The 42,254-nt window shown below is 56.3% G+C and carries 39 protein-coding genes and 1 other annotated feature; of the genes, 27 read left to right on the top strand and 12 right to left on the bottom strand.

Annotated elements, in window-relative coordinates:
* Nucleotides 1-167: 167 nt before the first annotated feature.
* Both ACVBDQ_RS13690 and ACVBDQ_RS13685 read left to right on the top strand, forming a co-directional pair.
* A complete protein-coding gene (locus ACVBDQ_RS13690; protein WP_047758159.1) occupies nucleotides 168-1,808 on the top strand; it encodes a M4 family metallopeptidase in 1,641 nt (546 codons plus the stop codon).
* Nucleotides 1,809-1,923: 115 nt separating this feature from the next.
* Nucleotides 1,924-2,103: a sporulation protein Cse60 gene (locus ACVBDQ_RS13685; protein WP_008880941.1), complete on the top strand. Its 180-nt coding sequence runs from the start codon at nucleotides 1,924-1,926 to the stop codon at nucleotides 2,101-2,103.
* A 192-nt stretch (nucleotides 2,104-2,295) separates the two neighbouring features.
* Here ACVBDQ_RS13685 and ACVBDQ_RS13680 read toward each other — a convergent pair whose 3' ends face one another.
* Entirely contained in the window at nucleotides 2,296-3,606 is a 1,311-nt protein-coding gene (locus ACVBDQ_RS13680) for an NAD(P)/FAD-dependent oxidoreductase (RefSeq protein ID WP_047758158.1), read from the bottom strand.
* Between the two features lie 112 nt (nucleotides 3,607-3,718).
* Between ACVBDQ_RS13680 and ACVBDQ_RS13675 the strand changes: the two genes are divergently transcribed.
* Nucleotides 3,719-5,344, top strand: coding sequence for a putative polysaccharide biosynthesis protein (locus ACVBDQ_RS13675; protein ID WP_047758157.1), 1,626 nt, complete (start codon nucleotides 3,719-3,721; stop codon nucleotides 5,342-5,344).
* A gap of 203 nt (nucleotides 5,345-5,547) precedes the next feature.
* Here the strand turns inward: ACVBDQ_RS13675 and ACVBDQ_RS13670 are convergent, their stop codons facing one another.
* The gene (locus ACVBDQ_RS13670; RefSeq protein WP_011232307.1) at nucleotides 5,548-5,760 is read right to left on the bottom strand and encodes a hypothetical protein; all 213 of its coding nucleotides are present in this window, start codon (nucleotides 5,758-5,760) and stop codon (nucleotides 5,548-5,550) included.
* Nucleotides 5,761-5,864: 104 nt separating this feature from the next.
* Here ACVBDQ_RS13670 and ACVBDQ_RS13665 point away from each other — a divergent pair, with 104 nt between their 5' ends.
* A complete protein-coding gene (locus ACVBDQ_RS13665; protein WP_011232306.1) occupies nucleotides 5,865-6,611 on the top strand; it encodes a pseudouridine synthase in 747 nt (248 codons plus the stop codon).
* A gap of 95 nt (nucleotides 6,612-6,706) precedes the next feature.
* Here the strand turns inward: ACVBDQ_RS13665 and ACVBDQ_RS13660 are convergent, their stop codons facing one another.
* Nucleotides 6,707-6,928, bottom strand: a complete 222-nt coding sequence (locus ACVBDQ_RS13660; protein ID WP_008880936.1) for a DeoR family transcriptional regulator — start codon at nucleotides 6,926-6,928, stop codon at nucleotides 6,707-6,709.
* A gap of 250 nt (nucleotides 6,929-7,178) precedes the next feature.
* Here ACVBDQ_RS13660 and pepV point away from each other — a divergent pair, with 250 nt between their 5' ends.
* From pepV to ACVBDQ_RS13630, 6 genes are all read left to right on the top strand, one after another.
* Nucleotides 7,179-8,594 (top strand): dipeptidase PepV, encoded by a 1,416-nt coding sequence (gene pepV, locus ACVBDQ_RS13655; protein WP_081130533.1) that lies wholly within the window; start codon nucleotides 7,179-7,181, stop codon nucleotides 8,592-8,594.
* Nucleotides 8,595-8,664: 70 nt separating this feature from the next.
* Nucleotides 8,665-9,858 (top strand): maltose permease, encoded by a 1,194-nt coding sequence (malA, locus tag ACVBDQ_RS13650; RefSeq protein WP_025039245.1) that lies wholly within the window; start codon nucleotides 8,665-8,667, stop codon nucleotides 9,856-9,858.
* Nucleotides 9,855-10,433 (top strand): RNA 2',3'-cyclic phosphodiesterase, encoded by a 579-nt coding sequence (gene thpR, locus ACVBDQ_RS13645; RefSeq protein WP_011232303.1) that lies wholly within the window; start codon nucleotides 9,855-9,857, stop codon nucleotides 10,431-10,433. The genes malA and thpR overlap by 4 nt, the downstream gene beginning before the upstream one ends.
* Nucleotides 10,434-10,444: 11 nt before the next feature.
* Entirely contained in the window at nucleotides 10,445-11,383 is a 939-nt protein-coding gene (locus ACVBDQ_RS13640; protein WP_014196578.1) for a hypothetical protein, read from the top strand.
* Nucleotides 11,384-11,484: 101 nt separating this feature from the next.
* Complete coding sequence (gene pulA / locus ACVBDQ_RS13635; RefSeq protein ID WP_011232301.1) at nucleotides 11,485-13,641, top strand: type I pullulanase; 2,157 nt, start codon at nucleotides 11,485-11,487, stop codon at nucleotides 13,639-13,641.
* Between the two features lie 453 nt (nucleotides 13,642-14,094).
* Nucleotides 14,095-14,877, top strand: coding sequence for a phosphotransferase family protein (locus tag ACVBDQ_RS13630; RefSeq protein WP_014196576.1), 783 nt, complete (start codon nucleotides 14,095-14,097; stop codon nucleotides 14,875-14,877).
* Between the two features lie 109 nt (nucleotides 14,878-14,986).
* On the opposite strand, the gene ACVBDQ_RS13625 is transcribed toward ACVBDQ_RS13630, so the two are convergent.
* On the bottom strand, nucleotides 14,987-15,256 hold the full coding sequence (locus ACVBDQ_RS13625) for a YtzH-like family protein (RefSeq protein WP_011232298.1): 270 nt from the start codon (nucleotides 15,254-15,256) through the stop codon (nucleotides 14,987-14,989).
* 208 nt (nucleotides 15,257-15,464) lie between these two features.
* Between ACVBDQ_RS13625 and trmB the strand changes: the two genes are divergently transcribed.
* Complete coding sequence (gene trmB, locus ACVBDQ_RS13620; RefSeq protein WP_011232297.1) at nucleotides 15,465-16,118, top strand: tRNA (guanosine(46)-N7)-methyltransferase TrmB; 654 nt, start codon at nucleotides 15,465-15,467, stop codon at nucleotides 16,116-16,118.
* A gap of 80 nt (nucleotides 16,119-16,198) precedes the next feature.
* Complete coding sequence (locus ACVBDQ_RS13615) at nucleotides 16,199-17,050, top strand: YtnP family quorum-quenching lactonase (RefSeq protein WP_062898882.1); 852 nt, start codon at nucleotides 16,199-16,201, stop codon at nucleotides 17,048-17,050.
* Here ACVBDQ_RS13615 and ACVBDQ_RS13610 read toward each other — a convergent pair.
* Entirely contained in the window at nucleotides 17,045-17,341 is a 297-nt protein-coding gene (locus ACVBDQ_RS13610; RefSeq protein WP_025039244.1) for a PepSY domain-containing protein, read from the bottom strand. The two genes, ACVBDQ_RS13615 and ACVBDQ_RS13610, sit on opposite strands and share 6 nt — an antisense overlap.
* A gap of 116 nt (nucleotides 17,342-17,457) precedes the next feature.
* Between ACVBDQ_RS13610 and ACVBDQ_RS13605 the strand changes: the two genes are divergently transcribed.
* The 12 genes from ACVBDQ_RS13605 to ccpA all read left to right on the top strand — a co-directional run bounded on the left by ACVBDQ_RS13605 (nucleotide 17,458) and on the right by ccpA (nucleotide 28,458).
* The gene (locus ACVBDQ_RS13605) at nucleotides 17,458-18,534 is read left to right on the top strand and encodes a M42 family metallopeptidase (RefSeq protein WP_011232294.1); all 1,077 of its coding nucleotides are present in this window, start codon (nucleotides 17,458-17,460) and stop codon (nucleotides 18,532-18,534) included.
* A 45-nt stretch (nucleotides 18,535-18,579) separates the two neighbouring features.
* Nucleotides 18,580-19,110, top strand: a complete 531-nt coding sequence (locus ACVBDQ_RS13600; RefSeq protein WP_318548853.1) for a DUF84 family protein — start codon at nucleotides 18,580-18,582, stop codon at nucleotides 19,108-19,110.
* A gap of 40 nt (nucleotides 19,111-19,150) precedes the next feature.
* Entirely contained in the window at nucleotides 19,151-19,324 is a 174-nt protein-coding gene (locus ACVBDQ_RS13595; protein WP_014196573.1) for a hypothetical protein, read from the top strand.
* Nucleotides 19,321-20,118 carry a DUF1444 domain-containing protein gene (locus tag ACVBDQ_RS13590; RefSeq protein WP_069304470.1) on the top strand — a complete coding sequence of 266 codons (798 nt, stop codon included), beginning with the start codon at nucleotides 19,321-19,323 and terminating at the stop codon, nucleotides 20,116-20,118. Before ACVBDQ_RS13595 ends, ACVBDQ_RS13590 begins: the two co-directional genes overlap by 4 nt.
* A gap of 20 nt (nucleotides 20,119-20,138) precedes the next feature.
* Complete coding sequence (gene ytpR / locus ACVBDQ_RS13585) at nucleotides 20,139-20,744, top strand: YtpR family tRNA-binding protein (protein WP_013144448.1); 606 nt, start codon at nucleotides 20,139-20,141, stop codon at nucleotides 20,742-20,744.
* A gap of 106 nt (nucleotides 20,745-20,850) precedes the next feature.
* Nucleotides 20,851-23,205 (top strand): DNA translocase FtsK, encoded by a 2,355-nt coding sequence (locus ACVBDQ_RS13580; RefSeq protein ID WP_014196572.1) that lies wholly within the window; start codon nucleotides 20,851-20,853, stop codon nucleotides 23,203-23,205.
* Between the two features lie 153 nt (nucleotides 23,206-23,358).
* Complete coding sequence (gene murC / locus ACVBDQ_RS13575; RefSeq protein ID WP_011232289.1) at nucleotides 23,359-24,663, top strand: UDP-N-acetylmuramate--L-alanine ligase; 1,305 nt, start codon at nucleotides 23,359-23,361, stop codon at nucleotides 24,661-24,663.
* 146 nt (nucleotides 24,664-24,809) lie between these two features.
* Nucleotides 24,810-25,223, top strand: coding sequence for a DUF948 domain-containing protein (locus tag ACVBDQ_RS13570; protein WP_011232288.1), 414 nt, complete (start codon nucleotides 24,810-24,812; stop codon nucleotides 25,221-25,223).
* 15 nt (nucleotides 25,224-25,238) lie between these two features.
* Nucleotides 25,239-25,634, top strand: a complete 396-nt coding sequence (locus ACVBDQ_RS13565) for a hypothetical protein (protein WP_011232287.1) — start codon at nucleotides 25,239-25,241, stop codon at nucleotides 25,632-25,634.
* Between the two features lie 5 nt (nucleotides 25,635-25,639).
* A complete protein-coding gene (ytxJ, locus tag ACVBDQ_RS13560) occupies nucleotides 25,640-25,969 on the top strand; it encodes a bacillithiol system redox-active protein YtxJ (protein ID WP_011232286.1) in 330 nt (109 codons plus the stop codon).
* 211 nt (nucleotides 25,970-26,180) lie between these two features.
* Nucleotides 26,181-27,263 (top strand): bifunctional 3-deoxy-7-phosphoheptulonate synthase/chorismate mutase, encoded by a 1,083-nt coding sequence (locus ACVBDQ_RS13555; RefSeq protein ID WP_011232285.1) that lies wholly within the window; start codon nucleotides 26,181-26,183, stop codon nucleotides 27,261-27,263.
* A gap of 202 nt (nucleotides 27,264-27,465) precedes the next feature.
* Entirely contained in the window at nucleotides 27,466-28,458 is a 993-nt protein-coding gene (gene ccpA / locus ACVBDQ_RS13550) for a catabolite control protein A (RefSeq protein ID WP_023633315.1), read from the top strand.
* Between the two features lie 163 nt (nucleotides 28,459-28,621).
* Here ccpA and ACVBDQ_RS13545 read toward each other — a convergent pair whose 3' ends face one another.
* The 3 genes from ACVBDQ_RS13545 to ACVBDQ_RS13535 all read right to left on the bottom strand — a co-directional run bounded on the left by ACVBDQ_RS13545 (nucleotide 28,622) and on the right by ACVBDQ_RS13535 (nucleotide 31,157).
* Nucleotides 28,622-29,791, bottom strand: coding sequence for an acetoin utilization protein AcuC (locus tag ACVBDQ_RS13545; RefSeq protein ID WP_011232283.1), 1,170 nt, complete (start codon nucleotides 29,789-29,791; stop codon nucleotides 28,622-28,624).
* The gene (locus tag ACVBDQ_RS13540; RefSeq protein ID WP_011232282.1) at nucleotides 29,788-30,432 is read right to left on the bottom strand and encodes an acetoin utilization AcuB family protein; all 645 of its coding nucleotides are present in this window, start codon (nucleotides 30,430-30,432) and stop codon (nucleotides 29,788-29,790) included. The genes ACVBDQ_RS13545 and ACVBDQ_RS13540 overlap by 4 nt, the downstream gene beginning before the upstream one ends.
* A 92-nt stretch (nucleotides 30,433-30,524) precedes the next feature.
* A complete protein-coding gene (locus ACVBDQ_RS13535; protein WP_011232281.1) occupies nucleotides 30,525-31,157 on the bottom strand; it encodes a GNAT family N-acetyltransferase in 633 nt (210 codons plus the stop codon).
* A gap of 174 nt (nucleotides 31,158-31,331) precedes the next feature.
* On the opposite strand from ACVBDQ_RS13535, the gene acsA reads away from it, so the two are divergent.
* A complete protein-coding gene (gene acsA, locus ACVBDQ_RS13530) occupies nucleotides 31,332-33,047 on the top strand; it encodes an acetate--CoA ligase (protein ID WP_446663270.1) in 1,716 nt (571 codons plus the stop codon).
* Nucleotides 33,048-33,402: 355 nt separating this feature from the next.
* On the opposite strand, the gene ACVBDQ_RS13525 is transcribed toward acsA, so the two are convergent.
* The gene (locus tag ACVBDQ_RS13525) at nucleotides 33,403-36,159 is read right to left on the bottom strand and encodes a transglycosylase domain-containing protein (RefSeq protein WP_446663269.1); all 2,757 of its coding nucleotides are present in this window, start codon (nucleotides 36,157-36,159) and stop codon (nucleotides 33,403-33,405) included.
* A gap of 156 nt (nucleotides 36,160-36,315) precedes the next feature.
* Nucleotides 36,316-36,540: a binding site (T-box leader), on the top strand.
* 50 nt (nucleotides 36,541-36,590) lie between these two features.
* Between ACVBDQ_RS13525 and tyrS the strand changes: the two genes are divergently transcribed.
* Nucleotides 36,591-37,850, top strand: a complete 1,260-nt coding sequence (gene tyrS / locus ACVBDQ_RS13520) for a tyrosine--tRNA ligase (RefSeq protein ID WP_011232277.1) — start codon at nucleotides 36,591-36,593, stop codon at nucleotides 37,848-37,850.
* 46 nt (nucleotides 37,851-37,896) lie between these two features.
* Here the strand turns inward: tyrS and rpsD are convergent, their stop codons facing one another.
* Nucleotides 37,897-38,499 carry a 30S ribosomal protein S4 gene (gene rpsD, locus ACVBDQ_RS13515; RefSeq protein WP_011232276.1) on the bottom strand — a complete coding sequence of 201 codons (603 nt, stop codon included), beginning with the start codon at nucleotides 38,497-38,499 and terminating at the stop codon, nucleotides 37,897-37,899.
* Nucleotides 38,500-38,809: 310 nt separating this feature from the next.
* Between rpsD and ACVBDQ_RS13510 the strand changes: the two genes are divergently transcribed.
* Nucleotides 38,810-40,669 carry a sensor domain-containing diguanylate cyclase gene (locus tag ACVBDQ_RS13510; protein WP_446663271.1) on the top strand — a complete coding sequence of 620 codons (1,860 nt, stop codon included), beginning with the start codon at nucleotides 38,810-38,812 and terminating at the stop codon, nucleotides 40,667-40,669.
* A gap of 55 nt (nucleotides 40,670-40,724) precedes the next feature.
* On the opposite strand, the gene ACVBDQ_RS13505 is transcribed toward ACVBDQ_RS13510, so the two are convergent.
* Entirely contained in the window at nucleotides 40,725-41,201 is a 477-nt protein-coding gene (locus tag ACVBDQ_RS13505; RefSeq protein ID WP_011232274.1) for a GAF domain-containing protein, read from the bottom strand.
* Between the two features lie 92 nt (nucleotides 41,202-41,293).
* Nucleotides 41,294-42,118, bottom strand: a complete 825-nt coding sequence (gene hisJ, locus ACVBDQ_RS13500; protein ID WP_131872137.1) for a histidinol-phosphatase HisJ — start codon at nucleotides 42,116-42,118, stop codon at nucleotides 41,294-41,296.
* Nucleotides 42,119-42,254 lie beyond the last annotated feature (136 nt).

Below are 42,254 nucleotides of genomic sequence, written 5' to 3'. Positions count from 1 at the left end.
GAGTGTCTTATGCTCTAGCGGCGAAGTGGACACGCCTCAAAGAATAAGGATTGCTTGAAGCAGTCAAACTTCTTTGGAAGCCCCCACTTCAAATTTTCGCTAGAAAATTAAGTGGGGGTAGTTCACTAGAATAAATAATTTGAAAATATAAGAAAGGGGTAAAGGGAATGAACAAACGGGCGATGCTTGGCGCGATTGGGTTGGCGTTTGGATTGATGGCTTGGCCGTTCGGGGCTTCGGCGAAGGAAAAGTCAATGGTGTGGAACGAACAGTGGAAGACGCCGTCGTTCGTTTCTGGTTCGCTGTTAAAAGGCGAGGATGCTCCGGAAGAATTGGTTTACCGTTATCTTGATCAAGAGAAGAATACGTTCCAGCTTGGTGGACAAGCCCGCGAACGGCTGAGCTTGATTGGCAAACAAACGGATGAACTCGGCCATACGGTCATGCGTTTTGAACAGCGCTATCGCGGCATCCCTGTGTATGGCGCCGTGCTCGTTGCCCATGTCAACGATGGCGAATTGTCCTCTTTGTCGGGTACGCTCATTCCGAATTTGGACAAACGAACGTTGAAAACAGAAGCTGCCATTTCCATTCAACAAGCGGAAATGATCGCGAAACAAGATGTGGCTGATGCGGTGACGAAAGAACGGCCGGCGGCCGAAGAGGGAAAACCAACGCGGCTTGTCATCTATCCGGATGGGGAGACCCCGCGCCTCGCCTATGAAGTCAATGTCCGCTTTTTAACCCCTGTCCCAGGCAACTGGATCTACATGATCGATGCCGCAGACGGAAAAGTGTTGAACAAATGGAACCAAATGGACGAGGCGAAGCCGGGCGGCGGGCAGCCGGTCGCCGGCACGTCGACGGTCGGCGTGGGCCGCGGTGTGTTGGGGGATCAGAAATATATCAATACGACGTATTCCTCGTATTATGGCTACTACTATTTGCAAGACAATACGCGCGGCAGCGGCATTTTTACGTATGACGGACGAAACCGCACCGTTTTGCCCGGCAGCTTGTGGGCCGATGGCGACAACCAATTTTTCGCCAGCTATGACGCGGCGGCCGTGGACGCCCATTATTACGCCGGCGTCGTGTATGATTACTACAAAAATGTGCACGGCCGGCTGAGCTATGACGGCAGCAACGCCGCCATCCGTTCGACCGTCCATTATGGCCGTGGCTACAACAACGCGTTTTGGAACGGTTCGCAAATGGTGTACGGCGATGGCGACGGACAGACGTTTTTGCCGTTTTCCGGCGGCATTGACGTCGTTGGGCATGAGTTGACCCATGCGGTGACGGATTATACGGCCGGGCTTGTTTACCAAAACGAATCCGGCGCCATCAATGAAGCGATGTCCGATATTTTCGGCACGCTCGTGGAGTTCTACGCCAACCGCAACCCGGACTGGGAGATCGGCGAAGACATTTACACGCCTGGGATCGCCGGCGATGCGCTCCGCTCGATGTCCGACCCGGCGAAATACGGCGATCCGGATCATTATTCCAAACGGTACACCGGCACGCAAGACAACGGCGGCGTCCATACGAACAGCGGCATCATCAATAAAGCGGCGTACTTGCTCAGCCAAGGCGGCGTCCATTACGGCGTGAGCGTCACCGGCATCGGCCGCGACAAAATGGGGAAAATTTTCTACCGGGCGCTTGTCTACTATTTGACGCCGACGTCGAACTTCAGCCAGCTGCGCGCCGCCTGCGTGCAAGCGGCCGCTGATTTGTACGGGTCGACAAGCCAAGAAGTCAACTCGGTGAAACAGGCGTTCAATGCGGTTGGAGTGTATTAAGACGAATGAAGTTTCTGACGTCACGCGTCCCGCTGTTCGGGGGCGCGTGACGCCTTTTGTGGGCAGGATTTTCCCTAAATGCGTGGAAAAGGAAAAAGAAAACGGGGGAATGGCGATGTACAAAGTGAAAGTGTTTGATAAAGAGCATGAAAAAGATTTGGAAGCGGCGGTCAATGATTTTTTAGCCCGATTGAAAGACGGACAGTTGATCGATGTCAAGTACAGCGTGGCGGCGATGGAATCGGAAGGCGAGCAAATCTACTGTTTTTCCGCCATGGTCATTTACCGGACTTGACACTTCACACGGCTCCAGACTGCGGGATTCTTTGGCCGTTTTCGTGCTGATCCCCCCAAAGCGGGCGACGCTTTTTTCGTTGCGGCATTTCCATTTCAGGCGGCGAAATTTTGCGATCGCCCGCCTTGAAGACGGGCGTTGTCGGAATGTCAGCGAACGCCCCGGAGCACCCGAGGGGCATGAGGACGGCGGTCAATTCGTTGCTGTCTGCCCCGCGGAGCCGCTCGCCCCGTTTTTTTCCGCCAATGCATAGCGGGCGGCGTTCACGCCGGCGAGCCGCCCGGTGACAAGGGCGGCGGTGATGTTGTAGCCGCCCGTGTAGCCGTGAATGTCCAAAATTTCCCCGCAAAAGTAAAGGCCGGCCATGCATTTGGAGGCCATTGTCTTCGGCTCAATTTCTTTGACCGACACGCCGCCGCCGGTGACGAATGCTTTCTCAAGCGGCAGCGTGCCGTGGACGTAAAAGGTAAACTGTTTGCACTGTCGGACAAACGCCCGCAGCGCCTCATGGCCGACCGTGCCGGCAGAGGCGTGCGGGTCGATGCCGGCCCGCTCGAGCAAAAAGACGGCGTACCGCTCGGGAAGAACCGTTTTGGCGATCGTTTTCATCGCCTTTTTCGGCTCCTCTTTGCACAGCTTGGCGAAATGTTGAAACAGCTCTTCCTGCGTCACGTCCGGAAGCGCGTCGATGCTCATTTCGACCGCGCCGTCCGCCGCTTTTTTCAACGCCTTGACGACAAACTGGCTGCAGCGGAGGGCGGCTGGGCCGGAAATGCCGAAGTGCGTAAACAGCATATCCATCCGGTGGGTGATGATCGGCTTGCCGTTCGGCTTTAAGACGCTTAACGCGACGTCGCGCAGCGACAAGCCTTGCAGCGTCCGCTCTCGGATGAACGGCTCATGCGAGACGATCGGAACTTCGGTTGGAAACAATTCGGTCACCGTGTGGCCCGCTTTTTCCGCCCACGGATAGCCGTCGCCCGTTGAGCCGGTTTGCGGCACCGATTTGCCGCCGACGGCGACGACAACCGCACGGGCGTGGATCGTCTCCCCGCTTTTCAGCGTGACACCGACTGTTTTTCCTTGTTCATACAACACGTCCGCCACTGGCGATTCAAGCCGAACATCGACGCCAAGGCGCGACAATTCGCGAACAAGCGCGTCGACGACCGACTGGGCGCTGTCGCTTTTAGGAAACATGCGGCCGTGGTCTTCCTCCTTGAGCGGCACGCCGAGCCGCTCAAAAAAGCGGATGATGTCTTCATTGTTAAATACGGAAAAGGCGCTGTATAAAAAGCGGCCGTTGCCGGGAATATGGCGGACCATTTCATCCACCGGCAGCCGATTCGTCACGTTGCAGCGTCCGCCGCCGGAGATGGCGAGCTTGCGCCCGAGCTTCGTTCCTTTTTCCAACAAGAGCACCTTCGCCCCTTCTTCGCCGGCGCCGATGGCCGCCATGAGCCCGGACGGACCGCCGCCGATGATGATGACGTCGTATCCCATGTTCATTCCACCCTTTCTTTCTGCGCGTGGCCGATATTTTTCGTTCCATTGACAACTATGGTAAAATAGATACGTTGTCATTTTCAACGTCCATGGCTAGGGAAGGGGTCATATGTCAACATCGAAACTGCTGCGCGGCACGTTTATTTTAACGGCTGGCGTGATGATTTCTCGCCTTCTTGGTTTATTTTACGTCATCCCGTTTTACCATCTTGTCGGCGAGCGCGGCGGGGCGCTGTACGGATACGGCTATGTGCCGTACCAAATTTTTTTGAGCTTGGCGACCGGCGGGCTGCCGGTGGCGGTGTCAAAGTTTGTGTCGAAATACAACGCGCTTGGGGAATACGGCGTCGGCTATCGGCTCTTTCGCTCCGGCCTTGTCTTGATGATCGCAAGCGGCATCGCCTCATGGCTCATTTTGTACGCCCTGGCGCCCATCTTGGCGCCGCACGTCATCGATGCGAAAACGAACGTCAACTCGGTCGACGACGTCACGGCCGTCATCCGCGCGGTCAGCTTTGCGCTCCTCATCGTGCCGGTGATGAGCTTGATCCGCGGATTTTTCCAAGGACATGAGTCGATGGGCCCGACGGCGCTGTCGCAAGTCGTCGAACAAATCGCGCGCATCGCGTTTTTGCTTGGGGCTTGCTATGTCATTTTGCGCGTTTGGGACGGCTCAATCGTCGCGGCGGTGAGCGCGGCGACGTTTGCCGCGTTTGTCGGGGCGGCGGCGGGGCTTTTGGTGTTGCTTGTCTATTGGTGGAAGCGGCGTCCGTATTTGCAGTCGCTGCTTGCGCGTGACCGCGGCGAAGCGGACGTGTCGCTTTTGGCGATGTATAAAGAGCTGCTTCTTTCTTCGATTCCGTTTGTTTTTGTCGGCTTGTCGATGTCGCTGTACCAGCTCGTCGATCAGTTTACGTTCAATCACGCGATGGCGGCGGCGGGCCGCGGGAACATCTCGGAGCACGCGTATTCCGTGTTCAACATGTGGGCGCAAAAGCTCGTCATCATACCAGTGACGCTCGCGACCTCGTTCAGCTTGGCGCTCATCCCGACGATTACGAAAGCGTATGTCGCGCAAGATCGGAAAGCGCTGCGGCAATATTTGAACCAGACGTTTCAAGTGCTCATGTTTTTAACGCTCCCGGCGGTGATTGGCATGGCGGTGCTTGCAGGGCCGGTGTACAGCTCGTTTTACAGCTATGATCCGCTTGGTGAACAAGTGTTGCGCTGGTATGCGCCGGCGGCGATTTTGTACGCTTTGTTTTCTGTGACGGCGGCGATCATGCAAGGCATCAACGAGCAGCGGTTTACGGTCGTCAGTTTGGCTGCCGGCTTGCTTGTGAAGCTTTTGCTCAACACGCCGCTCATTATGAAATGGTCGGCCGTCGGGGCCATTGTGGCCACGATGGCGGGCTATTTCGTCTCGGTGGCGTTCAACTTATGGGTCATTCAGCGCCGCACGCGCTACCGCTATCGGTTTGTCGCCCGCCGGACGGCGTTTATGGCCATCCTGACGGCGGCGATGTCAGCGGCGGTTATGGGGGTCGAGGCGCTGGCGTCCCGATGGATCGATTACCGCGCCGGCACCGCTGAATCGGTGGGCGCTGTTTCCATCGGCGCAGCGGTCGGGGCGGCCGTCTACTTGTTTCTCAGCATCCGCTCCGGGTTGTTTTCGGCGCTGTTTGGCGACCGGTTTGCGTTTTGGCGCCGGAAAGAGAAAAAGGCGGTATCGTAGAAGGGATCGGCCGTTGACCGGACGGCCGTTTCCTAGAAGCGGCTCGTTTAGGCCGGGAGCCCGGCGGACGGCGCTTCTTGCGAACATCGCGGCGCCCGAGCGAAAGGGTTCGACGACGGCTGTTTTTCGCCCTCCCCCATGCCGTTCGGCTTGCGGCAAAAAAAGAAGAAGGCGGTCGTCCCCGCCTTCTTTCTCCATTTCGCTTACGACAGGCCGAGCCGGCGTTCGATGCGATCGAGGCGGCTTTCCACCCGGTCGAGCCGGCGGTCGAGCCGTTCGACGGCCCGCTCAAGCCGTTCGATGCGCCGCGCCCAGTTGGCGAATGGCCCGCCTGGGTATCCGGGCCAAAATTGGCTGGCTGGCGGCTGTTGACGGTAATCATCCAACGTTGGGACATAATAGTAATATTCATTCATCGGCAAATCCCCCTTCTTGATGTTTCCTTCACAGTGTATGGGGGGAAGGCGGAAGCGGACTAGATGAACGCCTAATGAAGGCCATATTTTTAGGAGGGAGATTTGTGGAGCTGCGCATTGACAAGCTGCTCGCCCATATGGGGTATGGGACGAGGAAGGAAGTGAAAAAGCTGCTCAAGTCCGGAGCGGTGAAAGTGGACGGCGCGCCGGTTCGTGATGCGAAAACGAAAGTGCGGCCGGATGAGCAAATCGTGACCGTTTGGGGAGAAACGGTCGAGTACAAGCCATTCATTTACTTGATGATGAATAAGCCTTCGGGGGTCGTTTCCGCGACGGAAGATGCCGTGGAAGAGACGGTCGTCGATTTGCTTGAAGAAGAAGACCGGGCATTTTCCCCGTTTCCGGTCGGGCGGCTTGACAAAGATACGGAAGGGCTGCTGCTCTTGACGAATGACGGCCAGCTCGCCCATCAGCTGTTGTCGCCGAAAAAACACGTGCCGAAAACGTATTTTGCCGTCGTGGACGGGGAAGTGACGGAAGCGGATGTCGCGGCGTTTCAGCGCGGCGTCGTCCTTGATGACGGCTATGAAACAAAGCCGGCCAAGCTCGTTGTGTTGAAATCCGGCCTTCGTTCCGATGTCGAGGTGACGATCACCGAGGGGAAGTTCCATCAAGTGAAGCGGATGTTTCAAGCGGTCGGCAAGCGGGTCGTGTATTTAAAACGAATTCAAATGGGGCCGCTGCCGCTTGACCCGGATTTGGCCGTCGGCGAGTATCGGGAATTGACGGATGAAGAGGTGGGCATGTTGAAGCAATACCGGCCAGAGACGGACGAAAAAAAAGGAACCTGACGCGGTTCCTTTTTTATGGAAAAATAGTGGATATTCATCTGTGGAAAAATGGTTTGCGTTCATCTCTCATCTTGCCTACCCTATTGGCACCGGGTTTACGAAGAGATGCGCACTTTTTTGTTTGTGGTCGTCCATTTGCCCTTGCTTGGGCTGCGAACGAGATCGTTGTACATAAGCACGTTCAAGTCGCGCTGGATCGTTCGTGGGGTGGTGCCGAACTCATCAACAAGCTCTTGGGTCGTAACCGTTCCTTTTTCGCTAATGTACATATACACGGACTTGATGCGGGTAAGCATCCGATGTGTTGAAGGTTTCAAAAGACCACTCCCTATCTTAGCATCATTCGCATGGCACAACCGACCGCTAGCAGATGAGAGATGTCTTTGTCTGTTTACTACCATTGTACACGAAATGAGAGGGAAAATGCTACCCGGTTGCTTCTATTCACGAAAAATTTCAACATTTTGTCATGAAACGGAAATCGATTTGCAACGAATGAAACATTTTGACTTCCTGTTTTTGATATGATACGTTGGCAACAAAGGGTGTTGAATAAGGAAAGGAAGAATGGCGTTGAACATCGACTGGATGAACGAAGCGAAGAAACGAAAAGACGATCTTGTCCGCGACGTGCAAGCGCTTGTCCGCATTCCGAGCGTCCGCGAGGATCAGCAGGCGCAGCCGGGCGCGCCGTTTGGGCCCAAGGTGGCCCAGGCGCTTGAGCATATGCTTCGCCGCGGCCGGGAGGAAGGGTTTCGCGTCAAAAATGTGGACGGATTTGCTGGGCATATCGAAATGGGGCATGGGGAGAAACTTGTCGGCGTGCTCGGCCATATCGACGTCGTGCCGCCCGGGGACGGCTGGACGATGGATCCGTTTGCCGCTGAGGTGCGCGATGGCCGCCTTTACGGGCGCGGCGCGATCGATGACAAAGGGCCGACCGTCGCGGCGTTTTACGCGATGAAAATCATCCGTGAACTCGGGCTGCCGCTTGGCAAGCGGGTGCGGCTCATCATCGGGGGCGATGAGGAAAGCGACTGGCGGTGTGTGGAGCATTATTTTCGCCATGAGGAAATGCCGGATGTCGGATTTGCGCCGGATGCTGATTTTCCGATCATTTATGCTGAAAAAGGAATCATTGACGCCGATTTGTCGTACCGCCCGCCTAAATCGGCGGAGGCGGAAGGGCTCGCGCTTGCCTCATTCCAAGCCGGGCGCCGCTACAATATGGTGCCGGATGCGGCTGAAGCGGTGGTGGAAGGAGCGGGACGGACGGAGGAGCTGCTTGGCCTCTATGAACAGTTTTGCTGGGAGCGCGGCGTAAAGGGGAGCATCAGGCAAAGCGAAGGGGCCGTCGTCTTTCAATTGGAAGGGGTGTCCGCTCATGGCGCCGAGCCGGAGCGCGGCAAAAACGCCGGCGTCTATTTGGCGCAGTTTTTGGCGTCGCTTCCGCTCGATGGCCGAAGCCGGCCGTTCGTTCAGTTTGTGGCCTCCGCCTTTTTTGGCGATGCCCGCGGCCGGCGGCTTGGCCTTGCGTATCGGGACGAACAAAGCGGCGACTTGACGGTCAACGTCGGGGTGCTGTCGTATGACCGGCGGCATGGCGGAACGATTGGGCTGAACATCCGCTATCCGGTGACGGCCGACGGTGACGCGATCCGCCGGACGCTCGCCGGCGCTGCGGCTGAACATGGATTCGCGCTCAGCCGTTTCAGCGATACGAAGCCTCATTATATCGATCCGAGCCACGAGCTTGTCCGCACGCTTCAGCGCGTCTACGAAGAGCAGACGGGCGAGCCGGCCCGGCTTTTGGCCATCGGCGGCGGCACATACGCCCGCGCCTTGACCGCCGGGGTGGCGTTTGGCGCGTTGTTTCCGGGCCGTCCGGATGTCGCCCACCAGAAAGATGAGTATATCGAAATCGACGATTTGGTGAAAGCGACAGCCATTTACGCGCAGGCGATCTACGAGCTGGCGAAATAAACGGCGGTCCGCCGCCCCGGCGAAAAAAGAGAGCGGGGCGGGCGTTGTTTTAACGAAAGGGGGGGACGGGATGGAAGCGGCGTTCAAACGGGAGGCGGCGGTGCGAAAACAGGTGTTTCCGCTCTTTTATTTTCTCATCTTTTTTGCTTTTGGCGCGTTGTTTCCGCTTTTGTCCGTCTATTTGCAGGAAGAGGCGCGCCTTTCGGGGGCGGCGATCGGCTGGATCATGTCGCTTCCCCCGATCGTGACGATGGCGGCCCAGCCGCTTTGGGGCACGGCGGCCGATTATACGCGCAAACCGGTCGAACTGTTGACGCTGGCGCTCGGGGTGACAGCGCTGTTTGGGCTTCTTTATTCGCTGGCCGGAAACTACCGGGTGTTCGTCGCCTTGACCGTGCTGCTTTCGGCGGCGCAAAGCGCGATCGTTCCGCTCTCAGACAGCATCGCCCTTCATCATGTGCGCCGCTCGGGCGGAAACTACGGGGCGATTCGGCTTTGGGGGTCGATCGGGTTTGCCGCGTCGGTGTTGGTTGTCGGATGGCTGTCCGATCATGTCGCGTTTGCGGTCATTTTTTACGCCTTTTCGTTGGCGCTGTTGGCCGCGTCTGTTTTGGCCGCCCGCCTGCCGCGCTACCCGATGGCGGCGCCGGGGGCGTTGACGTTTCAGGATGTGCGCGGGCTGCTGTCCGTCCGCTCGTTTCAGCTCCTGCTTGTCGCAACATTTTTGCTGTTTGGTCCGATTTATGCCAACAATTCCTATTTCGGGCTGTTGATCCACGAGCTTGGCGGCACGCTGACCGGCATCGGCTTCGCCTTTTGGCTGGCTGCCGGAAGCGAAGCGCCGTTTATGAAAACGGCCGACCGGCTCATCCGCCGGTTCGGCATGACGCGCCTGCTCGTGTTGGCTGCGCTCGTGTCGGCCGCCCGCTGGTGGTCGTATGTCGCCGATCCGCCGCTTTGGTTTGTCTATATCACAGCGATCGTTCAAGGATGTTCGGTCGGGCTGGCAATTCCAACCGCCCTCCAGTATGTGCGCCGCTTGGCGCCCGAGCGGGTGCAGGCGACGGCCGTCGCCCTTTACTCGGCGACGAGCAGCGGACTTGGCGCGTGGTTTTGCACGTTGGTGGGCGGATATTTGTTTGAGCGTTGGCAGATCGGCGCTGTCTACGTGTTTTTTGGCGCTTGCACCATCGTTGGAGTGTTCGTGCTCATTTGGTTGGGGAAACTGGAAAAAACGACCAAATCGGCAGGTGAGAAAGGATGAAACGGAGTCATTATTTCATCGCTGTTCCGCTGACAGCCGAAGCGAAACAAGCCATCGCCCGTTTTTCGAGCAATGCGGCGCCGTCGCTGCCGTTTCGCACATGGGTGCATGAAGAGGACTATCATATCACCCTCGCGTTTTTAGGCGATGTGCCGCCGAAAAAAATGGCGCCGCTGTGCGAAGCGATGGCCGCCACCGCCGCCCGATGCGCCCCGTTTCCCCTCGTGCTTGCCGGGCTTGGGACGTTCGGGGAGCGGACGGCGCCGCGCATTTTTTGGCAAGGAGTCGAAATGGAAGAGCGGCTGCATGCGCTGCGGCGCGACGTGTATGAAGCGTGCATGAAGCTTGGGTTTTCCTTGGACCGGCGGCCGTTTGCCCCGCATATTACGATCGCTCGCAAATGGCAGGGAGCCGAACCGTTTCACCCGGATCGCCTCCGTTCGCTTGCCGCGGCCAAGGCGGTGTTTTCGGTGCCTGAGATCGTGCTGTATCGGACGAATATGGAACGGACGCCGAAGTACGAAGCGATCGCCGTGTTCCCGTTGCTTGGCGCGCCGATGAATGGCCGGAAATAGCAGGTGAAACAATGGGTCAGCTCGTTAAACTCATGGATTGCATTTCCCGCTACGAAACGGATGTGTACTATTATGTGCCGGAGTTCATCCGGCTGAAGCAGCGGCAATGGGAGCAGGCAAAAGCGCGGTGGCAAGCCGAACGAACGGCTGAGGCCAGCGGATGGCTTGAAACGGGCGAGACGTGGAATGCTTGGCTTGACAAACCGTCATGGTGGGAACGGCTGACGAAACGATGGCGCCGCCGTGCCGCGCTTACGGAAGAAGAGACGTTTTCTCTTGCGCCGATGGCTCGTCCGGCGGCTACTCTGGAGGAATTGAAACAGCAGTTTTTGGATGAGTTGTTCGAGTTGCAGCTGAAATGGGCGAGTTCCACGATGATGTACGTTTCCTCCCTCGATGAAGCCGTGTATGGCGATGAGACGTTGAAATATTTTTTGCAACGGTTTCCGGATACGCATTTATGCTTTTACCGGCCGGTGGCGATGGTCGGCAAGGCGCCGGTGGAGCTGGAGACGATGATGTTGACGCCATCCGCGCTCTGGTGCATTGCCTTCGTCGAAGGAAGGCCGGACAACATCGTCATGGCGTCAACCGGCCGGTTTTGGGTGGAACAGGCCGGAACGAACGAAACGAGGCTGGTCAACCCGGTCGTGTCGCTGCGGCGGACGGAGCAGATCGTTTCGGAGATTTTTCGCAAACATGAGGTCGATTGGCCGATCCACCTCGTGCTGTTAAACCGCTCCGGCTACATTGACAGCGGCGGTCTTTTTCCGTTTATCCGCTATATTGATAAGCGAAATTATGACGAGTGGTTTTCCCGCCTGCGCCGCTCCGCTCTCCCGCTTCGGCACGGGCAGCTGAAAGCGGCTGAGGCGCTGCTTCGCCATTGCGCCAGCTTTTACGACCGCCGCCATGACGGGAATATGAGCGGCGAGGAAGGGCAACAATAGAAACATCTGTGCATCGATAGGGCGACCGGCCGATGATTTGGCACCGCCCTTTTTCTTTTACGTATGATGGTATTAACGGGAGAAAAAAGGGGTGAACGCACATGCTTCACATCAGCCGAACGTTTGCCGCCTATTTGGACGAGATGGATCAAATCGTTGTGCTTGCGCCGAAATCGCTCGGCTTTGATGGAATGGCGCCGTTTACGCTCGTGGCGCCGAGCGGTGAGGAGATTCCGCTGTCCGTGCAGCACGTCGAGGATGTTGGGGAGACGGTGAAATATGTGTGCCGGTTTGCATCCGCGTTCGAGTTTGGAGCGACATACTGGGTGCGTTCTTGCCGCGGGGAGGAGACCGATGTTCAAATCGGCGCCGTTGTGCGCACTCCTGCATTTGATGATCGGTTTTTCTATGATGGACCGTTAGGAGCGGAGTATCTCAAAGAACAGACGGTATTTCGCGTATGGGCGCCGACCGCCACCGCGGTTAGCGTCAAGCTGGTTCATCCGCATCTCGACGAGATCCGCTGCGTGCCGCTTGTGCGCGGCGAACGCGGCGTATGGTCAGCCGTCGTCCCCGGCGATTGGGAGCGAGCGCGTTACACATATATCGCCTGCATCAACCGCGTATGGCGCGAGGCAGTGGACCCGTATGCGACCGCGGTTTCGGTCAATGGCGAGTTCGGCGTCGTGATCGACTGGGAGAAAACGAAGCTGGCGCCGCCCTCTTTGCCGCTTCCGCCGCTCTGTTCGCCGACGGATGCCATCATTTATGAGCTGAGCATCCGCGACTTTACCAGCCACCCGGACAGCGGCGCCGTCCATAAAGGGAAGTATCTCGGGCTGGCCGAAACGAACACGAGCGGGCCGAACGGGACGGCCACCGGGCTTTCGTATGTCAAAGAGCTGGGCGTCACCCATGTGCAGCTCATGCCGTTTATGGACTTTGCGGGCGTCGATGAGCGCGACCCACAAGCGGCTTACAACTGGGGATACAATCCCCTTCATCTATATGCGCCGGAAGGGAGTTATGCGACCGATCCAGCGGATCCATACGCGCGCATTGTAGAATTGAAGCAGGCGATCCACACGCTGCACGAAAATGGCTTGCGCGTCGTGATGGATGCGGTCTACAACCATGTCTATGACCGGGAGCAATCGCCGCTTGAGAAGCTCGTTCCCGGTTATTACTTCCGCTACGACGCCTATGGCCAACCGGCCAACGGCACCGGCGTCGGCAACGACATCGCTTCGGAGCGGCGGATGGCGCGCCGCTGGATCGTCGATTCGGTGGTGTTTTGGGCGAAAGAATATGGCATTGACGGGTTCCGCTTTGATTTGATGGGCGTGCACGATATCGAGACGATGAAAGCGGTGCGCGATGCCCTCGACGCCATCGATCCGTCGATCCTTGTGTATGGGGAAGGGTGGGATTTGCCGACGCCTCTTCCACCGGAACAAAAGGCGACGATGGCCAACGCCAAGCAGCTGCCGCGCTTCGCTTATTTCAATGACCGGTTTCGCGATGCGGTGAAAGGGAGCACCTTTCATTTGCCGGACCGTGGGTTCGCCCTCGGCAACCCAGGCGGGCGAGAACAGGTGAAGCTCGCCATTGCCGGGAGCTTGCGAGCGCTCGGCGGGCTGTTTTGCCACCCGCGTCAGTCAATCAATTACGTCGAATGTCATGACAACCATACGTTTTGGGATAAGATGGAGGCGGCCAACCATGATGAGCCGGAATGGCTCCGGCGAAAGCGGCAAAAGCTGGCGACGGCGATCGTTCTGTTGGCGCAAGGCATTCCGTTTTTGCACAGCGGCCAAGAGTTTTATCGGACGAAAGGCGGCGATGGGAACAGCTACCGATCGCCGGATGCGGTCAATCAGCTGGATTGGGAGCGGAAAAGCCGCTATGAAGACGACGTCCGCTACGTTCAAGGATTGATCGCCCTTCGCCGTGCGCATGGCGCATTTCGCCTCGCCACGGAGGCGGAAGTGCTGCGTCATTTCACGTTTCTTGAGCCGCTGCCGCCGTCGGTCATCGCCTACCGATTGCATGATGCCGCCGTCTATGGGCCTTGGGAGGACATCATCGTCGTGCATCATAACGAGGAGAAAGAGACAGCCATTGCGCTCCCCGACGAGCGCGAGTGGGCGGTTGTATGCGACGGACAGCGATGCGGGACAACGCCCTTTGGCCAAGCGCGCGGCATGCTTCGGCTTGACGGCATCGGCACATGGGTGCTCGTCCATCCTGCAGGGTGACCGCTCAGACGGCGCGCGGGGTTCGCCACAAGACCTTTGGAAGGCCGATGAAAAACGAGTATGTTCGCCAAGCCAATGGGGGTTGTCGGAAAGGAGAAGCCGATTTGGCAATCCTTCTGCACTTGAGAAAGACCGGCGTTGAGCAGGTTGTTTGTTTCAGTCGTCAGCCCTTTGTAAGAGCGGCTGCGCTCGTCTTTGGCGCACCCAATGAACGGTGTTCCAGTTGAGACGAAACGGGAAAGGGCGGCCGATCGGAGTGGGAGCCGCGGGGCACTTCCGCTTTGGCAGTTTTAAGCAGGGCGTTTGCCGAGAAAAATGTTTGCATGCCGGAGCGGTATTTCAGTATAATACAAGTAAAACGGACGGAGGAAGGACGCGGCCTGGCCGTCCTTTTTATTTGGGCGCGAGAAGCAAACGGAGATGTTTCTATTTTTAAGTCGCAGGTGAACACGCTTGGAACAGTTACTAGGTAAGGAGTGGGAGATCACTCCCGCTGGCGGCGCTACAGGGGATGCGTATTTTGCGGAATATGAAGGAAAGAAATTGTTTTTAAAGCGGAATTCTTCTCCGTTTCTGGCTGTATTGTCGGCCGAGGGCATCGTCCCGAAGCTTGTATGGACGAAACGGCTCGAAAACGGCGATGTGTTTACGGCCCAGCAATGGCTGAACGGCCGGGAGCTGAAGCCGTGGGAGATGGGAAGCGAGCAAGTGGCGGCGCTGCTAAGGAAAATCCATCGTTCAAAAGAGCTGGTGACGATGCTGAAGCGGCTCGGCAAATCTCCGCTGCGCGCGAAGAAAATGCTCGCTCTCCTCGCTGAGCAGCAGCGGCGTCATCCGGCCGGTGGTTCTGTCGTCTGTCAGGCGCTTGACTGGCTGGAGCAGCATGTGTCGTCATTGCCGGATGGCGAATATGTTGTCTGCCACTGTGACATCAACCATAACAATTGGCTGCTGGCCGATGATGGCACGTTGTACTTGATCGATTGGGACGGAGCGATGATCGCCGATCCGGCGATCGACATCGGCATGCTCCTTCATCTGTACATTCCGCGCGCCGAATGGAAGACGTGGCTCGACCAGTACGGATGGGCATGGAGCGAGGAGCTTGGCCTCCGCCTAAAGTGGTATACGATCGCTCATACGTTGCACTCGCTGTTTTGGCCGAAAGGGAAGGACGGCCAAAAAGAAAAGGAGCAGTCGCTTCGGTTATTGAAGCGCGTCATGGTAGAGAGTTGACCAAGCGAGGCCTCAGCGTCCGAACGGCCGGCGCCGGGGGCTGCGCGATCGCTGTGTTCGGCTGCCGCCGCGCCATTTGTTTCCGCTGCCGATGACGAAGGCGCCGCGGTCAGGACAGCCCATTCACCCAGTCGGCGAGCTGGCCTTGGTGGGCGGAAATGTGGGCGTTTAAATCAGTGCTGTATTTCCCGCCTTGGCCATAAGCGTAAATATGGGGGAGAATTTGCTTGACTTGGCCGTCCACCTCATCGTTGGCGAGCAGCGATTTAGCGAGCCGTTCAATTTGTTCGCATTCGGACACCGTTCCGCAGCAATCGAGCTGATGTTCGGATAAAATGTCGCGAAGTACGGTCAATTGATGGTTATAGTTGAGCGGCATGCTGGTCACCATCCTTTCGCCAGGCTGTACGGTTTTATCATGCCCGGATCGAGCCGAGTTTATGATTCGAAACCGAAAAGACCCCCTGCTTCTACGCGTGAGCGTAGGCGGGAGAGCGTTCAAGCCCGGGCGTTTTTTCGCGTTTGCTTCTTTGGCGCGAGTGTGGTATCGTCAAACCAACAAACGGAAACAAGGCTGAGGTGTCAATATGCGTTTGCGCAACAAACCGTGGGCGAAAGACAAAATCGCCGCGTATCCGCAATACGTCATTCCCGATCCCGAAACAAAGCGCGGGCGATGGCGCGAGCTGTTCGGCCACGACCAACCGCTCCATGTCGAGATCGGGACGGGGAAAGGCAAATTTATCACGGAAATGGCCAAACTTCATCCGGATGTCAATTTCATCGGCATCGAGCTGTACCCGAGCGTGCTCGTGTCCGCGCTTGACAAACTGATCGAAAGCGGGCTCGCGAACGTCAAGCTGCTGAACGCCAATGCGAAAGATCTGACCGCGTTTTTTGCCGACGGGGAAGTGTCGCGCATTTATTTGAACTTTTCCGACCCATGGCCGAAAAAGCGGCACGAAAAGCGGCGGCTGACGTATCGGGACTTTTTGGCGCTCTATGACCGCATTTTGGCGGAAGACGGAGACATCCATTTGAAAACGGACAATCAATCGTTTTTCGAATACTCGCTTGTCAGTTTGTCGCAATATGGGTTTGTGCTCGCATCGGTCCAGCTCGACTTGCATCAAAGCGGCATGACGGACAATGTCATGACAGAGTATGAGGAAAAATTTTCTGCCAAAGGAAACCGCATTTACCGATGCGAGGCGGTGCGCCCGCCGCGGCGGTCGTCATAGGCCCGAACCGATTGGTCGGGTCTTTTTCTATTTCCGATTGATGGAGAAAATGGTACACTAGTGGAGGGGGGAGAGAGGAAATGGAACAGTTGCGAATTGGACAAGTCACATTGACATGGCTTCGGGGCGGCGTCACCCATCTTGACGGCGGGGCGATGTTTGGCGTCGTGCCGAAACCGCTTTGGTCGAAAAAATATCCGCCGAACGACAACAATCAAATCGAGCTGCGCACCGATCCGATTTTGGTGGAAGCCTATGGAAAACGGCTGCTCATTGAATCCGGCATCGGCAACGGCAAGCTGACCGACAAGCAAAAGCGAAACTTCGGCGTCACGGAAGAATCAGCGATTGATGAATCGCTTGCCAAGCTCGGGCTGACGCGGCGCGACATCGACATCGTCATCATGACCCATTTGCATTTTGACCATGCGTGCGGATTGACCGTTTGGGAAGACGGACGGCTCGTGCCGGCGTTTCCGCGCGCGGCGATCATCACCTCGGATGTCGAGTGGGAGGAAATGCGAAACCCGAACATCCGATCGCGCAATACGTATTGGAAAGAAAATTGGGAGCCGATCGCGGATCAAGTCGTTCCGTTTACAAAGGAAACGGAAGTCGTTCCTGGCATCCGCCTCGTCCATACCGGCGGGCATAGCGCCGGGCATGCGATCGTGCTCATCGAATCAGACGGGGAGATGGCCATTCATCTTGGCGATTTGCTTGGCACGCACGCCCATCAAAACGTCCTTTGGGTGATGGCGTACGACGATTACCCGATGGATTCGATTTTTGCCAAACAGCGATGGCTCCCGTACGGCATAGAAAGAAACGCGTGGTTTACGTTTTATCACGACGCCTATTACCGGGCGGTCAAATGGCGGACCGACGGAACGATGGAAGCTGCCGTGAAGCGGGAGCGGTCTGCGCTATAGCGGTCTGATCTCGATGATGGCGCCGGTGCAGGCGTTCACGAAAAACTCGTCATCTCCATCGTCGCAACAGACGCCGCCGCGGTACACCGTGTACGTCAAGCCGTCCTTCTCATACCGCTCCGGGGCGGATTGAATCCAGGAACCGCGGATGGCGCGCGGACCGCCAAGCGCGGCTTTCGCCAGCGCCAGCGCTTGTTCCGGGGCAAGGAGCGCCGGTTTGGAAGCGGAGCGAATGGCATAGACGACGGCCGCACCGACGGCGGCGCCGACGAGCCACTGTTTCCAAGCCATGTTTCTTTCCTCCTTTTCGCTTTGATACGGTTTAGTATAGCCGATTTTGGCGGAACATGTAAGAAGGACGGAAAGAAACGGAACGGTGAAATCGAACATAGAAAGGGAGACGCGTGATGAATAAGGACACGCTGCAATTATTCCAAACGTTGACCGAGCTTCCAGGCGCACCGGGTTATGAACATCCGGTGCGGCAGTTTATGCGCCAAGAGCTCGCGAAATACGCCGATGACATTGTGCAAGACCGCCTCGGGAGCCTTTTCGGCGTCAAACGCGGTGATGAGGCGGGCCCGACGGTGATGGTCGCCGGCCATATGGATGAAGTCGGATTTATGGTGACAGCGATCACGGATCACGGCATGATTCGTTTCCAGCCGCTAGGAGGCTGGTGGGATCAAGTGCTGCTCGCCCAGCGCGTGCAGATTATCACGGACGGAGGGCCGGTCATCGGCGTGATCGGGTCGATTCCGCCGCATTTGCTTGATGAGGAGCAGCGCAAAAAACCGATGGAGATCAAAAACATGTTGATTGACATCGGAGCGGAAAGCCGTGAAGATGCCGAACGAGTCGGCATTCGCCCCGGCCAGCCGATCGTGCCGGTCAGCCCGTTTACTTTGCTTGCCAACGGAAAAACCGTGATGGCAAAAGCGTGGGACAATCGGTTTGGCTGCGGATTGGCGATCGAGCTGTTAAAAGAGCTGAACGGCGAAACAGTGCCGAACGTCTTGTACGCCGGGGCGACCGTGCAGGAAGAGGTCGGGCTGCGTGGGGCCCAGACGGCGGCTTCGATGATCAACCCGGACATCTTTTTTGCCCTGGAAGCAAGCCCGGCCAACGATATGTCCGGCGACAAGCAGGCGTTCGGCCATATCGGCAAAGGAGCGCTCATCCGCTTGTACGACCGGACGATGATTACGCACCGCGGCATGCGCGAATTTGTGCTTGATACGGCGGAAACGATCGGCGTCCCGTACCAGTTTTTCATTTCCCCAGGCGGCGGAACCGACGCCGGGCGGGTGCATATCGCCAACCGCGGCGTGCCGTCGGCGGTGATCGGCATTTGCGCCCGCTACATTCATACGCATGCGTCGATCATTCATGTCGACGATTACGCGGCGGCCAAACAGCTCATCGTTGAGCTCGTCAAACGGTGCGACCGGACAACGGTCGAGACGATTCGCCAAAACAGCTGAGGAGAAGCGAGCGCTTCTCCTTTTCCATGACAAGGAGGGCACTGGATGAAAACTGTTGCGGTTGGAACGAACAACGAAGCGAAAATCGCCGCCGTTCGGGCGGTGCTTTCGGAAAAGGAATACCGCATTGTATCGCTTGAGGTGCCATCAGGCGTTTCCGCGCAGCCGCTGTCCGATGAAGAGACGCGGCTTGGCGCCATCGGGCGCGCCAAACGGGCGCTCGAAGCGGCGGAGGCGGACATCGGCATCGGATTGGAAGGCGGCGTGACGAAGATCGATGGGCAATGGTGGCTGTGCAACTGGGGGGCGCTCGTTGACCGAGACGGAGTGGTGGTGGCCGCCGGCGGTGCACGCCTCGCCCTCCCGCCGGACGTCGGCGCCGGCATCGAGGCGGGGCGCGAGCTCGGCGACGTGATGGAAGCGTACACCGGGCGGAGGAACGTTCGGCGGAAAGAAGGCGCGGTCGGCGTATTGACGAACGGGCGCGTTGACCGATCGGCGATGTTTTCCCACATCGTCGAGCTTTTGGCCGGTCAATATGAATGGCTTTGTCAAAACGGGTCGTTCCATGTATGATAAATAACGAACGGTCATGCCGATGATGGCGGGCGGCTGAATGAGCGGGCCGCGCGAGGATCTAGACCGAGCGGCTGGCAACGTCAAACGGTGGAAAACGCCGCACGGGCATGGCCTGGCATTGTCAACGCCGGATGCGCCTTTGGCCAAGTCCCGGCCGAAAGAGGGAAACGGAAGGCACGGCCGCCGGCAAAACAAGGAGGAACACGAATGAACAGCCGGCAAATGTATGAGAAGATTAAAGAGCGCCTCGTCGCCCACCGGCACTGGACGTTTCGCTTTGACGCCAAGCAAGACGCGATGCGCGTCGAAGACCGCCGCACGAAAAAAGGCGTCACGATCTCGCTTCCCGGCGTGATCGCCAAATGGCACGAACAAAAAGATGAGGCGGTGCGCGAAGTCGTTTATTATGTAGAGGAAACGTTGAAAACGATGGAGGAAGACGCGGCGCTTTCCGGCAACGAGCGAAACATTTATCCCGTCATTCGCTCGGCGTCGTTTCCGACGGAGACGAAAGAAGGCATTCCGTTGCTGTTTGATGATCATACAGCCGAAACGCGCATTTACTATGCGCTCGACCTAGGCAAAACGTATCGCTTGATTGATGAGTGCATGCTGGAGAAAGACAAATGGAGCCGCGAGCGGGTGAAGGAAATCGCCCGTTTCAACGTTCGGTCGCTGCCGACGCCGGTGAAAGAGGATCGGGTGGCCGACAACGTGTTTTATTTTGTGAACACCAATGACGGGTATGATGCGAGCCGCATTTTAAACGAATCGTTTTTGGCCGGCATGCGGGCGCGCGTGGAAGGAACGATGGCCGTCGCTGTTCCGCATCAAGATGTGCTCATCATCGCTGATGTCCGCAACGACATCGGTTATGACGTGCTCGCGCAAATGACGATGAGCTTTTTTGCCGGCGGCCGCGTGCCGATCACGGCGCTGTCGTTTTTATACGAAAATGGGAAACTTGAACCGATTTTTATTTTAGGAAAAAAACGGAGAACGTAGCGGCAAGGAGGAATGAAGCGATGAACGTGTTTTACAACCGAGAAGGGGTCGGCGACGTGCTGCTCGTGTCGCTGAAACCGGCGGCGGATGAGGAACGGACGTTTGTCAGACAAGGCGATGTCGTCCGCATCATGTCCGAACGGACGGGCGAGACGGTCGGCTATAACATTTTTTCCGCGTCTTCGTACTATCCGTTTTCCGGCAACGGTCCGCTGGAAGTGAATGAGGAGCTCGTCGGCGTCATCAACGACATCTTGGCGAAAAACGGTTTTGACGAACCGATCGAAGCTGACTTGTCGCCAAAGTTTGTCGTCGGATATGTGAAAGAGAAAACGAAGCATCCGAACGCCGATAAATTGAGCGTCTGCCAAGTCGATGTCGGCGGTGAGGTGCTGCAAATCGTCTGCGGAGCGCCGAACGTCGCCGAAGGGCAAAAAGTCGTCGTCGCCAAAATCGGCGCCGTGATGCCAAACGGCCTCGTCATTCAAGAAAGCGAGCTGCGCGGCGTCCGGTCATCCGGCATGATTTGTTCGGCCCGCGAGCTTGGGCTGCCAAACGCCCCGCAGGAGAAAGGCATTTTGGTGCTGTCCGATGAGTATGAGGTCGGCCAGCCGTTCGTTTTTTGACGTTCCGACGGGCGGTGCAGACGGATTCCGACTGTTGTTTCGCCACTGGAACGACGCCAGTGGCGTTTTTTCCGACAATGAAGGCAAAGAAAGAGTGACGTGATGGATGAAATTTTGGAAACGATGGCTTCGTTTTCTCACGAGCGACGAGGAAGAGGAAGGGAACGAGCAGCGAGCGAATTCCCGGCTGTCGGCCGGCATGCCCGAACGCGGCGCGGTGAATGTCATTTACCAATATCCGCAAGGCCGCTTCCGCTTTCCGTTGATTCCGGATGACCAGCCGGGTGAAAATCAGGAAAGGCCGAGGCGGGAGAAAAGCGAGGCATCCCGGCCGCTGCCGAGTCGGCGCCCGTCAGCTGGCGTTTCAAGGGAAATAGCGGAAAAACGGCCGTTCCGCCCGTCCGATGTGCCATCCCCGGTTTTTGGATATGATCGGAATCGGGGGAAACAGCGGCAACGAGCGGATGAACCCGAGCTGACCGGTGCGGGGGACATAGAGAATCGGAGCGATGAGGCGGTTCGGGAAGAGGCCCTCCGCGGAGAAGCGACACGGCGAGACGCGCGAGAGGGCACGGAAAGCCGGGCGGCTGAACCGCCAAAAGAAGAGGCGCCTTTGGCCAAGGGGGCAGAGGAATGGAACGAAGACGCGAGCGGAGCGATGCCCGCGGCTGTTATGGAAACGGAAGGAAAACATGAGCTGGCGCCGGCGGCAGGGCAGGAAGAACGTGATGCCGAGGCGGATGAAAAGAAAGGGCAGGAGCTGGACGAACGAGGCAACGAACGCGCGCCGCACGCAACAGACGGCGGCTTGGAGAGCGAAGGACGAGGGGTGCCGTCACAGATGAGGAATGGAGACGGAGGGAGCGCTTCTTCGACAGAACAGCGGGAGACGACCCCAGATCGCGAAATCCGTCACTCGGCGGCGCCCGCGGGCCGGGAGGAGGCTTCCCGCCCCGAACGAACGCGCATCCCGTATAATGTGATCATGTTAAAGCAAGATTGGCGCAAACTCGAAGAAAAGGCGGCGAATCGATCGAACGGCTGCGTACTGCCGCCATTGGCGCTTCTTGAACCGCCCGAGAAAGCGGCCGAACGCGACGAGCAGTGGCTTCGCGACCAATGCCAGCGTTTGGACCGGACGTTTGCGAGCTTCCATATCGGCGCCAAAGTCGTTGGGGCGACGCAAGGACCGACGGTGACGCGGTTTGAAGTGCAGCCGGATTTAGGAGTGAAAGTGAGCAAGATTACGAGTTTAATCGATGATATCAAACTCAGTCTGGCGGCGAAAGATATTCGCATCGAGGCGCCGATCCCGGGAAAACGGACGATCGGCATTGAAGTGCCGAACCGAACGAGCCGTCCGGTGCGCCTGCGGGAAATTTTAGAAAGCGAAGCGTTCCGTAAAAGCCCATCGCCGCTTACCGTGGCGCTTGGGCTTGACATTAGCGGTGCGCCGGTCGTGACTGACATCCGAAAAATGCCGCATGGGCTGATCGCCGGGGCGACCGGGTCGGGAAAAAGCGTATGCATGAACGCGATGCTTATCAGCATGTTGTATAAAGCAGCGCCGCACGAAGTGAAATGGCTGCTTATTGATCCAAAAATGGTCGAACTGGCGCCGTACAACGGGCTGCCGCATTTGCTCAGCCCGGTGATCACCGAGGCGAAGGCGGCGGCGGGGGCGCTCAAGTGGGCGGTCGGCGAAATGGAACGGCGGTATGAACAGTTTGTCCACGCCGGCGTGCGCGATATTGAAAAGTATAACGCCCATCTTCGCGAACGCGGAAGCAGCGAGCCGCCGCTGCCGTACATCGTCATCGTCATTGATGAGCTAGCGGACCTCATGATGGCCGCTCCAGCCGATGTCGAAGAATCGATTTGCCGGCTGGCGCAAAAAGCGCGGGCGTGCGGCATCCATCTGCTGATCGCGACGCAGCGGCCGTCGGTCGATGTCCTCACGGGATTGATCAAGGCGAACATTCCGACGCGCATTGCGTTTTCCGTCTCCTCCCAAGTCGATTCGCGCACCATTTTAGATGTGAATGGGGCTGAGCGGCTGCTTGGGCGCGGCGATATGCTGTTTTTGGAAAATGGTTCGGCCAAGCCGGTGCGGCTGCAAGGCTGCTTTATTTCTGATGAGGAGATCGAGCGGGTGGCAGCGCACGTGAAAGAGAAGCAAGGCCCATCCTATCTGTTTGATCCGGACGATTTTCGGCAAACGGCGTCGATGGGCGGCGAGGATGACGAACTGTTCGAGGAGGCGTGCCGGTTTGTCATCGCCCAAGGAGGGGCGTCGACATCGAGCCTGCAGCGTCATTTCCGCATCGGCTACAACCGCGCTGCCCGGTTGATCGAGATGATGGAGGAACGAGGGTTGATTTCGGAGGCGCGCGGCAGCAAACCGCGCGATGTGTTGATGAGCGAGGATGAGTGGGAGCGCTGGCGCGAGCAGAACAGCTGAGGGCGGGCGGCCTCCTTTGGGCGGGCGGTAGTGTTTTGCCTCCTTGCGTGCTATAATGGGGAAATGAATGGTGCACCGCAATGAGAGAAATGGCAAAACGAGATGGATATCATATACTGTCTTACAGAGAGACGATGGTTGGAGGGCTTAACGATGACAGCTTACCATTTTGTAGGCATTAAAGGCACGGGGATGAGCGCGCTCGCGCAAGTGCTTCATGACCTTGGCTATACGGTGCAAGGGTCGGATGTAGAGAAATGGTTTTTCACGCAAAAGGCGCTTGAAGAGCGGGGAATCCCGGTGCTGCCTTTTTCGAAAGACAATATTCGTCCAGGTTATACGGTCATTGCCGGCAACGCATTTCCGGATACGCATGAGGAAATCGAGGCGGCCCGTCAGCTTGGTGTGCCTGTCATTCGTTACCATCGCTTTTTAGGCCAGCTGGCAGGCAAGTTTACGAGCATCGCGGTGACCGGTTCGCATGGAAAGACGACGACGACGGGGTTGCTTGCCCATGTGATGCAAGGAGCCCATCCAACGTCCTATTTGATCGGAGACGGCACGGGAAAAGGAGAGCCAGGGAGCAAATACTTTGTGTTTGAAGCGTGCGAATACCGCCGGCACTTCCTTTCCTACTTTCCAGATTATGCGATCATGACAAATATTGACTTTGATCACCCGGATTATTTTGCCAATGTCGACGATGTGTTTTCCGCTTTCCAGCAAATGGCGAATCAAGTGAAAAAAGCGATCGTCGCCTGCGGGGATGATCCGTATTTGCCGAACATTCAGGCGAAAGTGCCGATTTTGTTTTATGGATTCGGCGAAGAAAACGATTTTCAGGCGCGCAATATCGTCAAGACGACGGAAGGGATGGCGTTTGATGTGTTCGTGCGCAACACATTTTTCGCTTCGTTTGCCATTCCGCGCTTCGGCACTCATAACGTATTGAATGCTCTCGCCGTGATCGCCCTCTGCCACTACGAAGGGGTGGATGCGGGCACGATCGCCAAGCGGCTGCAAACGTTCCAAGGCGTGAAGCGCCGCTTCAGTGAAAAAACGGTCGGGCGCCAAGTGCTGATCGATGATTACGCGCATCATCCACGCGAAATTACGGCGACATTGGAGGCGGCAAGGCAAAAATATCCGGGGCGCGAAGTGGTGGCGATTTTTCAGCCGCATACGTATACGCGGACGCAGACGTTTTTGCGCGAGTTTGCCGAAAGTTTGCTGCAAGCGGACCACGTGTATTTGTGCGACATTTTCGGCTCGGCGCGCGAACATGAGGGCAAGCTGACGATCCGTGATTTGCAGGCGCAAATTCCGCGTTCCCAGCTGCTTGAGGAACAAAACGTAGCCGTGTTGAAGCAGCATCAAGACGCGGTGTTGGTGTTCATGGGCGCCGGCGACATTCAAAAGTTTCAACAAGCGTACGAACGGGCCGTTCTTTCCGCCTGACGGCCGACAGGGAACGGGCTGTGATGAAGATGGCCCGTTTTTTCCTGTTTCAAAAAGGAAGCCGTCTTTTCTATGTCGAAGTTTGAAAGCGGGAAAAGATGGGTACAAAGGGAATGAAACGTTCGAATGGGCAAGGAGGGAATCGGGTGGAATGGCTTTTGTATGGAAGCGTGGCGCTCATCGCGCTTGCTTTTTTGCTGCTTGTTGTTTACATAGCCAGGACGCTCATCGTTTTGCAGGAAACGCTGCGCCGGCTGACGGCGGCGATCGACCATGCCGATGAGCAAGTGCAAACGGTGGCGAAAGAAGTTCGTGAACTTCTCCATACGGCCAACGGCATCGCCAGCGATGTGCAAAAAAAAGTAGAAACGCTAAATGGCGCAATCGAAGCGGTCGGAGAGATCGGCGGCACGATTCGTTCGCTCAACCGCGCGCTTCGGCAGGCGGCTGCCGGTTTGTCGGCGCGGGCGGGCCTGGGGCAAGGAAAATGGGGCAAGGCGTTGCGCTGGACAAATGTTTTGCTCGATTTACGGGAAAAATGGAGAAAAAACAATCGTTAAAGGAGGGTGTATCGAATGGCGAAAAATAACGGTGGATTTTTGCTTGGCGCGCTGGTCGGCGGCATCGCCGGCGCGGCTGCTGCGTTGTTTTTGACGAGCGAAAAAGGGCGGAAATGGCTGGCCGAGTGGAGCAACGATGAAACGTGGGAGCCGGTGAAAACAACGGCTGTCGAATGGTTGGAAACGGCGAAAGAGAAAACGAAGGAAATCGCCAACTTCATCCCGTTGAAATCCACGACGGCGCCAGCCGGCGGGGAAAACGATGGAGAGGAAGCCAAGGAGGCGACGATTCCGATTCCGCCATCCGCCGGGCCAGCCGACCGGGAAACGCTGCAAAAGCTGCTTGAGGAAGCCGAGGCGGCGCTTGATGACGCCGAGCAAAGCATCACGTCGCGAAAAGAAACGGAGTGAAGGCGATGGGAATGGAGAAGCTGGAGACGATCGAACAGTTTGACCGCGTCATGAAGGAAACGGAGCGTTTTTTGTTCGTCAAGCATAGCCTCACCTGCCCGATCAGTCAAGCGGCGTTTGGCGAATGCGAGAAGTTCGCCGCAGACCATCCAGAGCTGGCGGTGTATTGCCTGTACGTCCAAGAGGCGCGGCCGCTCTCCAACTATATCGCCGAAACGACCGGGGTGAAACACGAGTCGCCGCAAGTGCTGCTGTTTGAAAACGGCCGCGTCGTCTGGCATGCGTCCCATTGGGCCATTACGTATGGCGCGCTCTCGGAGCATGTCGGCGCTTGACCGTTCGCCTTTACTGCGGGCGGTTTTTTGCACACTTTTTACTTTATCGCTTAAAAGCGTTTAATCAAAAAAGCATTTTTTTCGTGACAACGATAGCTCCATCGATTATAATAAACACTAATTAAACGACTTCGCTCTCCAAGACGGGGGCGCCGCTTGCCGGCAAGCGGCGAAAACAATGCACTACACTTGGCGAAAGGATGAGAAAAGCATGAGCAATGAGAGATTAGACGAACTGCGGGCGCGAGTCGATGAGATCAACTTGCAGCTGTTGAAACTGATCAATGAACGGGGGCGGCTCGTTCAGGAGATCGGAAAAATTAAAGAAGCGCAAGGGACGCACCGCTACGATCCGGTGCGCGAACGGAAAATGTTGGATCTCATTTCCGAGCATAACGATGGGCCGTTTGAAACATCGACGCTGCAGCACATTTTCAAGGAAATTTTTAAAGCAGCGCTCGAGCTGCAGGAAGACGACCACCGCAAGGCGCTCCTTGTCTCGCGGAAAAAGCATCCGGAAAACACGATTGTTGAAGTGAAAGGCGAGCGAATCGGCGACGGCAACCAATATTTCGTCATGGGCCCGTGCGCTGTGGAAAGCTATGAACAAGTCGCTGCGGTGGCGGAGGCCGTGAAAAAACAAGGGATCAAGCTGCTGCGCGGCGGCGCCTACAAACCGCGCACGTCGCCGTACGATTTCCAAGGGCTCGGCGTGGAAGGGCTGAAAATTTTGAAACGGATCGCCGATGAGTTTGATTTGGCGGTCATCAGTGAAATCGTCACCCCGGCGGACATTGAAATCGCCTTGGACTATATTGACGTCATCCAAATCGGCGCGCGCAACATGCAAAACTTTGAGCTGCTTAAGGCAGCCGGCCAAGTGAACAAGCCGATTTTGCTGAAGCGCGGCTTGGCGGCGACGATTGAAGAATTCATCAACGCCGCTGAGTACATCATGTCACAAGGAAACGGGCAGATCATTTTGTGCGAGCGCGGCATCCGCACGTACGAGCGGGCGACGCGCAACACGCTCGACATTTCGGCTGTGCCGATTTTGAAGAAAGAAACGCACTTGCCGGTGTTCGTCGATGTCACCCACTCAACGGGGCGGCGCGATCTGCTCATCCCGTGCGCCAAAGCGGCCTTGGCGATCGGCGCCGACGGCGTCATGGCCGAAGTGCATCCGGACCCGGCCGTCGCCTTGTCCGATTCCGCCCAGCAAATGGACATCGCCCAATTCAACGAGTTTATGGAAGAAGTGCGCGCGTTCCAACGTCAGTTTGTTCAGGCGTAAGACGATCCCCTCGGTTGTTGCCCGAGGGGATTTTTTGATGAGATGGCGAGTGTTGGGGCAAACTACCCGTGAACGGTTTGTGAACAAACCGGCAAAATGGTTGCGATTTCGTTGCGAGTTGGCGATAATGTATCGTATGATAGTTGTACATACATTCGGAATTTGACCGGTTATCGGATCGAGCGAAAAGGAGTGAAACAACATGACGGTAACGATTTATGATGTGGCGCGGGAGGCGAACGTCTCGATGGCGACCGTCTCGCGCGTCGTCAATGGCAACCCGAACGTCAAACCGTCGACGAGGAAAAAAGTGCTTGAGGCCATCGAACGGCTCGGCTACCGCCCGAACGCCGTGGCGCGGGGGCTCGCCAGCAAAAAAACGACGACGGTCGGAGTGATCATCCCGGATATTTCGAGCATTTTCTTCGCCGAACTGGCGCGCGGCATTGAGGACATCGCCACGATGTACAAGTACAACATCATTTTGAGCAACTCCGACCAAAACAAAGAAAAAGAGCTGCATTTGCTCAACACGATGCTCGCCAAGCAAGTGGACGGCCTGTTGTTTATGGGCGGGACGATCACCGATGAGCACGTCGCCGAATTTCAAAAGTCGTCGGTGCCGATCGTGCTTGCGGCGACGATGGGACCGAACGAGATTCCCTCGGTCAACATCGACTATGAGCAGGCGGCGTTTGAAGCCGTGACGTATTTGCTGGAAAAAGGAAACCGCCGCATTGTCTATGTGACCGGTCCGACCGATGACCCGATCAACCAGCGGAAGTTGGCGGGGTACCGACGCGCGCTTGAGGAACACGGCGCGCCGTATGAGGAAGAGCTCGTCATTGAGGGCGACAACTCGTACGACTCCGGCTTGGAGGCGTATGAGAAAATCACAGAGCTTGCCGAACGGCCGACGGCGGTGTTTGCTGGCACGGACGAAATGGCGCTCGGCATCATCCACAGCGCCCAAGACCACGGGGTGCGCGTGCCGGATGAACTGGAAGTCGTCGGTTTTGACAACACGCGATTGGCGACGATGGTGCGGCCGCGGCTGACGACCGTCGTGCAGCCGATGTACGACATCGGGGCGGTGGCGATGCGGCTCTTGACGAAGTATATGAACAAAGAGCCAGTGGACCACCATATCGTTGTCTTGCCGCACCGGCTTGAAGTGCGGGAGTCGACGAAATGAAAAAAGCTGGCCTCAACACGGGGGCCAGCTTCTTGCTTGCTTTGCTCCATTTCTTTTTTGACAGCTGCAATCGCCTTGCAGTCGGCCCGTTTTTCGGTGAAAACGGAAGTTGACTAGGAAAACAGGACGTAGAAATCCATTGTTTTCTTTAAATGAAAAAAAATCAAGTCCCCGCCCGGCGTTGACTGCGAATGAAATACAACGCCTTTTCCACCGTTTGCGCATTTTTTTCGCTGATCTCCGCCTTGCGCGGGATCGGGGGATACAAGTCATCCGGGTCGTCCCACTCAAGCGGAAGCGCGACGGGTGAAAGCGGTTGCCAACGTTCGCGCCACTCATCCGGCAGCGGGCCGGACACATCGGCTTGTCCCGTCATCTCGAGCCAAAGGAGCGCCCATGCCCGCGGCACGACGCGCCAGATGTCATAGCCGCCGCCGCCGACGGCGATCCAGCGTCCGCCGCAATATTCATGCGCGATTTCGTGCGCGAGTTTCGGAATGGCGCGGTAGGTTTTCATCGTCACCGACAAATGGGTGAGCGGATCGTAATAGTGGGCGTCGACGCCGTTTTGCGTCACGATGACGTCCGGGCGGAAAAAGTCGGCGATTTCCCGAAGCGCGGTCGTATAGGCGGCGATCCATGATTCGTCTTCCGTGAACGCATCAACGGGAATGTTGAACGAATAGCCGTAGCCCGCGCCTAAGCCGCGCTCGTTGACATTTCCGGTCCCTGGGAACAAATAGCGCCCCGTTTCATGAATGGAAAACGTGCAAACGTTCGGATCGTCGTAAAACGCCCATTGCACCCCGTCGCCGTGGTGGGCGTCCGTGTCGACGTACAACACGCGCAGTCCGTATTTCTCCCTGATGTATTGAATGGCGACCGCGCTGTCGTTGTAGACGCAAAAGCCGGATGCTTTGCCGCGGAAGCCGTGGTGCAGACCGCCGCCAAGGTTGAGCGCATGCTCGGCCGCTCCGGAAAGAACCGCGTCGACGGCGGTGAGGGTGCTGCCGACCAAAAGAGCGCTCGCTTCGTGCATGTTTGGGAAAATCGGCGTATCCTCGGTGCCAAGGCCGTAGTTTTGCGCCGCCGCTTCCGACAGCTCGCCGCGCCCGGCCGCTTTCACCGCCTCGATGTAGGAGCGGTCGTGAATGAGCGCCAGCTCGTCATCGGTCGCCATGCGCGGGGCGACGATCTGGCGGTCTTCGAGCGCGCCGAGCGTGCAAAGCAAGTCGTATGTCATTTTGACCCGCAGCTGGTTGAACGGATGGTCGTCATGAAATTTGTACTGAAGAAATTGCTCGCTATAGACGAATGCGCAGTTTCGGCTCATGACGTAACCCCCGGCAAGTTCGGCCATAGCACGTGATAGCCGGCGTTTTGCAAATCGCGGATCAATGGAAGCGGATTCATCGTCTGCACGCGGAAAACTAAAATTTTCTCATTCGGATCCGGAGCTGGATACACCAAGACGCTGGCGATGTTCACATGGCGCTCGCTGATGATGGCCGCCGCTTTGCTTAACATGCCGGTTTCGTTCGGCACTTTGATCTCGATTTGCGACCCCGGCTGGTGAACGCCGGTCAATTCAATGAACGTGCGGAGCAAATCCGTTTGCGTGATGATGCCGACGAGTTTCCCGTGATTGACGATCGGCAGACAGCCGATTCGGTGTTCGTAAAAGAGCGCCGCCACCTCCTCGACGAAATCGAGCGGATGGCCGACGATGAGGTCGGTTTTCATAATCGTGCTGACCGGTTTTTGCAAGTCTTCAAGATGTTCATGAAGATGGAAAATGGATGGGCTCGCGTCGCGCAAATCTTGGCTCGTCACAAGCCCCAGAAGACGTCCTTCCTCGTCGACGACCGGCAGATGGCGGATGCGGTGATGTCTTAGCAGCTGCAGCGCTTCGGCGATTGTATTGGTGGCGCGAAGCGTGATAACCGGTGCTTTCATCACTTGTTCGACAAGCATCGTTCTCCTCTCCCCTTTGTGCGTGGCATTTTATGCGCGCCGCCCGCAACCGGCAAGGCGGGCGCAAACGTCCGGACAGCTGAGAATTTCAGCTAGTACATATAGCGGTTCATAAACCGAAGCCGGTCGAATCGTTGAATCGATTCGGCGTCGACCCGTTTGCCAATGCGGACCATGAGGCAGTTCGCCGGATGGGAGCAAATTTCCGGGTCGTCGGTCGCATACCAGACGAGCCCGCCGGCGTTCATCATTTTCTCCATCACTTTTCGGTACTCCCATACGTTCAGCCCCGTGCCTTTTAGATCCCAATGCCAATAATACTCCGTTGTAATGATGATATAGTCTTCCATGGCGTCGTCCATCATCGAGACGATCAATAAATTTTTTCCGACGCCAAACCCGCGGAACTCCGGAATGACTTCAATGGCGCCAAGCTCGAGCAAATTTTCCATGTTCCCTTCCGACCAACGTTCGAGAGGATCAGGATACAAAAACGTCACATACCCGACAATCACCTCGCCGCGGCGGGCGATGATGATCCGCCCTTCCGGCAGCTTGGCGATTTCGATCAACGCTTTGTGCTGTTTGGCAGGCGGGCGGAAGGAAGTGAGGTCATGGTGGAATTCATAGCTGGCCAACGCTTCCGGCGTCACCGGCCCTTCGATGAGGAGCGTTCCTTTCGGGGTTTTCAGCTCTTTGGCGTTATACGTTTTTTTATGTTCCATTCGTCCACCACCTGAATTGGTCGTTCTGCTTCCATTATACATAAAAACGGCGCCGGCTGGCGCGGTTCAAAAAAATTTCAAAAAAGTGGGGACGAGGAATATTTTAAAAATTGAGAAATGGTTTTCAATCGACTATAATAGAAATGTAATCACTTACATAAGGGGGATCGGAGAATGAACACAGAACGGCTTCCTGTCATACAAGGGGACTACAATTTGAAAAACTACGAAGAAACATATAAACAGTTTCAATGGTCGGAAGTGGAGAAAGAGTTTTCTTGGCATGAAACGGGCCGAGTCAACATGGCGTATGAGGCGATCGACCGCCATGCTGAGTCGTTCCGTAAAAATAAAGTGGCGCTCTATTACCGCGACGCGGTGCGGAACGAGAAATATACGTTCAAAGAAATGAAAGAGATGTCCAATAAGGTGGCGAACGTCTTAAAACAGGCGGCGGACATTCAGAAGGGCGACCGTGTGTTCGTGTTCATGCCGCGTTCTCCGGAACTGTACTTTGCGGTGCTTGGGATCATTAAAACCGGCGCCATCGTCGGGCCGTTGTTTGAGGCGTTCATGGAAGGAGCGGTGCGCGACCGTCTTGAAGACAGCGGGGCGAAGGCGATCATTACGACGCCGGAGCTTCTGCCGCGCGTGCCGGTCGGCGATTTGCCGGAGTTGAAGTACGTCTTTTTGGTCGGCGACGGCATTGTCGAGGAAGGGCCGTACATCGATTTGAAAAAGCGGATGAATGAGGCAAGCAAGCATTTCGACATCGAATGGGTCGACCGCCAAGACGGCTTGATTTTGCATTACACATCCGGTTCGACCGGCAAGCCGAAAGGCGTTTTGCACGTCCATAACGCGATGATTCAGCACTATCAAACGGCGAAATGGGTGCTCGACTTAAAAGAAGACGACATTTACTGGTGCACGGCTGACCCGGGGTGGGTGACCGGGACGTCGTACGGCATCTTCGGCCCGTGGCTGTGCGGAGCGTCAAGCGTCATCGTCGGCGGCCGCTTCAGCCCGGATGCTTGGTATGAAACGATCCAAGATTTCGGCGTCACCGTCTGGTACAGCGCGCCGACGGCGTTCCGCATGCTGATGGGCGCCGGCGATGAAGTCGTGAAAAAATATGATTTAAGCTCGCTCCGCCACATTTTGAGCGTCGGCGAGCCGCTCAACCCGGAAGTCATCCGCTGGGGGATGAAAGTGTTCGGCCGCCGCATCCATGATACGTGGTGGATGACGGAAACAGGCGGGCATCTCATTTGCAACTACCCGTGCATGGAAATCAAGCCGGGATCGATGGGGAAACCGATTCCGGGCGTTGAGGCGGCGATCATTGATGACCAAGGAAACGTCTTGCCGCCGTACCGGATGGGCAACTTGGCCATCAAAAAAGGCTGGCCGTCGATGATGAAAACGATTTGGAACAACCCGCAAAAATATGAATCATACTTTATCGGCGACTGGTACGTATCCGGCGATTCGGCCTACATGGATGAAGACGGCTACTTCTGGTTCCAAGGCCGTGTTGACGATGTCATCAACACATCCGGCGAGCGCGTTGGGCCGTTTGAAGTCGAAAGCAAGCTCGTCGAGCATCCGGCCGTTGCCGAAGCCGGCGTCATCGGCAAGCCGGATCCGGTGCGCGGGGAAATCATCAAAGCGTTCATCGCGCTTCGCGAAGGGTACGAGCCGTCCGAGGAGCTGAAAGAAGACATCCGCCAATTTGTGAAAAAAGGGCTTGCCGCTCATGCCGCGCCGCGTGAGATCGAGTTCCGCGACAAACTGCCGAAAACGCGGAGCGGGAAAATCATGCGCCGCGTCCTAAAGGCGTGGGAGCTCAACTTGCCGACCGGCGATTTGTCGACGATGGAAGACTGATGAGCGAAAAGCGTCTGGAACATCCGCTGTTCCAGGCGCTGTTGTTCTTTTCAGACTGGGGCCGAAGCGGGGCGGCTGCAAAGACGGTGATGGAACGGAAAACGCGGCCAACAGCGTGATTTCTCCATTTGAAAAACTTGATACATGCCCGTTTCCTCTTCGCTTAAGAACCATCCATTTGGCGAAAATCGTTGTGCTTTCCCCATCTTCACAAAACAAGAAAGGGTGTCCCAACAAGGATCGGGACACCCTCTTTTCGATCACCATATATACGCGCCAACTCTTTATTCAAAACGAATGGCATCTTCTAAAGAAAGCCAATCAAAGAAAGACAATCTTTTGGGTCAGCTCCTTGTCACTCCACGTCACCCGACGGCGGGGGAGAAGACGGCTCGCCGCTCTTTTGATGACCGGAATTGGGCGGCGAGGCGGACGGCAGCGAAACGAGGTTCGACGGCGCCGATTCCTGTCCGGCGATGTCCACAGCAGTGACGCAGTACGCGGCGCCCGGCTGCAGCGGCGAAAACGAGGCTGCCTCGTCCGCTTTAACAGCGGCGGCGAGGCGTCGTTCCCCCGTTTCGTTCACTAGATAGACGCGGTAGCCGATGACATCCGGCTCGTTATGGCGATTCCAGACGAGCTTGCCCCCTGCAAGCCGAGCGGCGGGTGGAGCCGGTGGACGGCCGTTTTCCTTTAATGTGGAGACGAGCGATGCATCGCCCGCCTGCCCTTCGCCGTTGATCCCCCAATCGGCGAGAAGCTTCGGATTCACGATCACTTCGCGAGTGACAAACTCTTCCGGCGTCGTCTCAAGCGCCACATAGCGGCGTCCGCCGATGACGACGACCCGGCTTTCCATCACTTCCACTTCCTCGCCGCTTCCTTCCCGCGGTGCAAACTTCGTATTGTACAGATCGTAACGGACGAGCCCGGCTTTTTCGCACGCGGCCGACGGGCTGAAGCCGCTCGCGGCGCAGTAAGCGCGGCGGACGATGCCGCCTGGCATGAGAAACCGCTTCGGCGGAGCGATGAGCTTCGGGTTTTCTTGATAGGCAGCATTGATCAACCGCGCCCATAACAGCTGGGTGCGCTGGCTGTAGGAAAGCCCTTTGTAGCGGGACTCAAGCGGCGCCGGCCGGTCATAGCCGATCCAAACGCCGAACGTGACGTTCGGATTGACGGCGATAAACCACGAATCGCGCTTGTCTTGCGATGTGCCGGTTTTTCCCGCCCAATCGGCGGAAAAGGTCAAGTAGCGCGGCACCGACGAGGCCGTTCCGCCGTGAAGCACGTCGCGCATCATATCAATCATCAAGTACGACGTTTGCGGCGAAAACACCGGGACGGGTTTGCTTTGATGTTTGTAAACGATCTTTCCGTTTTTGTCCACAATCTTCTCAATCATGTAAGCGTCCACGAACGATCCGTAATTGGCGAACGTCGCATAGGCGTTGACGTTTTCCTCGACCGTGACGCCAATGTGCGTCCCGCCGATCGCCAAAGCTGGATTGGCCTCTTCTTGTTTGGCGACGCTCGTGACCCCCATTTTATGCAAATAGTCAATCGGATGGCGGGATCGAATTCTCATATACGTCCGAACGGCCGGAATGTTGAACGATTGCTGCAAGGCATAGCGCGCCGTGACGAGCCCGTGCGTTTTTCCGTCCGCGTTTTTCGGTGTATACGAACCGATCGAAAGCGGCAAGTCGGGAATGATCGTCGCCGGCTGGATGACGCCCATCTCCATCGCCGGCGCGTATACTAAGAGCGGTTTCATCGTTGACCCGTTGGACCGGTGCGCCTGGGTGGCGTGGTTCAACTGCTCGCGCCCATAATCGCGGCCGCCGACGAAGCTGATGATTTTTCCCGTTTTGTTTTCGATGAGCATCGCCCCGACTTCGACCGGTTGGCGATGGGGGATCATTTTTCCTGTTTTCTTGTCTTTGGTGTAATACACATTGTCGCTTCCGTAATACGGGTAGCGGGCGGCGATGCGCTGCATTTGTTCATAAATCTTTTTGTCGATCGTCGTATAAATCCGATATCCGCCTTGGCGCAACGCTTTTTCCGCCTCGCCGAGGTAGCGGCGGAAACGAGCGGGGTCGCGCTTCACCTCTTCCGGCTTATAGCCGTCGCGCTTGGCGAACGTCTCGGCGAGCACCTCTTTCGCCCGCCGCTCAATCTCCATCGTCAAAAACGGATATTGTTCAAACGGCGACGGCTTCGGGGCGGCGAAATGCTTCGCCACATCATAGGAAAGCGCTTCCTTATACTGTTTTTCCGAGATGTAGCCGGCCCGTTTCATCCGGTACAGCACCGTTTTCATCCGTTTCAATCCCGCCGAGAGATCCGATTTGACGCTGCCGTCAGCGGCAAACGGGGTGTAGACGAACGGGTTTTGCGGCAGTCCGGCCAAAAACGCCGCTTGAGCGAGATTCAACTCTTTGGCGTTGACGCCAAAGACGCCTTGGGCCGCGGCTTGGATGCCGGCGATGTTGCGCCCTGAAGAATTGCGGCCGAACGGAACGACGTTTAAATACGCCTCTAAAATGTCTTCTTTGGAAAAAAATTTCTCCAGACGAAGTGAAAGCAGCATTTCTTTCGCCTTCCGCTCAAACGACACCTCGTTCGTCAACATCTGGTTTTTGACGAGCTGCTGCGTAAGCGTGCTCCCGCCGCTTTTGACCGGCGAGTTGGTCAGCTCTTGAAACACGGCGCGGATGACGGCCTTCGGAACGACGCCGTCGTGTTCATAAAAATGTTCGTCTTCGGTCGCGATGATCGCCTGCACGACGTATGGCGACACCTCGGAAAGAGGCACCGCCTCGCGGTCAAGGTCGGACCGGAACCGCCCTAAATATACGCCGCCGTCAAAGTACATGTGGCTCGTTTCGCCGTAATGGTAAATCTCCTTTTTCATCTCGTCGGGCGAGGGAACGGGCATATCTTTGACCAAAAAGGCAAAATAGCCGGCGCCGGCGCCGATGGCAAAGCAGACAAGGCAGAGTGCGACGATGAGCAAAATTAAGATGACGTTCCAAACCACATCGTATGTAAGGGAAAAATAATGCCACGCTTTTTCAAGAGAAATGGAAAGTTGGTTTCGCTTCATGCCAGCCCCCCCTATGCGGCAAGTCATTATATATCAGTATACCATAGGAAGGGGAGGCATTGTGGAATTTTGCCGATTTTTCGCCGTTTGTGCGAAAAGCGTTAGAGTTGACAGCGAGCGCATCGCTATGGTAATAAGAATGTATATATTTCATATGAGAAAGCGATGATGGGAACAAGTAGCGGCTGTCTCCCTGGTGCAGAGAGCTGGCGGACGGTGCGAGCCAGTCCACAGGCAGGCGTGAATTACCTCCCTGAGCAGCGATGGCGAACGTTTTTGGCACCTAGTAGCCATCCGCCGGCCGGCGCCGTTATCCAAATGAGTGAGAAAGCACCATGCTTTCTAAGTAGGGTGGTACCGCGACGAACACTCGCCCCTTCATCACGGGCGGGTGTTTTCTTTTGCATGACATTTATAGAGAGGTGAAGGACATGGATTTGCTTGCGGAATTGCAATGGCGCGGGCTCGTCAACCAAACGACGGATGAAGACGGGTTGCGCAAGCTGTTGAATGAGGAGCGGGTGACGCTCTACTGCGGGTTTGACCCGACGGCGGACAGTTTGCATATCGGCAACTTGGCCGCCATTTTGACGCTGCGCCGCTTCCAGCAGGCGGGGCACCGGCCGATCGCCCTAGTCGGCGGAGCGACGGGGTTGATCGGTGACCCGAGCGGGAAAAAAAGCGAGCGCACGCTCAATGCGAAAGAAACCGTCGAGGCATGGAGCGCGCGTATTAAAGAACAGCTCGGCCGTTTTTTAGATTTTGAAGCGGACGGCAATCCGGCGAAAATCAAAAACAACTACGACTGGATCGGGCCGCTGGATGTCATTACGTTTTTGCGCGATGTGGGCAAGCATTTCAGCGTCAACTACATGATGGCGAAAGAGTCGGTGCAATCGCGCATCGAGACGGGCATTTCATTTACCGAGTTCAGCTATATGATGCTGCAGGCATACGATTTTCTCCGCCTGTACGAGACGGAAGGCTGCCGCCTGCAAATCGGCGGGAGCGACCAATGGGGCAACATCACGGCAGGGCTTGAGCTTATTCGCAAAACGAAAGGCGAGGCGCGGGCGTTTGGCTTGACGATCCCGCTTGTGACGAAAGCGGACGGCACGAAATTCGGGAAAACGGAAAGCGGCACGATTTGGCTCGATAAAGAGAAAACATCGCCGTACGAGTTTTACCAGTTTTGGATCAACACCGACGACCGCGATGTGATCCGCTACTTGAAGTACTTTACGTTCCTGTCAAAAGAGGAAATCGAAGCGCTTGAACAAGAGCTTCGTGAAGCCCCAGAGAAGCGGGCGGCCCAAAAGGCGCTTGCTGAGGAAGTGACAAAGCTCGTGCACGGCGAAGAGGCGCTCAGGCAAGCGATTCGCATTTCTGAAGCGCTCTTTAGCGGCGACATTGCCAATTTGACAGCGGCGGAAATTGAGCAAGGGTTCAAAGATGTGCCGTCATTCGTTCATGAAGGAGGCGACGTTCCGCTTGTCGAGCTGCTCGTTTCTGCCGGCATTTCGCCATCGAAGCGGCAAGCGCGCGAAGACATCCAAAGCGGCGCCATTTACGTCAACGGCGAGCGCCTTCAAGACGTCGGAGCCATATTAACGGCTGAACACCGCCTTGAGGGGCGGTTTACGGTCATCCGCCGCGGGAAGAAAAAGTATTATTTGATTCGCTACGCCTAAGAAAAAAGATCCGAAATGCATCGGCATTTCGGATCTTTTTTGCGCCTTAACGCGAGTAGAACTCGACGATGAGCGCTTCGTTGATTTCCGCCGGCAGTTCGGAACGCTCCGGCAAGCGGGTGTACGTCCCTTCCATTTTTTCCGGATTGAACGTCAAGTAATCCGGAATGTAGTTGTTCGCTTCGAGCGCTTCTTTAATCACTTGCAAGTTGCGCGATTTTTCGCGAACGGCGATCGTTTGTCCCGGTTTGACTCGGTACGACGGGATGTTGACACGGCTGCCGTCGACCAAAATGTGGCCGTGCGTCACGAGCTGGCGGGCTTGACGGCGCGTGCGGGCCAACCCTAAGCGATAGACGAGGTTGTCTAGGCGCGATTCTAACAAAATCATGAAGTTTTCGCCGTGTTTGCCCGGCATTTTGCCTGCTTCTTCAAACGTTTTGCGGAATTGGCGTTCGTTCACGCCGTACATATGGCGCAGCTTTTGTTTTTCTTGCAGCTGCAAGCCATATTCCGACAATTTCCGCCGTTGCCCCGGACCATGTTGGCCAGGCGGATACGGACGTTTTTGCAATTCTTTCCCCGTGCCGCTCAACGAGATGCCAAGGCGGCGGGAAATTTTCCACATTGGGCCAGTATAACGAGCCATTCGTTGCTCCTCCTTACGCTTTTATTCCCGTAAAATAAAAGCAGATGTGCGCCAACAATTATGGCCATTTTGTTTTCATGCATCCTCGCTCTCGCAGCTAAGAGTTACACGATGCACCTCGGCGGGTCGAGGAACAAAATGAACCATAAAGGTGGGCACAAAGGCTGCTATATTTTACACAAAGGCTATTATATGATTTTTAGAGGATAAAGTCAACATTTTGTTTCCCTTCTTCTCTATTTGTATGATATAATAAAAGATGCAATTTTTAGAAAAAATTTGTCATCCCATTCTCTCATTTGGAATGATGATGCCGGTTTGGGTGGAAAAGGCGATGAACAAGGAAGAAATGAAGCGGTATGAATCATTTAAACAAAAATTTTTCCACTGGTTTTTAGCGTTTCAGGACGATGGGCCGTTTTCGGCGGCGGCGGGCGAGTTGCTCGCGCTGCTAAAAGAAGAGCTGGCGCTCGAGCAAGCCGTTTTTTATTTGTACGACCCGGTGCGGGCTGCCTTTTATCCGGAAGCGGCCGCGGTTGGGACGCCGGACGCTGGGCCGATCGCGGCTGATGGAGAGCGGAAAGTCGCTGTTGTCGATGCCGGTGGGCCGCATATGGCGGCCCGGCTCTTTTTCATGCTTTCCGATGAGACGCCGGCGATGGTCGAGCTGATGTATCGAAAAGATGGCGGTTTTGACGAGCGGTTGTTGTGGGAGATCCGGACGGATTTGGCGCGATTGTTTCGGAAACTTAGCGCGGTGCTGCAAGGAGAGGGCGAAGAGAAACGGTATGGACAGCTGCATCACTTTGCCGCAAAAATTCATTCCTCGATGCATATCGATGTTGTGCTTGAAGAAATTATCCGCACGCTGCAAAACGTCTATCCATCATTCACCTACCACCTTCTGTTGTCGCATGACAACCATCTGCGCGGAAATTTGCCGATTAAAACGCTTGTATTGGATGAAAGGGAAAAACAGACGGCGGCGTTGCGGGCGTTTTTGACTGGACAAGTGCAATGCGAGGAGATGGAGGCGCCGCCGCGCTCGGTGCTGTACGCCCCGATTAAAGGGGTGCAGGCGGTGTATGGGGTGATTGAAATTATCGCCCCATACGCTGCGCCATTTCCAAAACGAGAGATTCATTTTATTTCGCTGCTGGCGAGCACGGCTGGAAGCGCGCTTGAGAACGCCAAGTTGTATGAACAGTCGCGCCGGCTTGTCGCCGATTTGCAGCTGATCAACGACACAATGCGCCAATTGAACGCCCGGCCGCGGCTTCATGAAGCCATTGAGTACATGGTATCGCAAATCCAACAATCGTTCGGCGCGGATGAAGTCGGTTTTTTCTTGTTTGCCGACGGCAAGCGGGAGCTTTTGCCAGGCAGCACGCCGTTTTTTTTCGACCATCGGTCCGAGCCCTATATCGAATGGGTGGAAAAGCGGCGCCAAAGCGGAAATGACATTTTATTTGCCGGTGATGTATGCGTGTCCGCTTTCGGTTCGTTTCGTTCCATCATGGCGGCGCCGATGCAGCAAAACAAGGAAACGAAGGGACTGTGCATTGCGCTCGCCAGCGAGCCATACCGATTTACGTTTGAGATGTTTAAGCTCTTGGAATCCCTCGTTCAACATTCAACGCTGGCGTTTATGAACGCGATGCTGCGCGAAGAGCTCGAGAAGATGGTAGTCACCGATTATTTGACAAAGCTGCATACGCGCCGCTACTTGGACGAGGTGATCCAAACATCCATGGGATCCGATGCATCCGGGGCGCTCATTTTGTTTGACATTGACAACTTTAAGCAAATCAACGATGTGTACGGCCATCAAACGGGCGATGGGGTGCTCGTCCAAGTGGCTGAGACGGTGCGCGCCAACATTCGCGATGGCGATGTGGCGGCGCGTTGGGGCGGGGAAGAGCTGGCGGTGTATTTGCCGAAAGTGCCGCTGTCTGACGCCATTTCGATTGCCCGCCGCATCACAGAAAAAGTCAGAGAACAAACGATTCCGACGGTGACCGTTTCGTGCGGCGTGTCATGGTGGGAGCGCCAAGGCTGCGAGGATGCAAAACAGCTGTTCAAACGAGCCGACGCCGCGCTTTATATGGCAAAAGAGACGGGAAAAAACTGCATTTTTGTGCACGATGACGGTCATTTGTATAAGGTGTAAAAAAAAGGAATCCGAGCAAGCGGATTCCTTCTTCGCGCTTGGTGCGCTTTTTTCGTCAGGCGGAAATGAGCACGCTGGCAAACTGCTCCAAGTAGCGGCGGTCGATGTCATCGAAGCGGTTTTTCACCGGGCTGTCGATGTCAAGAACGCCGATGACGCGGTCGTCTTTGATGAGCGGCACGACGATTTCCGATTGAGACGCCGCATCGCAGGCGATATGGCCCGGGAATTGGTGAACGTCTGGAACGACCACCGTCCGCCGTTTGGCGGCCGCCGTGCCGCACACCCCTTTGCCGAACGGAATGCGCACGCATGCCGGCAAGCCTTGGAACGGGCCAAGCACAAGCTCCTCGCCGTCTGCGAGATAAAAACCGACCCAATTGATGTCGGTGAAAAACTGGTTGAGCAAGGCGGCTGCGTTCGCCAAGTTGGCGATGAAGTTGGGTTCCCCGGAAATGAGCGATTTCAGCTGTTCGATGACGAGCGCGTAATTTTCTTCGCGTGTTCCGTTGTAAGCCATGGGACGAAACATAGAACTAGCCTCCTTTTTCATCATGGTTGGAGCAGGACTCTGGCCTCAACATCCAGCAGGATGCAAGCAGGGAAATGGCTGATTCGCCTATTTTATGACGGCTGCGGGCGGTTGTCAACCGAAAGCGCCTCGCGGTCCATCCTCTCCCGTCCTTGGTGCAAGTCGGCGGCGCGATGGGCGTCGGATCCGTAGACGATTGGGATGCCCCGCCGCCGCGCCTCGGCGATCACGCCGCCCGGCGGATACGGCTCAAGGCAGAGCGGTTTGGCGGCGCCGGCGCCGTTGTAGTCCAATTCATAGCCGAACTGCTTGATGTCATCGAGAATGGCAACAATCCACTCATCCATTGGTTCCAAGCATGGGAAACGGCGTTGGAACTTGCGCACAAGCGTCATATGGCCGATGCGTCTCGGTTTGTAGCGGCCAAGCTCCGTGCGGATCGATTGCAGCACCGTTTCGTAGTAGGCGCGGTGGACGCGTTCGACCGATCCGAACAAGCGGACGATGTCGGCGAACATATCTTCGCTGTAATCAAGGCATAAATATTGCCCTTCGTGGGCCAAAAAGTGAACCGATAAAATGCTGTCGTCAAGTAGCGGGCCGACCTCGTCGAGCAGGCGGGTTGTTTCTTCCTCAAAGCCAGGAATAAAATCGACTTCGAGCCCGACACGGATGGCAATGTCGTTTCGGTAGCGGGCTTTCACCTCAGCGACGGCGTGCAAATAGCGCTCAAGCTGGCTAAGCTTCATCGAACAGTCCTGGTTGGGCGTTGGATCGATAAACCGCTCAGGAAGCGGGGCATGCTCCGTAAAGGAAATGTCGGTATAGCCCAGTTCGATCGCGCGCTCTACATAGGCCTCAAGCGGATCTTGGCTTCCGTGCGGACAAAACGGCGTATGAATATGCCCGTCGCGCATGATCGATTTTCCTCCCTCTAGAAATGTTGATTTATCAAGGCTTTTCGGCCCCTCAGGGGTGTCCAAAAAATATTTTTCGACAAAATCCCTTACATCCTTTTTCAGTTTTGTGGATATCTTACAGACCTAGGGTGCG

The organism is Geobacillus sp. CCR, from assembly GCF_052906625.1.
This window is presented reverse-complemented; position numbering and strand designations above follow the sequence as displayed.

Excerpts from the sequence above, each read along its gene's own strand:
- ACVBDQ_RS13670 (WP_011232307.1), bottom strand. The coding sequence starts at position 5,760 with ATGAATGAATATTACTATTATGTCCCAACGTTGGATGATTACCGTCAA.
- ACVBDQ_RS13540 (WP_011232282.1), bottom strand. The coding sequence starts at position 30,432 with ATGCTTGTCGAACAAGTGATGAAAGCACCGGTTATCACGCTTCGCGCC.
- ACVBDQ_RS13600 (WP_318548853.1), top strand. The coding sequence starts at position 18,580 with ATGAAAACTGTTGCGGTTGGAACGAACAACGAAGCGAAAATCGCCGCC.
- ACVBDQ_RS13690 (WP_047758159.1), top strand. The coding sequence starts at position 168 with ATGAACAAACGGGCGATGCTTGGCGCGATTGGGTTGGCGTTTGGATTG.
- ACVBDQ_RS13675 (WP_047758157.1), top strand. The coding sequence starts at position 3,719 with ATGTCAACATCGAAACTGCTGCGCGGCACGTTTATTTTAACGGCTGGC.
- ACVBDQ_RS13505 (WP_011232274.1), bottom strand. The coding sequence starts at position 41,201 with ATGTTTCGTCCCATGGCTTACAACGGAACACGCGAAGAAAATTACGCG.
- ACVBDQ_RS13615 (WP_062898882.1), top strand. The coding sequence starts at position 16,199 with ATGGAACAGTTGCGAATTGGACAAGTCACATTGACATGGCTTCGGGGC.
- ACVBDQ_RS13590 (WP_069304470.1), top strand. The coding sequence starts at position 19,321 with ATGAACAGCCGGCAAATGTATGAGAAGATTAAAGAGCGCCTCGTCGCC.
- ytpR (WP_013144448.1), top strand. The coding sequence starts at position 20,139 with ATGAACGTGTTTTACAACCGAGAAGGGGTCGGCGACGTGCTGCTCGTG.
- murC (WP_011232289.1), top strand. The coding sequence starts at position 23,359 with ATGACAGCTTACCATTTTGTAGGCATTAAAGGCACGGGGATGAGCGCG.
- ACVBDQ_RS13535 (WP_011232281.1), bottom strand. The coding sequence starts at position 31,157 with ATGGAACATAAAAAAACGTATAACGCCAAAGAGCTGAAAACCCCGAAA.
- ACVBDQ_RS13555 (WP_011232285.1), top strand. The coding sequence starts at position 26,181 with ATGAGCAATGAGAGATTAGACGAACTGCGGGCGCGAGTCGATGAGATC.
- ytxJ (WP_011232286.1), top strand. The coding sequence starts at position 25,640 with ATGGGAATGGAGAAGCTGGAGACGATCGAACAGTTTGACCGCGTCATG.
- ACVBDQ_RS13605 (WP_011232294.1), top strand. The coding sequence starts at position 17,458 with ATGAATAAGGACACGCTGCAATTATTCCAAACGTTGACCGAGCTTCCA.
- ACVBDQ_RS13625 (WP_011232298.1), bottom strand. The coding sequence starts at position 15,256 with ATGCCGCTCAACTATAACCATCAATTGACCGTACTTCGCGACATTTTA.
- pulA (WP_011232301.1), top strand. The coding sequence starts at position 11,485 with ATGCTTCACATCAGCCGAACGTTTGCCGCCTATTTGGACGAGATGGAT.
- ACVBDQ_RS13565 (WP_011232287.1), top strand. The coding sequence starts at position 25,239 with ATGGCGAAAAATAACGGTGGATTTTTGCTTGGCGCGCTGGTCGGCGGC.
- ACVBDQ_RS13640 (WP_014196578.1), top strand. The coding sequence starts at position 10,445 with ATGGGTCAGCTCGTTAAACTCATGGATTGCATTTCCCGCTACGAAACG.
- ACVBDQ_RS13685 (WP_008880941.1), top strand. The coding sequence starts at position 1,924 with ATGTACAAAGTGAAAGTGTTTGATAAAGAGCATGAAAAAGATTTGGAA.
- tyrS (WP_011232277.1), top strand. The coding sequence starts at position 36,591 with ATGGATTTGCTTGCGGAATTGCAATGGCGCGGGCTCGTCAACCAAACG.
- acsA (WP_446663270.1), top strand. The coding sequence starts at position 31,332 with ATGAACACAGAACGGCTTCCTGTCATACAAGGGGACTACAATTTGAAA.
- rpsD (WP_011232276.1), bottom strand. The coding sequence starts at position 38,499 with ATGGCTCGTTATACTGGCCCAATGTGGAAAATTTCCCGCCGCCTTGGC.
- ACVBDQ_RS13595 (WP_014196573.1), top strand. The coding sequence starts at position 19,151 with ATGAGCGGGCCGCGCGAGGATCTAGACCGAGCGGCTGGCAACGTCAAA.
- pepV (WP_081130533.1), top strand. The coding sequence starts at position 7,179 with ATGGCGTTGAACATCGACTGGATGAACGAAGCGAAGAAACGAAAAGAC.
- ccpA (WP_023633315.1), top strand. The coding sequence starts at position 27,466 with ATGACGGTAACGATTTATGATGTGGCGCGGGAGGCGAACGTCTCGATG.
- ACVBDQ_RS13610 (WP_025039244.1), bottom strand. The coding sequence starts at position 17,341 with ATGGCTTGGAAACAGTGGCTCGTCGGCGCCGCCGTCGGTGCGGCCGTC.
- thpR (WP_011232303.1), top strand. The coding sequence starts at position 9,855 with ATGAAACGGAGTCATTATTTCATCGCTGTTCCGCTGACAGCCGAAGCG.
- trmB (WP_011232297.1), top strand. The coding sequence starts at position 15,465 with ATGCGTTTGCGCAACAAACCGTGGGCGAAAGACAAAATCGCCGCGTAT.
- ACVBDQ_RS13525 (WP_446663269.1), bottom strand. The coding sequence starts at position 36,159 with ATGAAGCGAAACCAACTTTCCATTTCTCTTGAAAAAGCGTGGCATTAT.
- ACVBDQ_RS13510 (WP_446663271.1), top strand. The coding sequence starts at position 38,810 with ATGCCGGTTTGGGTGGAAAAGGCGATGAACAAGGAAGAAATGAAGCGG.
- hisJ (WP_131872137.1), bottom strand. The coding sequence starts at position 42,118 with ATGCGCGACGGGCATATTCATACGCCGTTTTGTCCGCACGGAAGCCAA.
- ACVBDQ_RS13545 (WP_011232283.1), bottom strand. The coding sequence starts at position 29,791 with ATGAGCCGAAACTGCGCATTCGTCTATAGCGAGCAATTTCTTCAGTAC.
- ACVBDQ_RS13580 (WP_014196572.1), top strand. The coding sequence starts at position 20,851 with ATGAAATTTTGGAAACGATGGCTTCGTTTTCTCACGAGCGACGAGGAA.
- malA (WP_025039245.1), top strand. The coding sequence starts at position 8,665 with ATGGAAGCGGCGTTCAAACGGGAGGCGGCGGTGCGAAAACAGGTGTTT.
- ACVBDQ_RS13680 (WP_047758158.1), bottom strand. The coding sequence starts at position 3,606 with ATGGGATACGACGTCATCATCATCGGCGGCGGTCCGTCCGGGCTCATG.